This window comes from Azohydromonas lata, from assembly GCF_034427735.1.
Lineage (GTDB): Bacteria > Pseudomonadota > Gammaproteobacteria > Burkholderiales > Burkholderiaceae_C > Azohydromonas > Azohydromonas lata.
The window spans coordinates 114,205-158,059 of record NZ_JAXOJX010000005.1 but is presented as its reverse complement, the minus strand read 5'-3'; the positions used below and the strand labels follow the sequence as shown (position 1 = coordinate 158,059).

Annotated in this window: 37 protein-coding genes and 1 pseudogene (1 of these 38 cut by a window edge); 9 read left to right on the top strand and 29 right to left on the bottom strand. The window is 66.8% G+C overall.

Annotated elements, in window-relative coordinates:
* The first annotated feature begins 200 nt into the window (after positions 1 to 200).
* The 6 genes from SM757_RS05790 to SM757_RS05765 all read left to right on the top strand — a co-directional run bounded on the left by SM757_RS05790 (position 201) and on the right by SM757_RS05765 (position 5,813).
* A complete protein-coding gene (locus SM757_RS05790) occupies positions 201 to 1,049 on the top strand; it encodes a hypothetical protein (protein WP_322464735.1) in 849 nt (282 codons plus the stop codon).
* Positions 1,050 to 1,056: 7 nt separating this feature from the next.
* Positions 1,057 to 1,350, top strand: a complete 294-nt coding sequence (locus SM757_RS05785) for an EscU/YscU/HrcU family type III secretion system export apparatus switch protein (protein ID WP_066340689.1) — start codon at positions 1,057 to 1,059, stop codon at positions 1,348 to 1,350.
* A gap of 144 nt (positions 1,351 to 1,494) precedes the next feature.
* Positions 1,495 to 1,755, top strand: coding sequence for a hypothetical protein (locus SM757_RS05780; protein ID WP_322464734.1), 261 nt, complete (start codon positions 1,495 to 1,497; stop codon positions 1,753 to 1,755).
* A gap of 764 nt (positions 1,756 to 2,519) precedes the next feature.
* Positions 2,520 to 3,380, top strand: a complete 861-nt coding sequence (locus tag SM757_RS05775; protein WP_322464733.1) for an ABC-three component system protein — start codon at positions 2,520 to 2,522, stop codon at positions 3,378 to 3,380.
* 5 nt (positions 3,381 to 3,385) lie between these two features.
* Positions 3,386 to 3,871: a hypothetical protein gene (locus tag SM757_RS05770; RefSeq protein WP_322464732.1), complete on the top strand. Its 486-nt coding sequence runs from the start codon at positions 3,386 to 3,388 to the stop codon at positions 3,869 to 3,871.
* Entirely contained in the window at positions 3,861 to 5,813 is a 1,953-nt protein-coding gene (locus SM757_RS05765; protein ID WP_322464731.1) for a hypothetical protein, read from the top strand. The genes SM757_RS05770 and SM757_RS05765 overlap by 11 nt, the downstream gene beginning before the upstream one ends.
* 196 nt (positions 5,814 to 6,009) lie before the next feature.
* On the opposite strand, the pseudogene SM757_RS35655 reads toward SM757_RS05765, so the two are convergent.
* From SM757_RS35655 to gabT, 10 genes and pseudogenes are all read right to left on the bottom strand, one after another.
* Positions 6,010 to 6,132, bottom strand: a pseudogene (locus SM757_RS35655) (IS701 family transposase); the annotation flags it as partial.
* A 479-nt stretch (positions 6,133 to 6,611) separates the two neighbouring features.
* Positions 6,612 to 7,613: a lysylphosphatidylglycerol synthase domain-containing protein gene (locus SM757_RS05760; RefSeq protein WP_322464730.1), complete on the bottom strand. Its 1,002-nt coding sequence runs from the start codon at positions 7,611 to 7,613 to the stop codon at positions 6,612 to 6,614.
* Between the two features lie 160 nt (positions 7,614 to 7,773).
* Positions 7,774 to 8,745 (bottom strand): agmatinase, encoded by a 972-nt coding sequence (speB, locus tag SM757_RS05755; RefSeq protein ID WP_322464729.1) that lies wholly within the window; start codon positions 8,743 to 8,745, stop codon positions 7,774 to 7,776.
* Positions 8,746 to 8,792: 47 nt separating this feature from the next.
* Entirely contained in the window at positions 8,793 to 9,623 is an 831-nt protein-coding gene (locus SM757_RS05750; RefSeq protein ID WP_066340721.1) for an ABC transporter permease, read from the bottom strand.
* Positions 9,624 to 9,628: 5 nt separating this feature from the next.
* Complete coding sequence (locus tag SM757_RS05745) at positions 9,629 to 10,906, bottom strand: ABC transporter permease (protein ID WP_322464740.1); 1,278 nt, start codon at positions 10,904 to 10,906, stop codon at positions 9,629 to 9,631.
* A 194-nt stretch (positions 10,907 to 11,100) separates the two neighbouring features.
* The gene (locus SM757_RS05740; RefSeq protein WP_066340697.1) at positions 11,101 to 12,132 is read right to left on the bottom strand and encodes an ABC transporter substrate-binding protein; all 1,032 of its coding nucleotides are present in this window, start codon (positions 12,130 to 12,132) and stop codon (positions 11,101 to 11,103) included.
* Positions 12,133 to 12,242: 110 nt separating this feature from the next.
* Positions 12,243 to 13,337, bottom strand: a complete 1,095-nt coding sequence (locus tag SM757_RS05735; protein ID WP_066340698.1) for an ABC transporter ATP-binding protein — start codon at positions 13,335 to 13,337, stop codon at positions 12,243 to 12,245.
* 49 nt (positions 13,338 to 13,386) lie between these two features.
* A complete protein-coding gene (locus tag SM757_RS05730; RefSeq protein ID WP_322464728.1) occupies positions 13,387 to 14,619 on the bottom strand; it encodes a CaiB/BaiF CoA transferase family protein in 1,233 nt (410 codons plus the stop codon).
* Positions 14,620 to 14,667: 48 nt separating this feature from the next.
* Entirely contained in the window at positions 14,668 to 15,861 is a 1,194-nt protein-coding gene (locus SM757_RS05725; RefSeq protein WP_322464727.1) for an acyl-CoA dehydrogenase, read from the bottom strand.
* Positions 15,862 to 15,903: 42 nt separating this feature from the next.
* Positions 15,904 to 17,199: a 4-aminobutyrate--2-oxoglutarate transaminase gene (gene gabT, locus SM757_RS05720; RefSeq protein ID WP_066340704.1), complete on the bottom strand. Its 1,296-nt coding sequence runs from the start codon at positions 17,197 to 17,199 to the stop codon at positions 15,904 to 15,906.
* 135 nt (positions 17,200 to 17,334) lie between these two features.
* On the opposite strand from gabT, the gene SM757_RS05715 reads away from it, so the two are divergent.
* Positions 17,335 to 18,729, top strand: coding sequence for an aminotransferase-like domain-containing protein (locus tag SM757_RS05715; protein WP_322464726.1), 1,395 nt, complete (start codon positions 17,335 to 17,337; stop codon positions 18,727 to 18,729).
* A gap of 54 nt (positions 18,730 to 18,783) precedes the next feature.
* Here the strand turns inward: SM757_RS05715 and ggt are convergent, their stop codons facing one another.
* The 3 genes from ggt to SM757_RS05700 form a co-directional block, all read right to left on the bottom strand.
* Positions 18,784 to 20,688, bottom strand: a complete 1,905-nt coding sequence (gene ggt, locus SM757_RS05710; protein WP_322464725.1) for a gamma-glutamyltransferase — start codon at positions 20,686 to 20,688, stop codon at positions 18,784 to 18,786.
* Between the two features lie 175 nt (positions 20,689 to 20,863).
* Positions 20,864 to 22,132, bottom strand: a complete 1,269-nt coding sequence (locus SM757_RS05705; RefSeq protein ID WP_322464724.1) for a DUF2325 domain-containing protein — start codon at positions 22,130 to 22,132, stop codon at positions 20,864 to 20,866.
* A gap of 12 nt (positions 22,133 to 22,144) precedes the next feature.
* Positions 22,145 to 22,399, bottom strand: a complete 255-nt coding sequence (locus SM757_RS05700) for a hypothetical protein (RefSeq protein WP_322464723.1) — start codon at positions 22,397 to 22,399, stop codon at positions 22,145 to 22,147.
* Positions 22,400 to 23,271: 872 nt separating this feature from the next.
* On the opposite strand from SM757_RS05700, the gene SM757_RS05695 reads away from it, so the two are divergent.
* The gene (locus SM757_RS05695) at positions 23,272 to 24,459 is read left to right on the top strand and encodes a hypothetical protein (RefSeq protein WP_322464722.1); all 1,188 of its coding nucleotides are present in this window, start codon (positions 23,272 to 23,274) and stop codon (positions 24,457 to 24,459) included.
* A gap of 662 nt (positions 24,460 to 25,121) precedes the next feature.
* Here the strand turns inward: SM757_RS05695 and SM757_RS05690 are convergent.
* From SM757_RS05690 to SM757_RS05620, 15 genes are all read right to left on the bottom strand, one after another.
* The gene (locus SM757_RS05690; protein ID WP_322464721.1) at positions 25,122 to 27,491 is read right to left on the bottom strand and encodes an Ig-like domain-containing protein; all 2,370 of its coding nucleotides are present in this window, start codon (positions 27,489 to 27,491) and stop codon (positions 25,122 to 25,124) included.
* 638 nt (positions 27,492 to 28,129) lie between these two features.
* The gene (locus tag SM757_RS05685) at positions 28,130 to 28,876 is read right to left on the bottom strand and encodes an ABC transporter ATP-binding protein (protein WP_066340717.1); all 747 of its coding nucleotides are present in this window, start codon (positions 28,874 to 28,876) and stop codon (positions 28,130 to 28,132) included.
* Positions 28,873 to 30,789, bottom strand: a complete 1,917-nt coding sequence (locus tag SM757_RS05680; protein WP_322464720.1) for a branched-chain amino acid ABC transporter ATP-binding protein/permease — start codon at positions 30,787 to 30,789, stop codon at positions 28,873 to 28,875. Before SM757_RS05680 ends, SM757_RS05685 begins: the two co-directional genes overlap by 4 nt.
* Positions 30,790 to 30,791: 2 nt before the next feature.
* Positions 30,792 to 31,817 (bottom strand): branched-chain amino acid ABC transporter permease, encoded by a 1,026-nt coding sequence (locus tag SM757_RS05675; RefSeq protein WP_322464719.1) that lies wholly within the window; start codon positions 31,815 to 31,817, stop codon positions 30,792 to 30,794.
* 71 nt (positions 31,818 to 31,888) lie between these two features.
* Complete coding sequence (locus SM757_RS05670; protein ID WP_322464718.1) at positions 31,889 to 33,037, bottom strand: ABC transporter substrate-binding protein; 1,149 nt, start codon at positions 33,035 to 33,037, stop codon at positions 31,889 to 31,891.
* Positions 33,038 to 33,317: 280 nt separating this feature from the next.
* Entirely contained in the window at positions 33,318 to 34,478 is a 1,161-nt protein-coding gene (locus tag SM757_RS05665; protein WP_322464717.1) for an ABC transporter substrate-binding protein, read from the bottom strand.
* Positions 34,475 to 35,212, bottom strand: coding sequence for a TetR/AcrR family transcriptional regulator (locus SM757_RS05660; protein WP_322464716.1), 738 nt, complete (start codon positions 35,210 to 35,212; stop codon positions 34,475 to 34,477). Before SM757_RS05660 ends, SM757_RS05665 begins: the two co-directional genes overlap by 4 nt.
* A 5-nt stretch (positions 35,213 to 35,217) precedes the next feature.
* On the bottom strand, positions 35,218 to 36,309 hold the full coding sequence (paaE, locus tag SM757_RS05655) for a 1,2-phenylacetyl-CoA epoxidase subunit PaaE (RefSeq protein ID WP_066343332.1): 1,092 nt from the start codon (positions 36,307 to 36,309) through the stop codon (positions 35,218 to 35,220).
* Positions 36,310 to 36,321: 12 nt separating this feature from the next.
* A complete protein-coding gene (gene paaD / locus SM757_RS05650; protein WP_322464715.1) occupies positions 36,322 to 36,852 on the bottom strand; it encodes a 1,2-phenylacetyl-CoA epoxidase subunit PaaD in 531 nt (176 codons plus the stop codon).
* Positions 36,846 to 37,628: a 1,2-phenylacetyl-CoA epoxidase subunit PaaC gene (gene paaC, locus SM757_RS05645; protein WP_322464714.1), complete on the bottom strand. Its 783-nt coding sequence runs from the start codon at positions 37,626 to 37,628 to the stop codon at positions 36,846 to 36,848. Before paaC ends, paaD begins: the two co-directional genes overlap by 7 nt.
* 16 nt (positions 37,629 to 37,644) lie before the next feature.
* Positions 37,645 to 37,941, bottom strand: coding sequence for a 1,2-phenylacetyl-CoA epoxidase subunit PaaB (gene paaB, locus SM757_RS05640; RefSeq protein WP_066343336.1), 297 nt, complete (start codon positions 37,939 to 37,941; stop codon positions 37,645 to 37,647).
* Between the two features lie 40 nt (positions 37,942 to 37,981).
* Positions 37,982 to 38,992 carry a 1,2-phenylacetyl-CoA epoxidase subunit PaaA gene (paaA, locus tag SM757_RS05635; protein WP_322464713.1) on the bottom strand — a complete coding sequence of 337 codons (1,011 nt, stop codon included), beginning with the start codon at positions 38,990 to 38,992 and terminating at the stop codon, positions 37,982 to 37,984.
* 23 nt (positions 38,993 to 39,015) lie between these two features.
* Positions 39,016 to 40,335, bottom strand: coding sequence for a phenylacetate--CoA ligase PaaK (paaK, locus tag SM757_RS05630; RefSeq protein ID WP_322464712.1), 1,320 nt, complete (start codon positions 40,333 to 40,335; stop codon positions 39,016 to 39,018).
* A gap of 31 nt (positions 40,336 to 40,366) precedes the next feature.
* The gene (paaI, locus tag SM757_RS05625) at positions 40,367 to 40,801 is read right to left on the bottom strand and encodes a hydroxyphenylacetyl-CoA thioesterase PaaI (RefSeq protein WP_066338486.1); all 435 of its coding nucleotides are present in this window, start codon (positions 40,799 to 40,801) and stop codon (positions 40,367 to 40,369) included.
* A 19-nt stretch (positions 40,802 to 40,820) separates the two neighbouring features.
* Complete coding sequence (locus tag SM757_RS05620; RefSeq protein ID WP_322464739.1) at positions 40,821 to 41,615, bottom strand: enoyl-CoA hydratase-related protein; 795 nt, start codon at positions 41,613 to 41,615, stop codon at positions 40,821 to 40,823.
* 310 nt (positions 41,616 to 41,925) lie between these two features.
* On the opposite strand from SM757_RS05620, the gene SM757_RS05615 reads away from it, so the two are divergent.
* Positions 41,926 to 43,677: a PHA/PHB synthase family protein gene (locus SM757_RS05615; RefSeq protein ID WP_322464711.1), complete on the top strand. Its 1,752-nt coding sequence runs from the start codon at positions 41,926 to 41,928 to the stop codon at positions 43,675 to 43,677.
* Positions 43,678 to 43,793: 116 nt separating this feature from the next.
* Here SM757_RS05615 and SM757_RS05610 read toward each other — a convergent pair whose 3' ends face one another.
* Positions 43,794 to 43,855: the final stretch of a replication initiation protein gene (locus SM757_RS05610; protein WP_322464710.1), read on the bottom strand. It continues 1,339 nt past the right edge of the window; 62 of the gene's 1,401 nt are visible here — the last part of the coding sequence; its start codon lies off the right edge, out of view — the gene reads right to left on this strand; the stop codon is at positions 43,794 to 43,796.

The following is a 43,855-nucleotide window of genomic DNA, read 5'->3' as shown; positions in this document are numbered from 1 at the left end:
GTGGCGGCGCTGGAGCCGGCGCCACGGCGCGGGCCGCGACCGCGGGCGCCGGGCCGAAGTGCGCTGAGCCGGTCGGACCGTCTGGTCCGTGCCCGGGGTGGGCGCGGCGGAGGGCTCGCCGTTGCCGCGCCCGCGCGCGGTGTGGCATCTGCACGCCCGGCGGCGGCGGGCGGGCATCCACCGCTTCCTAAAATTCACGGGTGAAAGTCAACGCCACCCCCCATGTAAACGCGCCGCCCAAGGTGGAGCCGGTTGCCGTGCCGGTGACCACCGCGCAGACCGCCAGCGGTTTAGGCGACAAGGCCGCGGCGCTGACCGCCTTGGCCAGCGCGGCGGGCGCGGTGGACCTGAGCCCGCTTGGGCGCGGCGTCGCGGCGCTGGCGTCCTTCGGCTTTCCCGTGGTGGAGATAGGCCCCGAGGGCCATGAAGACCCCAACACGCTGGAGCTGCCGCCTCAGGCCACCACCCCCGACCAGCCCGCCGCCGAAACCGCGCCGCCCAGCGCCGCGCGCCACATCGCCCAGGCCCTGGCCGGCGCGCTGAGCCTGAAGGCTGCCGAAGACAACGCCGAGGTGTTGCAGGAGGAGCCGCAGCAGGCGCCCTCCGGCGACGGGGCGCCCGCGCAAGGCGCGCGGGGGGACACCGCCACGCTGCAGTCCGCCGCGCCGCAGGCCCAGCCGCCGCAGCAGGCGGCCGGCGCCCTGCTCAACGCCATGCTGAGCGCGGCGCTCACCGGCCAGGCGGCAATGGAAGTGCGGCGCGAGGGCCGCCCGCCCGCGCAGATGGAGCTGGAGCGCGAGGCCGACGGGCACGGCGGCCACCGCATCGCCCGCATACGCCTGCGCCACCAGACGGAGGACGGCGTGATCGACGTCACCGCGGAGCTGGCGCTGGGCGCGGCCTTCCCGGGCGAGCACGCGCCCATGAACGTGGACATCACCGGCAGCGGCGCCCTGGGCGGCCAGGCGGCGGCGCAATTGAACGAGCTGCGCGAATCGCTGCAGGCGCGCGGCATGGCCGCGAACGTGCGCGCGCGCATGGACGACTGAACCCGCCATGACCCACGACGCCCAAGACGACCTCGCCCGCCGCCGCGCCGCGGTGGCCCTGACCTACGACACCATGTCGCAAGTGGGCGCGCCCAAGGTGGTGGCCAAGGGCTACAACCAGACGGCCGAGAAAATCATGGAATTGGCCCGGGAGGCGGGCATCCCCATCACCGAATCCGCGGAACTGGCGCGGGCGCTGATGCACGTGAAATTGGACAAGGAAATTCCGACGGAGCTTTATGCGGCCGTGGCGGAGATATTGGCTTGGGTTTGGAGGTTGGGGGGGAAGGGGAAGAAGTAGGGCAAATTTAATTGGGATGGCGAAATGCCAGTAAATTTGAGCCAAAATTCAACGCCTCGAATTCCTGTGCTTCAAAATTGGTTTGCGCATTGGATTTCGGTTTTTTTGATCATCTTTCTTTTGTTGGCGGAATAGACCTATTGATTGAGAGAAAGCTACTTCTGCTTTCGGCCAACTGCGGTCGCACAGCTGGCCTTTCCGATAGGCCGCTTTAGGCTGCAAGCGGTCTTTCAACGACTGAAGCCTTGGAACTGGCTTGTGCCGGAAGCGGTTTCCAATTTATTGATTTACTATGAAAAAGCGGCGTTTTATTTTTTCGTAGCGAATTCATCGTTTTCATTATTTAAAAAAGCAGCGGAAGCCGAATATCATCCAGAGCAGTGCCTGGGAAATATGATTCGATGACCGCAAGAACCAAAATCATTTTTGTAGCCACAATACACTTTTCTGCGGTGTCGTGGCAAACGGAAATGGCCGCATGAAGCTGAAGGTGTGTTGCGTAAGTCCTATTAATGTGCTTGTATTTGAAGTGGTCAATTAATTTTTAGTGCTGACTTACAAATTATTCGTTGTGCAGCAAATATTAAAATATCTTATAGCAGATTATGGAAACAGAAGCGCTGCATCACCAGCACAATGCCGAACGCTCCGCTCAAGTGCGAGTGGCCAGTACTCGTATTCCCGTCGTAAAATTTTGCACACCCCTAGACCTTATCTGCCGTTTTGAAGGAGGAGGCAGACGTGGCAAGCGTTTCCTCGCGCGCAACGAAGTTGCGTAGGCCTACGTCAGTTCAAGTATAGTGGGAGGGGTTGCGGCAGGCACGTTTTAGCGAGGAATAAATTGTCAAAAATAGGGGTTGTATTTATTCATGGATTGACAGGCGGTGAAGCCACTTGGAAAAACAGCTCTGGCAGTTCATTTGGGAGCTTGTTAGAAAAATCTCCAATTGGACCGCACATTGAAGTTCATCACTTCAGCTACTACACAAAAATCTCCTCTATATTCGATTCGGCCATAGCAAAAAGAATTCTAGGGCGAATTCCGGTTCTAGGGCGGTTAAAAACTTTTCAGGGGAGAATACAAAAAAATCAACCAATCGAGCAGCTTGCGCAAATGCTTAGTACCGAAATTCGGTTGGAGTTGAGCCATCTTGATCGCATAGTTTTGATTGCTCACAGTCTTGTGTGGATTGGTTGCTAAGGATTATATATTAAATCACGATCACCAAGAGGACCGGAAAGTTGTCGGTTTCCTGTCTATAGCTGTGCCACATAAGGGTTCGCTGTCAGCGCAAATCTTGGCGCCATTGAATAAAAACGCACAAGAGCTGGTTCCTCTTGATGAATACGTGTCGCGCCTAAATAATGAATGGATGGATAAAAAAGGGGATTTGCCAGAGTCTAGGTATGTTATAGCGGCGCACGATGAATGTGTGGACAAAGAGAGTGCTTTGCCTGGCAAAATACCTAACAATAAGGTTTTCACGGTAAATCATGATCATGTATCGGTTTGCAAGCCGGAGGGCGCATCGGATTCTGTATTTAAATGCGCCACGCAGCTTATTGATCATGTGCTGAAGCAAAAATCTGGAGAGAATTCGGCTGCAGAAGTTTTTGATTCCAGCATGCCTGATTACAAAAAGGAGATCTTCATAATAAAGATGATAATAAGCGATATTGGAGCAAAAGGTATAGACAATGCCAAGGAGTCGTTTTTTCAAGCCGAAATTGTTGCCAAGCACTCCAGTATAAAAGAGAGACATCAAATATTCGAGTTGCAAAGGCGGGTGGTAAACTTGTATCGCGCAATTTATAACGCTCATAACGAAACACATGATAGGAACAGCGTATTTAGCGAAGTACATCAAAGCATAATGGAGCAAGATGGTGCTGCACTAAAATGTGGAGTTGAATATGTTAGTTACCTGCATAAACAAGGCCTTCTTCATCAAGCAGCGAACCAATTGACTGATGAAGTAATTTGGGGTAAAGACGGCGATCTTGATAAAGTGGAGGCCTTGACAAAGTGACTCAAATGTTTGCCTTTGATCCCCATACTGAACTTCACGTGGCGGCCCTGCGCTGCCTCGCGATAGTGGAATTCATTGGCAAGCCGACCTTGCCGCAGAACAAGTTAACAATTACCAAGGCCGCAATTTTTGATGCTGCACTCAAAAATCCAAATGTGACAAGAAAGATTTTGAATAATCTTGCCCCCGAGCGCATGCATAAAGAATTGCTGCGGCAAGTACTATACCCAGATGATGTTGAATACGGAGAGCCAGTGAGTACAAGGGAGATTGCCGCAGTCGCCGCGCTCCTCGTTAAATTCGATATGATCAAAATTGCGCATGTAGAAGGTGATTTTTATTTAATGCCGAAAGAAACTCTTAAAATTGATTTCTCTCGGCTGCCAGGGAGTTGGACAATTTCGCTTAAAGCACTTAAGCCTCTCACTTCGAAATCTTTGGGAACTCTACAGAAAGCTGCTTTCCAGGATGAGCCGTACTATGAAGAATAAAACCTACCTGTTCATTGAGCGACTGATCCTTAAAGGGATTAGAAAGAACTATGAAGCAACGTTTACTGAGGGGCTAAACGTTGTGTGGGGTGATATGGATAGCGGCAAGTCCAGCATCCTTAACTTGATAGATTATTGTTTTGGTGGATCAAACGAGCAGTTGCAGTATGCAGAGATCGCAGCAAACGTAAGGGTTGTTTTTCTTCAAGTTGATCTCAATGGAAACAGGGTGACTATTGAGAGAGATCTCGCTGATGCAAATGGGCCAATACGTGTTTACAGTGGCACATTTGAAGAGGTCAGTACGCTGTTTCCTCGACACATGAGTGCTTCACCCAGCGTCCATATGCCGGATGGTTGGCTTTCTGATTTTGTGCTTGAATGTCTTAATATTCCAAAAGTCAAAATCCGTGAATCAAAAAAAGAAGACGCCAGTGCCGATCGTCTTAGTATTCGAGATTTGCTTAAGCTAATGTATTTAAAGCAGACCCGTGTTGGTTCCGATAATCTTTTGGATTATGCAAATCAACCGTTATTTGTAAAGAATGTTGAGGTTCAAAAATTTGTTTTCAACGTACACAATGAGGCCCTTACCACGCTGAAAGGTCAACTATCCTTAGAGGTGCAGGAACGAAATGCACTGCTTGGCGAGCGGAATGTAGTTCTCCGATTTTTAGAAAGTGTCAATTTGGAGTCTTCGGATCAAGAGGAAGCGCTCGACAAAAGAATAGCTGAAAAAGACGAGGAAATTGCTTTTCTTGAGCACACAATCAATGAATTGAAGCGCGACTTCAAGTTGTCGTCATCATTTGCTGTAGAACTGAAAACGCAGATTACTGATCTTCAGTTTCAACAGAAGAAAATAGTCAATCGCATTCGGGAAATAGAAGAAAAGCGAAATAGCTATGTTAAGCTAAAGGAGACTTACGACTTTGATTTGGAGAATTTGGAGCTGGCTAAGCGTAGCAAATCGTTGATCGGGGATATTCCGAGAACCATAAAGCCTGTCTCCTGCCCACTTTGCGAGACCCCGCTATCCTTATCTCCAAATCGGATTGGTGTTGACGATATTTCGGTTCATATTCGATCAATTAAAAACAGAATGGCTGGGGTTGGAGAGGCATTGACACAACTTCTTCAAGAGCAGGGCGAGTTGCAAAGCGCTGAAATTGAAATTAATCGCACACTTAAGGAAAAGATTACCGCATTTGATGGTGAGAACTTTGCCGATGTATCAGGATTGGTACAGAGTATTGAAACGATGGAAAAAGCACGATCTGAGTTGCAGGTCAAGGCCGCTGCGCTCAAGCAGTCCATTTCTATACATCGACGATTTGCTGACATTGATCGAAGCATTGAAAACAAGGCCGCTACGATCGAATCAATTCGTCTCGCTATCCAAGATGTGGAATCTGGAGTCACTGACATTGAAAAAGTGGTAGATGAATTGAGTGGCTTCTTAGCCCGTTATATGGAGTCGAGCGGTCTTCGTAATGTTTATAACGTCTACGTCGATAAAAAATTCGTTCCGCATTTCCGAGGCTTGTCGTATTACAAGGCAACGTCAGGTGGCGTCAGAACCGTTCTATCTATAGGTTCTTATATCGCGCGGCTCCAATATCTTATTCATGAAGGCGGAAATCTCCCGCCATTCTTGATGATCGACACTCCGGGCCAGAACATTGGGCACACCAGACGTGCCGATGAGAATGGTATGGACGACGAAGTATCTGACCCGATAGTTTATGAGAAGGTCTACGAGCAGATTTTAAATGTGGCCCTTATGGCGAGACTTCTTGATCGATTCTGTCAAGTAATTGTGGTTGACAATGACTTGCCGGAAAAATTTCAGTTGCCGGGAAATTTTAATTTGGTGAAGCGATTTAGTAAAAACAGCAAAATATATCCGCCAGGTCTTATTGACGACATCAATACAGTTTAAATGTCGTTTAGTACGCCGACTCGGCAATGCACTCGCGTAGCGATTACCCGGCCACTCCCTGGTCGGTGACTCACGACAAGCGTGCAAGAACAGTTCTTCAAGACGAAAGATGCTGCACTCGAAGGTCGGCGCTTGCGGCAGCATCTCCGGGTGCCGATGCAGGATCTAAACCAAGGCAAGTGGTTATGGATAGGACTTACGCAGCAAGCACCATCCGCACCGCCGGGCTGCGTAACTCGGCTCGTAGATAGCTGGACAGCATTTCGCGTTTGAGCTGATAGAGCGTTTTCCCGACCTGTCGCGCCTGAGCTGCAGAGCATGGGCAGCAGCTGAACGACAACTATCGCTGCAAAGCGGCCGTTCGTGATAGCGGTCTGAAGGTCGCCAACGGGCACAAAGCAGACATAGCAACAACTGCCAATTAATGTCCGCTGGTGCGAGGTCAGTACGAATAGCTAACGGCCTTCCTGGAAATGGCACGCAGCACGGAAATAGCACCACAGCCCCCGCAAAGACCAAGATTTAGCCCTCGCTAACTTCCTTAATGCAGGATCAGCGAATAGCCCTCAATAACGCAGCAGTCCCAAACCGCCCCTACGCTTCACCGTGGGGCCGCCTGGATTCCCGCCTTCGCGGGAATGACGAAGCGGGGTGTGAACGGTCGCGGCTTGCGGGATGCCAAAGCCAAGTGGCATTGGCCGCGCGCCATTCAATCCAAGAACATTGAAATATCAACTTATCGGGGCAGCCAATGGCTTTATTTCACGCTCAATGCCACCAATCTAATAAATCGCAGTATTACTGATTTTCCGTCGCCCCACCCGCCCCCTCCTGCTTGGATGCATACCGCTCAAGCATCAAATACAACCCAATCCCCCCCACCAACGGCAGCAAGTAATAAAGCGCGCGGTAAGCCAAAACAGCCCCCATCACCTCCCCATTCCCCAGCCGCCCGGACAGCAGTGCCAGATAAACCGCTTCCAGCACACCAAGCCCGGCCGGAATAGGCGTCACCACACCCACCACGGAAGCCGCCATCAGCACGGCCAGCGTTTGCCCATACGGCAGCCGCTCGCCCAGCAGCAGATACATCACGCCACCCATCAGCGCCCAATTGGCCGCGGAGAACACGAGTTGCGCGATGGCGCGGCCGGGGCTGGGCAGTTGCAGGCGGCGGCCGCGGATGTGCCATTCGCGGCCACGCCACTTGGCGCAGGCCAGCACGTAACCCGCAGCCAGCGCCAGCATCAGCACGCCCACGGCGCGCAGGGTCCAGTCCGGCAGGAAAGCCTTGGTCGGCAGCGTGATCACGCCGGCCGTGAACAGGCTGCCGGCCAGCAGGCCGTAGCCCAGCCAGTTGGTCGCCAGGCTCAGGCCCACCACCTGCGCCACGGTCGCCTCGTCCAGCCCGGCGCGGGCGTACAGGCGGGCGCGCATCGCCACGCCGCCCACCAGTGAGCCCAGGTTGAGGTTGAAGGCGTAGCTGGATACCGCGATCGCCCAGGTGCGCCAGCGCGCCACGCGGTGGCGCACGTGGCCGCGGCCTATGAGGTCGAAACAGCCGTAGAGCGCGTGGCTCAGCGTCGCCAGCGCCCACGCGGCCAGCAGCAGTTGCAGCGGGTAGCGCTTGAGCGCGGCCCAGGCGCCGGCCCAGTCGATCTGGTGCGCGCGTGACAGCAGCAGCGCCAGCACCAACAAGCCCAATACCGGCACCGCCCAGCGGCGTATGCGCGGCCAGGCGGCGTGCAGGGAAGCCCACAGGGAGCTGGCGACGGGGACGGGCGGTGAATCACTGAGCATGGTGGAACCATGCTCGCCGCCCCCCGTCAAAGGCGCCAGCCGACGCCGCCGCGAGCGGCTGTAGGCGCTGTCCGACGACGCTGCCGGACAGCGGCCCGCGCAACGCGCCGCGTCAGGCGCCCGGGGCGGGCCCGCCGTCAGCCCGCCAAGCGGGAAACCGTCAGCGCCTGCGCACGCCCGGCAGCACGCACAGCATCTCGTACAGCAGGTTGGCGCCCAGCAGCGCGGTGTTGCCCGTCGGGTCGTAGGGCGGGGAGACCTCCACGAGGTCGGCGCCCACGAGGTTGAGGCCGCGCAGGCCGCGCACGATCTCCAGCGCCTGCGGCACGGTCAGCCCGCCAATCTCCGGCGTGCCGGTGCCGCCGGCATACGCGGGGTCTATGCCGTCGATGTCGAAGCTCAGGTAGACCGGGTGGTCGCCAATGGAGTCGCGCACCGCGCCCATCAGCGGCGCGAGCGACCGCCACCACACCTCGTGCGCCGGGACGACGTTGAAGCCCTGGGCGCGCGGCCAGTCGAAATCGTCCGCCGCGTAGCCGGTGCCGCGCAGGCCGATCTGCCAGACCTTGTGCCCGCACAGCAGCCCCTCCTCCACCGCGCGCCGAAACGGCGTGCCGTGGGCCACGGGCTCGCCGAACATGCTCTCGTTGACGTCCGCGTGCGCGTCCACGTGCACCAGCGCCACCGGGCCGTGGCGCCCGGCCATGGCGCGCAGGATGGGCAGCGCAATGGTGTGGTCGCCGCCTATGGTCAGCGGCTTGCAGCCGGACTCCAGCACCCGGCGGTAGTAGCCGGTGATGATGTCCAGCGACTTGCCCAGCGAGTAGGTGTTGATGGGCACGTCGCCCAAGTCGGCCACCTGCAGCGTGTCGAAGGGCGCGGCGCCCGTGGCCATGTTGTAGGGGCGCAGCAGCGCGGACTCGGCCCGCACCTGGCGCGGGCCGAAGCGCGCGCCGGGGCGGTGGCTGGTGCCGATGTCCAGGGGCACGCCGATGAAGGCGGCGTCCAGGCCGGCGGGCGAGTCGGCCGCGGGCAGCCGCATCATGGTCGCCAGGCCGCCAAAGCGCGGCATGGCGTTGCCGCTGAGCGGCTGGTTCAGGGACGGGGACGGTTGGTCGGTCGAAGCGCTCATGGCAGGACTCGCGAAGGATGAGCGCGCCGGCACGGCCGGTGCGCGGGTCAGCGGCGGCGGCCGCGAATCCACTCCAGCGTCAGCATCAGCGCGGTGGTGAAGAGGATCAGCAGCGTGGCCACGGCCGCGATGGTCGGATTGATGTTCTCGCGTATGCCCGTGAACATCTGCCGCGGCAGCGTGGCCTGCGCCGGGCCGGCGATGAAGAGGGTCACGACCACTTCGTCAAAGCTGGTGGCAAAGGCGAACAGGGCACCCGAGATCACGCCCGGGGCGATCACCGGCAGCGTGACGCGGAAGAAGGTTTCAACGGGCCCGGCACCCAGCCCCAGGCTGGCGCGCACGAGGTTGTGGTTGAAGCCCTGCAGCGTGGCCAGCACGGTGGTGACGACGAAGGGCGCGCCCAGCGCGGCGTGCGACAGCACCAGGCCCAGGTAGGTGTCCGCCAGGCCGATGCGCGCGAACACGAGGTAAGTGCCCACGCCCACCACGACCACGGGCACCACCATGGGCGCGATGAGCACACTCATCAGCACTGACTTGCCCTTGAACTGCACGCGCGCCAGGCCCACGGAGGCCAGCGTGCCCAGCACGGTGGCCAGCAGCGTCGCCAGCGGAGCCACGATGAAGCTGTTGCGGGCGGCGCGGGCCCAGTCGTCGGAGGCCAGGAGCTGCTCGTACCACTGCAGCGACCAGCCCGGCATGGGGTAGGCCAGGAAAGAGCTGGCCGAGAACGACAGCGGGACGATGGCCAGGATGGGCAGCAGCAGGAACAGCAGCACGCCCACGCAAGCCACGCGCAGCGCCCACCAGCCGAGCTTGTCCAGCGGCGTGGCGTAGGCGGGGAAATCAGGCAGGAATCGGTTCAACGGGTTCATGGCGCTCACCCCAGGCTCAGCTCGGCACGTGCGAAGCGGCGGTACACGCCGTACAGGGCCAGCGTGCTGCCCAGCAGCAGCGCGCCCAGCGCGGCGGCCATGCCCCAGTTGACGTCCACGTTGGTGTACTGGGCGATGTAGTAGGACAGCATCTGGTCGTCCGCCCCGCCCAGCAGCGCGGGCGTGACGTAGTAGCCGATGGACAGGATGAACACGAGCAGCGCGCCGGCACCGATGCCCGCATAGGTCTGCGGCACGTACACGCGCACGAAGGCGGCCAGCGGCGTGCTGCCCAGCGAGACGGCGGCGCGCACGTAGGTCGGCGGCACGGACTTCATGACGCTGTACAGCGGCAGGATCATGAAGGGCAGCAGGATGTGCGTCATGGCGATGATGACGCCCGTGCGGTTGAACAGCAGCGCCAGCGGCTCGGCGACCACGTGCAGGCCCAGCAGCGCCTTGTTGATCAGGCCCTCGCGCTGCAGCAGCACGATCCAGGCGGCCACGCGCACGAGGATGGAGGTCCAGAACGGCACCAGCACCAGGATCATGAGCACGTTGGCCTTGCGCGCGGGCAGCGTGGAGAGCCAGTAGGCCAGCGGGTAGCCCAGCAGCAGGCAGGTCAGCATGACCACCACGCTGATCTGGAAGGTGCGCAGCAGGATGCGGCCGAAGACGCGCTGGTCTTCCGGCATGCGCTCTATGCCGCCCTCGGCCTCGCGGCGCAGGTCCACGGCGGCGAGCAGGTAGTCCGGCGTCCAGCGCGAGGCGTTCTTGGCGATGGCCTGCCAGTAGGGCAGCGCGGCCCAGCGGGGGTCCATCGCCAGCAGCCTGGCGCGCACGTCCTCGGCCTTGAGCGCGGGGTCGCGCAGCGCGTCCTGGCTGGCGCGGTAGGCGCCCATCACCAGCGAGCGCGAGCCCGGCACCTCGCTGTTGAGGCGGCGGGCCAGTGCGCCGGCGTCCGCGCTGTCGGGCATGGCCGAGAGGTCGGCCACCACGGCGGCGAAGGCGGCCGGGGCGGGTTCGCTCTGGCGGTCCCAGCCGGCGAGGGCTTGCGCCGTGCGCGGCAGGGCGCGCGCGACCTCGGGGTTTTCGACGGCGCGCATGAGCAGCGCGCCAATGGGGACGATGAACACCGCCACCAGGAAGGCCAGCAGCGGCAAGGTGAGCAGCAGCGCCTGGCGCTTGCGCCGCCCTTCAGCGCGCGAGAGCGCCTTGGCCAGCGTGAGCGCCTGGGCTTCCGCCGCGCTGGGCGGCGGCGGAGCCGAGCCGAGATCCTGCATTGCGTGCGCGCCTGCCATGCCGCTGCTTCCTTGTTGACTGTGCTGGTTGGACGGCAGCGATCTGCCGTGTGGAGGTCAGGCTTGCCCAAGCCCTTGTGGGGACGGACCGGGAGAAGGCCCTTGGGCAAGCCTGGCCCGCGCCTACAGGTTGGGCGCGGGATGGAACGGTTGACGGCCGGCGGACGGCCGCGGAATCACTGCGCGGCCCAGGAGGCGAAGCGCTTTTCCAGCACCTCACCCTGGTCGGCCCAGAAGTGGATGTTGAACTGCAGCGAGTTCTTGGCGTTGGCCGGCGAGGTGGGCAGTTGCGCCAGCACCTTGGCGTCCAGCTTGGACAGAGCCTTGTTGTTAGTCGGCCCGTAGGAGATGTTCTTGGCGTACTCGGCCTGGGTCTCGGGCGTGGAGGCGAAGGCGATGTACTTCATGGCCAACGCCTTGTTGGGCGTGCCCTTGGGGATGACCCAGTAGTCCAGGTCATAGATGCCGCCGTTCCAGGTGATCTTCAGCGGCTTGCCTTCGCGCTGCGCGGCGTCGATGCGGCCGTTGTAGGCGGTGCTCATGACCACGTCGCCGGCCACCAGGAACTGCGGCGGCTGCGCGCCGGCTTCCCACCACTGGATGTTGGAGCGCAGCTCGGTGAGCTTCTTGAAGGCGCGGTCGGCACCGGCGGGCGTGCCCAGCACCTTGTAGACGTCGGCCGGGGCCACGCCGTCGGCCAGCAGGGCGAATTCCAGGTTGTAGCGGGCGCCCTTGCGCATGCCGCGCTTGCCGGGGAACTTCTTGACGTCCCAAAAGTCGGCCCAGCTCTTGGGCGCGTCCTTGAGCTTGTCGCCGTCGTAGGCCAGCACGGTGGACCACACGAAGATGCCCACGGCGCACTCGGTGACGGCGGCGGGCTGGAAGTCGGCCTTGCTGCCGACCTGCGACCAGTCCATCTTCTCGAACAGGCCTTCATCGCAGCCGCGGTTGGCGTCGGGGCTCTCCACTTCCACGAGGTCCCAGGTCACCTTCTTGGCTTCGACCATGGCCTTCACCTTGGCCTGCTCGCCGTTGTACTCCACGGGCACGACCTTCACGCCGGCGCTCTTCTCGAAGGGCTCGGTGAAGGCCTTGCGCTGGGCCGCGCCGTTGGCGCCGCCGAAGTTCACGACGGTCAGGGACTGCTGCGCCAGCACGGGCAGCGAGCACAGGGCCAGCACGGCGGCGGCCATGGTCTTGATTTTCATGACGAGGACTCCTCCAGGGGGATCACAGGGGACGGGAACGGGGACAGGGGACGGGAACCGTAAAACCGTTACGTGCGCAGCCGCGTCCGCGGCGGCTGCCGCGGGTGCGATCAGGCGTAGAGCCGCAGGTATTGCGGCGCCATGCGCAGCCACACCATTTGCCCCGGCTGCGGATGCCAGTTGCCGGAAAGCGGCAGCTTCACCGTGGCCTCGGGCTGCCCCGGCAGGGCGCAGCGCAGGCGCAGGTGGTCGCCGAAGTACAGCACGTCGATCACGGTGGCCTGCAGCACGTTGGGCGTGTCGGCGCCGCCGGCCAGCGCCACGGGCGAGGCCTCGATGCGCTCAGGCCGGATGGAGGCCGTCAGTGGCTGCCCGGCGGGCACGCCGTTGACGTCCACGCCCAGCAGGTGCTTGCCGTCCGCCAGGATGAGCTCGCGGCGGCCCAGGGCGTCCGTCGCCCCGGCCGTGCCCTGCAGCACGGTGCTGTCGCCGATGAAGCCGGCCACGAAACGGTTGGAAGGCTCCTCGTAGAGGCGCTCCACCGCGTCGATCATCTGGATCTCGCCGTCGTTGAACACCGCCACGCGGTCGCTCATGGTGAGCGCCTCGCCCTGGTCGTGCGTCACGTAGACGAAGGTCACGCCCAGGCGCTGGTGCAGCGCCTTGAGCTCGATTTGCATGTGCTCGCGCAACTGCTTGTCCAGCGCGCCCAGCGGCTCGTCCATCAGCACGAGCTGCGGGTCGAACACCAGCGCGCGCGCCAGCGCCACGCGCTGCTGCTGGCCGCCGGAGAGCTGGGCGGGGTAGCGGTCGTCCTTGCCGTTGAGTTGCACCATGGCCAGCGCCTGCTTCACGCGGCGGGCGATCTCGTCGCGAGGAACACGCCGCACGGTGAGCGGGTAGCCCACGTTGTCGCCCACCGTCATGTGCGGGAACAGCGCGTAGTTCTGGAACACCATGCCGAAGTTGCGCTTGTGCGGCGGGGTGCGCGTGATGGGCGTGCCGTCGAGCAGGATCTCGCCGGCCGTGGGGCTCTCGAAGCCCGCGAGCATCATCAGCGTGGTGGTCTTGCCCGACCCCGAGGGGCCCAGGAGGGTCAAGAACTCGCCGCGGCGGATGTGAAGGTCCAGCGACCGCACCACCAGCGATTGGCCGTCGTAGCTCTTTTGCACACCGCAAAAGCTTACTTGCGCGTCCGCGGGCACGACGGCAGACCGCGGGGATGCCGTTGCTGATGCAACGCCAGCGGGCCGTTCAGCGGCAAGAGTGGTCATTGGTTGGGTCTCCATCATCCGTGGCCTCGGGCCAGCCCCCGTGCTCGGCAATGGCCTGCCGCAGCGCCGAACCATGCTGGTCCAGCGTGGGCGGGCCTCGCCGGGCCGCCGCGCGCTCGCCGTCAAACAGCACGGGCGCGGCCACCAGGGGCACACTGCCTGCGGCATCGTCGCCGCAGCCTGTTTTTATAAGCATTCCCCGTGCCAGCACCTGCTGGGACTGGAACACCTGGTCAATGCTTCTCAATGGTGCGCAGGGCACGCCTGCCGCATCCAATCGTGCGCACCATGCACTTGTTGAGTGCGCAACCATCCATTGTGCCACCATGCCGACCACTTCGGCACGGTGCGCCACGCGTGCGGCGTTTGTCGCGAACCTGACATCGCGCGACGTCTCGATTTGCCCCACCAGCTCGCAGAGTTTCGCGAACTGGGTGTCGTTGCCCACGGCCAGGACGATGTGGCCGTCGGCCGTGGCGAACACCTGGTAGGGAACGATGTTGGGGTGCGCGTTGCCCATGCGCCTGGGCACCACGCCGCCCACGAGGTGGTTGCTGGCCTGGTTGGCGAGCATGGCCACCTGCACGTCCAGCAGCGCGGTGTCGATGTGGCAGCCCTGCCCCGTGCGCTCGCGCCCCTGCAGCGCGGCCAGGATCGCCGTGGTTGCGTACACACCCGTCATCAGATCCACCACGGCCACACCGACCTTTTGCGGCTGCGTGTTCGGCGTGCCCTCGGCCTCGCCGGTGACGCTCATGAGGCCGCCGGCGGCCTGTATGGCGAAGTCGTAGCCCGCGCGCGAGGCTTCCGGCCCCGTCTGGCCGTAGCCGGTGATGGAGCAGTACACCAGGCGCGGGTTGAGCGCGCGCAGCGAAGCGGCATCCAGGCCGTAGCGCGCGAGCTGGCCGACCTTGTAGTTCTCCAGCAGCACGTCGGCCTCGGCCGCGAGCGTGCGCACGAGCTGCGCGCCCTCGGGGCTGGCGATGTCCACGGCGATGGAGCGCTTGCCGCGGTTGGCGCACAGGTAGTAGGCCGACATGCGCTCGGCCGCCTCGCCCCACCAGGGCGGGCCCCAGCCGCGCGTGTCGTCGCCGCTGCCCGGGCGCTCGACCTTGATGACGTCGGCGCCGTAGTCGGCCAGCAGCTGCCCCGCCCAGGGGCCGGCCAGCACGCGGGAGAGGTCCAGGACGCGGATGCCGGCCAGCGGGCTCATGGGCGGACTCCGGGGGTGCGGGCCATGGCCGGGCGCAGCGTCAGCCGGTCAGCAGGAGAAGGCCTGCAGACCGGTGATGGCACGGCCCAGGATGAGCGCGTGCACGTCGTGCGTGCCCTCGTAGGTGTTGACCACCTCCAGGTTCACGAGGTGGCGGGCGATGCCGTACTCGTCGCTGATGCCGTTGCCGCCGAGCATGTCGCGCGCCACGCGGGCGATGTCCAGCGCCTTGCCGCAGCTGTTGCGCTTCATGATGGAGGTCAGCTCGACCGGGGGCGTGCCCTCGTCCTTCATGCGGCCCAGGCGCAAAACCCCCTGCAGGCCCAGCGAAATCTCGGTGAGCATGTCGGCGAGCTTCTTCTGGACGAGCTGGTTGGCGGCCAGCGGGCGGCCGAACTGGCGGCGGTCCAGCACGTACTGGCGGGCGCGGGCGTAGCAGTCTTCGGCCGCGCCCAGCGCGCCCCAGGCGATGCCGTAGCGCGCGCTGTTGAGGCAGGTGAAGGGGCCCTTCAAGCCGCGCACTTCAGGGAAGGCGTTTTCCTGCGGAACGAACACGCGCTCCATCAGGATCTGGCCGGTGATGGAGGCGCGCAGGCCCACCTTGCCGTGCAGCGCCGGCGTTTCCAGGCCGGCCATGCCCTTTTCCAGGACGAAGCCGCGGATGGCGCCCTCGTCGTCCTTGGCCCACACGACGAACACGTCGGCGATGGGGCTGTTGGTGATCCAGGTCTTGGAGCCCGTGAGCTCGAAGCCGCCGGGCACGCAGCGCGCGCGGGTGGCCATGCTGCCGGGGTCGGAGCCGTGGTCCGGCTCGGTGAGGCCGAAGCAGCCTATCCACTCGCCGCGCGCGAGCTTGGGCAGGTACTTTTGCTTCTGCGCCTCGGTGCCGAACTCGAAGATGGGCAGCATCACCAGCGAGGACTGCACGCTCATCATGGAGCGAAAGCCCGAGTCCACGCGCTCGACCTCGCGGGCGATGAGGCCGTAGCAGACATAGTTGAGGCCGGAACCACCATAGGCCTCCGGCAGCGTGGCGCCCAACAGGCCCAGCTCGCCCATCTCCCGGAAGATCTCCGGGTCGGTCTGCTCGTTGCGGAAGGCCTGCAGCACGCGCGGCGCCAGGCGGCCCTGGCAGTAGTCGTGGGCGGCGTCGCGCACGGCGCGCTCGTCGGCGCTGAGCTGCTGCTCAAGCTGCAGGGCGTCGTCCCAGGCAAAGACGGGTTTGTTGGGCTTGTTGGGCACGGCTTCTGTCTCCTCGGGGTGGATGGGATGCCCGCGGTTGTATCAGGCCACGGCGTCGAAGCTGGCGTCGATGATGCTCAGGCCTTCGCGCAGCAGCTCGTCGGAGGCCGTGAGCGGCACGAGGATGCGCAGCACGTTGCCGTAGGTGCCGCAGGACAGCAGGATGAGCCCGCGGCGGCAGGCCTCGGCCACGATGCGGCGGGTGAGGTCGGCGTCCGGCGCGCCCTGCGCGTCCACCAGCTCCACGGCGACCATGGCGCCCAAGCCGCGCACGTCGGCGATCTGCGCGCGGCGCGAGGCCATGTCGCGCAGCCCTTGCGTGAGCAGCTCGCCCACGTCGCGGCTGCGCTGCAGCAGCTTGTCGCGCTCGAAGGTCTCGATCACGGCCAGCGCCGCGGCGCAGCCCAGCGGCGAGCCCGCGTAGGTGCCGCCCAGGCCGCCGGGGCCGGGGGCGTCCATCACCTCGGCGCGGCCCACCACGGCGGACAGCGGGAAGCCGCCGGCCAGCGACTTGGCCAGGGTGACGAGGTCCGGCGCCACGCCGGCGTGCTCGATGGCGAAGAAGGTGCCGGTGCGGCCCGCGCCGGTCTGCACCTCGTCGGCGATGAGCAGGATGCCGTTGGCGTCGCACAGCGCGCGCAGCCGGCGCAGCAGCTCCGGCGGCGCGACGTTGAAGCCGCCCTCGCCTTGCACGGGCTCGATGATGATGGCCGCCACGCGGTCGGCTTCCACGTCGTTCTTGAACAGGGCTTCGATGGAGGCGATGGCGTCGTCCACCGTCACGCCGGCGCGCTCGTTGGGGAAGCGGGCGTGGAAGATTTCACCGGGGAAGGGGCCGAAGCCGGTCTTGTACGGCGCGACCTTGCCGGTGAGGCCCAGCGTGAACATGGTGCGGCCGTGGTAGCCGCTGCCGAAGGCGATGACGGCCGAGCGCTTGGTGTAGGCGCGGGCGATCTTGACGGCGTTTTCCACGGCCTCGGCGCCGGTGGACAGCAGCAGCGTCTTCTTGGCGAAGTCGCCGGGGGCCATGGCGTTGAGCTTCTCGGCCAGCGCCACGTAGGGCTCGTAGGCCACGACCTGGAAGCAGGTGTGGGTGTAGCGCTCCAGCTGGGCCTGCACGGCGGCGATGACGTCGGGGTTGCGGTGGCCGGTGTTGAGCACGGCGATGCCGCCGGCGAAGTCGATGTAGCGGCGGCCCTCCACGTCCCAGATCTCGGCGTTCTCGGCGCGGTCGATGAAGACGTGGTGCGCCTGGCCCACGCCACGGGGCACGGCCGTGGCACGGCGGGCCATCAGCGCGGCATTGGTGGAAGCGGAGGCGGCAATGGCGTCAGACATGGCGGATTTCGGGGCGACGTTGCAAGGTCGCCCACTCTAGGAGCCATGCGGGGCCTCTACCATGTACAGCCCTTGCGGCGCTGTACTGGCCGCCGGGCCGATACAGCGCAGTCCGTTTGACCGGTTCACCTTGCCATGCTCGACCTCCAGCCCCGCTCCTCCGTCCCCTTGGTCACCCAGATCGTCGAGGGCTACCGGCGGCTGATCGAGTCGCGTGCGCTGCGCCCGGGCACCAAGGTGTCGTCGGTGCGCCAGTTCGCCGCGGCTCACGAGGTGAGCGTGTTCACGGTCGTGGAAGCGTATGACCGTTTGGTGGCACAAGGCTGGCTGGTTTCGCGCCCGCACCAGGGCTTTTTCGTGCGCCAGCGCCTGCCGCAGGCCCAGGACGGCGCCGCGGAGCGGCCGGGCTCCGGCTTCGACGGCATGTGGTACATGCGCAAGATCTTCGAGCACCGCGACCTGCGCATGAAGCCCGGCTGCGGCTGGCTGCCCGGGGACTGGCTGTTCGAGGACGGCATGCGCCGCGCGCTGCGCCAGCTCGCCACCGAGCCCATAGACATCACGGGCTACGGCCATCCCAAGGGCTACACCGAGCTGCGCCGGCTGCTGTGCACCCAACTGGCGGAGCAGGAGATCACGGTGCCGCCGGAGCAACTGCTGCTCACGCAGGGCTCCAGCCAGGCGCTGGACCTGGCCGCGCGGCGCCTGGTGCGCGCGGGCGACGCGGTGCTGGTGGACGAGCCGGGCTACTCCAACCTGATGTTCATGCTGCGGCTGCAGGGCGCGCGCCTCATCGGCGTGCCGCGCACGCCCACGGGCTGGGACCTGGCCACCCTGCAGTCGCTCATCCAGGAGCACCGCCCGCGCGTGTTCTTCACGCAGCCGCGGCTGCAAAGCCCGACGGGCTCCATCGCGCCGCTGGCGCAACTGCACCGACTGCTGCAACTGGCCGAGGCGCACGACATCACGCTGGTGGAAAACGACATCTACGCCGAGCTGGACCCGGAGCCGCGCGCCTCGCTGGCCAGCCTGGACCAGCTCCAGCGCGTGGTGCACATCGGCAGCTTCTCCAAGACCATCTCGCCCAACCTGCGCGTGGGCTGGCTGGCGGCCAACCCGGACCTGATCGAGGACCTGGGTCAGCTCAAGATGGTGTCGGGGCTCACGTCCTCGGAACTGAACGAGCGGCTGGTGTACGGGGCGCTGACCGACTCGCGCTGGCGCAAGCACCTCAAGAGCCTGCGCGAGCGGCTGGCGGTGGCGCAGCAGCGCGTGGCGCAGCGGCTCACGGACATCGGCTTCGAGCTGTTCGCCGAGCCCGGCTGCGGCCTGTACCTGTGGGCGCGGCACCCGGACATCAGCGACAGCGGGGAGCTGTCCAACCGCGCGGCGGCGGAAGGGATCATGCTGGGCCCGGGCCACCTCTTCATGCCGGAGCTCGCACCCAGCCCCTGGCTGCGCTTCAACGTGACTTTTTGCAGCGACGAGAAGCTGTTTGCCTTCCTGGAGGCGCAGCGGCGCGGCATTTGAGCCGCCGCGCCGGCCGCCCTCCCGCCGCGCGGCGGGAGGAGGCGTTTGCCGCGCTCAGGGCGCCAGCAGGTCGCCCAGCCAGGCCAGCAGCGGCTTGCTGCGCGGCAGCGTGATGACGGTGCCCTCGCGCCGCGCGTCGGCGCCGCCGTAGTAGCGGCCGGTGGACGGGTCCACGCCCACGGCCTGCACCGCGCCGATGTCGGTGAGGCTGACCGTGTAGCCCAGGGCCTTGAGGCCGTCTATCGTCGCCTGCGGCATGCCCAGCTCCGTGCTGATGGAGGGGCCCGCGCCGGTGACGGCCAGCCGCCGGGCGTCAATGGCCTGCTGCAGCGGCATCTTGTGGTCTATGAGATTGAGCGTGACGTTGAGCACCGAGCTGATGATGGTGGAGCCCCCCGGCGAGCCGTAGGCCAGCAGCGGCTTGCCGTCGGCCGTGAAGATCATGGTGGGCGTCATGCTGCTGCGCGGGCGCTTGCCGGGCTGCACGTCGTTGTAGCCGCCCTCGCCAGTGACGGGGTTGGTGGTGGGCGCGAGGTTGAAGTCGGTCAGCTCGTTGTTGAGCAGGAAACCATGGTTGCGGAAGCTGCCGTCGGCGCGCTTGTAGCCCGCGAACACGCCAATGCCATGCGAGGACTCGATGGTGTTGGTGTAGGAGACCATGTTGCCCTGCCGGTCCATCACGGCAAAGTGCGTCGTGGTCTCGCCGGGGCCGTTGACGGGCTCGGCCACGGCCAGGTGGAGGTTGGGCTGGGCTTGGGCGGTCTCGTAGGGGCGCGGGTCGCCGAAGGTGGGCGTGGGCAGGAGCTGGCCCGGGACGATGGGCGCGCCGCGCAGGCCCACGTAGGTGCCGTTGAGCAGGCCGCGGCCCGGCACGGAGACGAAGTCGGCGTCCCCCATCCACACGGCGCGGTCGGCGAAGGCGGTGCGCAGCGCGTCGGCCATGACGTTGGCGGTCTTGAGCGCGCCGAAGCCGTAGCCCTGGGCCGTGTCGCCCAAGGGGAAGCGCTCCAGCATCTTGAGCACCTGCAGCATGGTCAGCCCGCCTGAGGACGGCGGCGACATGGCCTTGATGACGTAGCCGCGGTAGGTGCCCTGCACGGGCTGGCGCAGCGCGGGGCTGTAGGCGGTCAGGTCCGCGTAGGTCATGCTGCCGCCCTTGCCGCCGGCGGCCTGCGGGCGGTTGAACTGCTGCCCCTCCACGATGCCCCTGGCGATGTCGCAGCCCTTGGCGGGCATGTAGCGGTAGAAGCAGTCGGGGCCATGGGCGGCGATGAGGCGCAGCGTGCCGGCCAGGGCCTCGTTGCGGACCAAGGAGCCCACGGCCGGCGGCTGGCCGCCGGGGCAGAAGAAGGCGGCCGTCTCCGGCGAATTCAGCGCCCGCGGGTTGCAGGCCACGGCCGGGTCGGCGTAGCGCGGTGTCGCTTCAAAACCCTTGGCGGCGAGCTTGATGGCGGGCTGCAGCACGCGGCCCAGCGGCATGCTGCCCCAGCGCTGCAGCGCCAGCGCCGTGCCCGCCACCATGCCCGGCACGCCCACGGCCACGCCCTGCAGCGAGGGATTGGGCACGCCCACGAACATGTCGGCCGTGGCGCCGGCAGGGGCCTTCTCGCGGCTGTCGATGTAGAAGGTCTGCCCCGAGGCGGCGTGGTGGATCATCATGAAGCCGCCGCCGCCCATGCCTGCGGATTGCGGCTCCACGACGTTGAGCGCATAGGCGATGGCCACGGCCGCGTCTATGGCGTTGCCGCCCTTTTCCAGCACCTGCGCGCCGGCCTCGGCGCCATAGGGGTTGGCCACGGCCACCACGCCCTGCTGCTTCCACGCCGCCAGCCGCGGCAGCTCGCCCAGGGACACCGGCCCGCCCGCATGGGCGTGCACCGCGCCGAGAGCGACACAGGCCAGCAGCACCGCGCGCGGCAACAGGCGCAAAGGCATGCACAGGGGCTTACACGTCGTCATGTTCCAACTCCTCGTGAACTGTGATGACGCCCTGGGCGGCCATCGAGGCGGCCGCCCGCGGCGGGCAGTCACTTTGCCAGCGGGGAGTTGGACTGAAGGCCCCGCGCCCACGCCCAGATGCGGGCGGCAAGGGCGCGGCGCAAAGTGCTAGGCAGGCGGGCGTGGCGGGCCGGCTTCAGTCCGCTCCAGCGCCGCCAGCGGTTGCGCCGGCAACCGCTTCGGCTGGCTCATCCTGTGGCGACAGCCGCTGCGCCGCCTCGCGCAGGCCGCGCAGCAGCCCGGCGGCGCTGGGCTTGTCCACGAACACGCACTGCTTGCCGGTGCGCTTGCAGTGGTCCTTCACGCGCCAGTAGGCGCCGTGGCTGATGCAGCCGGCCTGGCAGATCACCAGGTCCGCCGCCGCGAGGCTGGACTCCAGCCGCGCCGCGCTCTCCTCCTCGCCGCCGTCGTGGTGCAGGAACTGCCCGCCGCTGCGCTCCACGAGCTGCCGGTACACCGGCACGCTGGCCGAGCGGCCGCCCACGCACAGCACGGCCTTGTCGTCCAGCCGCGGCGGCACGGGCAGCGGCGTGACGCGCTCGTCGCAGGCGGCGGCTGCGGGCTGCGGCACGGCGGGTTCGGCCGGACGAGCCACCGTCGCCGCTGCCTGCGCCAGGCGCCGCTCCAGCGCCTCTATGCGTGCGCGCTGCCGCGTGAGCTGCTCGGCTTGGGCGCGGCGCGTGGGCAGGTCCGGCAGCCCCAAGCGCAGCTCGTCGACTTCGGCGCGCAGCGCCTGCAGCTCGGTGTCGCGCGTGATCAGCGCCGCGCGCAGCCGCACCAACTCCGCGGCCTGCTGCTCGATGACGGCCGCGCGCTGCGCCAGCGCCTGCGTGCTGCGCTGCTGCGCCGCGGCCAGCTCGCGCACCAGCACGCCGTGCTCGCGCGCCAGCTCGGCAAAGCGCGCGCGGTCCACGCGCTCGGCCGCGCCCACCTGGTGCTGCAGCATGTGCACGTCGCGCAGCACGCGCTCCTCCAGCACGGCGTCGCAGCGACCGTGCGTAAGCGTGGACCAAAAGGCGGCGGGCACGGCCTCGCCCAAGCGCAACTGCGCCTGCCACCACTGCGCCAGCGCCTCGGTGCTCTTGCAGCGCGCCGCGGCGCCCAGGGCCAGGGCGAAACGCTCGTCGAGCTCGCGCTGCAGCCGCTCGGCCAGCGGCGTGCGGGCCTTGGACTCGGTGATGGCGGCGCAGTGCAGCTCGTAGTCGTCCGTGGGCAGGGTCCCGCCCACGGCCTTTTCCGCCACGCGGCGCAGCAGCGGCAGCGGCACGCACACGCCAATCACCGGGCAGTAGGCGGTGGGCGCCAGGTCCCACAGGCGGCGGCGGCGCGAGCCACGGCCGAACACCACCGCGTTGGCGGCCTGCGCGTGCTTGCAGGGCAGGCCCGGGCGTTCTTCAGCGCACATGCCAAGGCCTCCTCAATGCCAGACGGCCGCCGCGGCGGCAGCGTCACCTTCCACACAGGCCTGCACGCCGGCCTGCCGTGCCCGCTGGGCCGACTGCAGCAGCGCGGCCAGGTCTGCAAACGCCTCGTCCGTGAGCCGCAGCGTCAGCGGCCCAACCTGCAGGTGCATCTGGCGGCAGTGCTCGCACACCAGCACCTGTCCGACGGCGGACTGCGCCAGCGGCCGCGGCTCGCAGCCGCTGCTGCGCTCGGGTCGGTCTTGTTCCAAATCGGCTCTCCTTGTTCGCCAAAGGCTCGTTGGTGAGCACTTTATTGCGAACGATTCGCATTTGCAATGCTAGGCGATGGTGGCGATTCGGGTCAAGCCGGCAGCCGTGGCCGGCGATCGCGGCAGTGCGAACGGTGTTCCGGCACGCCTGGCCCATTGAACATACCGACCGGGATATTTTGCCGGCCTGTCATCGACAAACCTTTTCGTTGCTCCCTTGCCGCGAAGCTTTAAAACCGGTTTTCAGTATTTACAAGGCCATCGCGCCAACCGTGCAACCGGGTTTTTCTGATCTACATCAAACACAGTGCCAGGTTACAAACCGACCCGGTGTTCGACGAATGGTTTGCGGCGCGAATGTATCCGTACCGCCTTTGATGCAGCACAAGCTTTCAACTTCCCGACCGGGAAGCTGCGTGGCTCGACTGGAGCGTGCCGGCCGCGACGCTCGCACGCTACAGCCGTTACAGCGGCAGACCAATGTCCAGAATTTCCCTTCTGGGAAACGGTTTTTTGAAGAGGCCGGCCCAGCGTGCCCCAGGGCTGGCCGGTGCCGTGCGCAAGCCGGCACGGCCCTCGCGCGCGTGCGCTGAATACAGCAGAAGGCTGGCGCCAGGGATGGCGTGATCGTTACAAAACCAATAGTTACTAAACACACTGCATCTAACAAACACGTAACTTATGAAGGTTTTCCAGCCGTCGAAATAAAAGGCGTACTGATTAAGAAATCGCGCTCAAAACAGAAATGACAGCGAGTGCGGAATTACATGAATGTGCCGCCAGGCACTTGCGACGCAAAGGTCGCGGCCTTTTGTGTATTCCGGTACCGGCCCTGAGGGGGGCTGCCCTGAAATAAAGCTGGAATAAGTATCATGGAAATCCGTCTGAATATGCGCCCGGCGCTGGCCGGGTCCCTGGCATCGGCTCTGGTGCTGCTTGCAGCCTGCGGCGGCGGTGACGGCACGGTGTCTTCGCAGTCTTCGTCCATGCCGGCCACGGTGTCGGCCGCGGGTCTGGACACGGCCCAGGCGCTGACGCCTGGCGACACCCGCGTGAAGTGGCACCCCGGCCACTACGTCCAGTTGGGTGCCGGTGCCGCGGACGACCTGGTGCAGCGCACGTTCAAGGAAATCTCCTCGCTGTCCAACGTGCGCGGCGTGCAGACGCGCTACATGTGGCGCGACCTGGAGCCGACCAAGGACGGCTACGACTTCAGCGAGATCGACAAGGAGCTGGCCATGGCGCAAGCCGTGGGCAAGAAGCTCTTCATCATGGTGGGCACCAAGGTGTTCAGTGCCGGCGGGCGGGCGCTGCCCGACTACATGCACACCGACGAGTACGGCGGCGGCGTGTACCGCATACAGATCGATGCCAAGGACACCCTGGGCACCGAAGCGACCACGGGCGAGAACATCGCGATGTACGTGCCGGCCGTGCGCGACCGCATGATTGCCCTCGTGACGGCGCTGGGCCAGCGCTACAACGGCAACAACACCTTCGAAGGCATAGGCTTCAACGAAACCGCGCTGGGCCAGGCCGTGGTGCCGCTGACCAGCACGCAGAAGACCGACTTCTTCAACAACCTGGCGCTGATGGACGCCGCCGCGCGGCGCGCCTTCCCCAACACGGTGGTGATGCAGTTCTTCAACTTCCCGCGCATCAACATGCCCGGGCTGGTCAACAGCGCGCTGAACAACGGCGTCTCCTTGGGCGGGCCGGACACCTTCCTCAACGACAGCGAGCTGGAGCTTTCCGCCTACCCGCTGTACGACACGGCCGCGGGCAAGGTCGCCCTGGGCCCCTCGGTGCAGGCCGAAAACTACTTCACCACGTATCAAGGCGGCCCCTACGCGCCCCCGGCGGTGACGGACCTCTACGGCTTTGCCAAGAACAGGCTGCACGCCAACTACATCTTCTGGGCCAAGAACCTGACCGCCCCGCTGTACCCGTACACCAACGTGCTGAACATGTTCAAGTCGTCCACCTTCCCGAAGGACGCGGCCGGCGGCTTGACCACGACCTGCCCCACGACCTTCGCGTCGTGCACCAACGCGCTCTGACGTGTTCTGACGCGTTCTTTCCTTGCCGCAAGTTGGCGGGCCCTGGCGGCCCGCCTTTTTTTCGTGCGCGCCCGCAGCGCTCGCTGGCGCGGTGCAAGGGACGTGTACGCACCCGACCGCAACCGGCGCGCATTTCCCGGGCAATTCCCCGTCCATTGCATCTACGGTCTCGCCCCCGCGCGCGGCATTCGCACGTTGAACGTCTTGGCTTTCAAAACCTATGCCAAGTGCCTATGGCGCTGGGCTCTAGCGCCGCTGCCGCATGAACCGCCGCGGCAGTTGCTCGGCATGTCGCAATCATTCAGTGTCGTCATCGCCCGCCCCCGAGCGGCGCGTGCCGCATAGAAATGCGGCCGGCACCGCGAGGTGCCGGCCGCCAAGGGACCCCCTGGGTCGTCCCGGAGACAAGCCACTGACCGCCCCGGCGGCGCCGGCCCGGCCGCGGTGCGGCAAGGCGGGCGACGCACCGGGCGTCCATGGAAGCCATTCTGGGCAGACGGCATGCCGCCTCCGATAGGAGGGATTGACAGGGGTGCACGGGTGTTTTGTCCCGGGTGCGTGGCGAACGGGCGCGGCGGCGGCTCAAGAAAAAGAACGGCCGGCCCCTTGCGGCGCCGGCCGTGCAAACGCAGGTGTTGGCCTGCGTCCCCTGAGAGCCGTGGTCAGCGGTTGATGTAGAGCGTCCCCATGGTCGTGACGTTGTTGGGCGTGGTCACCTTCACGTAGACGCGGCCCAACTGCGCGGCGGCGCAGACCACCGTGGCGGTGTAGGTGGTGGCATCGCGGCTCACGGCGGAGCCCAGGCCCACCGGGTAGTTCTCCACGGTGAGGCTGTCGGGAAAGACCTCGCCGCGCTTGGCGCCAAACAGCGTGCTCAGTTCTATCTTGGTGCCCGCCGGCACGGGGTTGCGGTTGACGTCCTGCACCGTGAAGGCCAGGTCCACCACCTCGTCGGCCGCGCAGCGCGGCGCGAAGGTGGCTCCCGTCACGGGGTCCAGCGGTCCGGCGATATAGGCGCGGCTGCCGGAGAAGAAGTGGACGATCTGCCGCGACACGTACAGCGTCTGCGCCGATGCGGCCGGGCTGGGGCTGCGCAGCACACCGTTGTAGCGGCGGTCGCCCGGCGTGCTGCACAGACCGTTGCGGTTGGGGCCGATGCAGGGCTCGCCCGCGGTCCAGCGCAGGTCCTCGTTGTCGTCGCGCCAGATGTCGGGGCTCTTGTCCTGGCTGGGCGTGAACTCGGTGGAGGCGCCGACGCTTGCCGTGTCGCAGGCATCGCAGCGGTTGTTGCCGTTGCGGTCGAAGAAGTCCTCCTCGCCCAGGGCGTAGGCCAGCACCGTCACGCGGCCGTTGGCGGGCTTGGGCTGGGCCGAGTACAGCTTGACGCTGCAGGAGCCTGGACGCACGGCGGCGGCCGCGGACGGCCGGCCGGTGAGGCAGAACGCGTCGATGACGCCGCCTTCGGCGCTGAAGTTCACCACCGTGCCGTCAGGCACGGGGTTGCCGAAGTGGTCGGCCAGGGAGGCCGTCACCGTGGAGCACTCCTGGTCGTAGTCGCGGCCTTCGCAATTGAACGTGGAGGTGGACAACGAAAAATGCTGCTGGTCCGGCACGCCGGAGGACACGACCAGCAGGCTGGAGAGCGTGGTGATGCTGCCCACGCTGGCCTTGACGCGCACCGAGGTCGGGATGGTGCCGGCGGACACCGTGGTGCTCACGTAGCCGCTGGCGTCGGTGCTGCCGCTGGCGGGCTGCAGCTTGAGCCCGCCGACGGTGGTGGCGGCGTTGTTGTCGGCAAAGGCGAAGGCCACGGGCACGTTGGCCACCGGGTTGCCGCGGGCATCCTGCACGCGAAAGCGCAGGCTGGACCATTCCTGCCGCTGCGCGCCACCCGTGCCCGCCAGCGCGATGCTGGTGGCACTGGCCGACACGAAGCCGATGGAGCCCACGGTCGTGGGCAGCACGTCCAGCGCCACGCTGCGGGTGGCGGTCCGGTCGCCCAACGTGACGGAGGCGGTGATGGTGTCCGTCGAGGCGCAGCCGCGGTCGGTGTAGGTGGCGGCGGCCAGCCCTGCGCGCGTGGTGGCCTGTTGGGTGATGCTGGCCTTTTGCAGGCCCGCGCAGCGCGAGGTGAAAGTCACCGGCAGCGGCCGCGCATAGGGCTTGCCGTTGTTGGTGACGGTGAAGCTGAGCGTGGCGGTGCCGCCGGCCGACAGCCGCGTGGGCGAGACGGCCGGGGTGGCGAAGGCCAGCACCGGGAAGGTGACGCCGTAGTTCATCGCCGCCGTGAGCGCTATGCCGTTGACCGACACTGCCGCATTGGCCATGAAGCCGCCGCTGCGCGTGCCGGCAGGCAGGCCGATGCGGGCGACGCCAGCGGCATCGGTGAGCGCCGTGCGCGTGGCCGGCTGCAGTGCCACGCTGTCGGACGTGCCGAAGGTGACCAGGCTGTTGGCCAGCGGCGTGCCGTCCGGATACTTCAGCGTGGCCGCCAGGGTGCCGGCGGTGTCGGGCGAGACCTGCGTGATGGCACGCCCGCCGGCGTCCAGCAGCGCCAGGTTGAGCTTGGGGAACAGGACTTCATACGCCACCGCGCCTGCCAGCGAGGAGCCTTGCACCGTGGCCGTGACGCGGGCCGTGAAGGCGCCGGCGCGGCTGCCCGCGGGCAGCGCCAGCCGCGCCAGGCCGGTGGCGTCGGTGGAGGCCGCCGAGGCCTGCACGCTGCCGTCCGAGCTCTGCAGGTTCACCACGACGCCCCGCAGGCCCACGCCGTTGCCGTCGCGCACCGTCACGCGCAGCGTGCCCGGGTCCTTGTGCGTGACGCGGGTGACGGCCACCCCGGCCGGATTCACCAGCGCCACGCTCATCTTCGGAGCGCACGCGAACGGGTTGGCCATGGTGGCCTGGCAGCCCACGGCGCTGGCGTGCTCGGTGGCCGCACCGGTGTCGGCAGCCGTTGCCGCGTCATCGCCGCCTCCGCAGCCTCCCAATGCCAGCAGCATCGCCGCGGCCATGGCCCAGATCTTTTTCATGCCGGCCTTTCCCTGGTTGGCGGGCACTGTGGCCCGTGGTCCGTGCGCACCGGCGTGCGCGCGGGGATGTCCCAGCCCTCAGGGTAGGAAATGCCCGTGCGGCAAACATCGGAGCCCGTGCGTGCGCTGGCCGGGTGCTTTGTCACCAGCGCTCAGGAGGGTTGTCCCCTGGGCACGCATCCGCACCGGGCGGGCCGGCCCGCGATGCAGCATTTCCCACGGTTGGGCGCACAAACAAAACGGCCGGTACCTTGCGGTACCGGCCGTGCAAGCGCGAGCGCCCTGCTGCGCGCATCCCCTGGGTCACCAAACTGGTGGTTCCGGGCACGTCCCGTGGACGTGCCCAGAACCTATTCCTCCCTGCTGCTCCCTTCCCCCGACATGCTGTTGTCTCGTGGCAGCTGCTTCAGCTTGGCGCCTCTCTTCCCGGAGGCGCTTGGCATCGTTCATCGACTGCCCATGGAACACATGCTAGGGGGGTGAGAGCAAACGCACATCGGAGCTTTAGACCAGGGCGCGGCGCCGTTTTGTACCCGGCCGAGCGTGACATTTGTCACCGCCGGCAGCGGAGCTTTTCCTCAGCGCGGACACCGGGCTTCCAACAAGAAACGCCGGCCGTTCTGGAGCCGGACGTTGATTCAAGCCGCCTTCTTCGTGCCCAGGCCCAGGTAGGTGTCGATGATGCGGCGGTCGTTGAGCAGCTCACGGGCCTCGCCCGTGAGCGCCACGGCCCCCATCTCCAGCACGTAGGCACGGTCGGCCACCTGCAGCGCCGCGCGCGCGTTCTGCTCCACCAGCAGCACGGACACGCCCAACTCGCGCAGCGAGGCCACGATGCGCAGCACCTCGCGCACGATCAGCGGCGCCAGCCCCAGCGAGGGCTCGTCCAGCATCAGCAGCCGCGGCCGCGCCATGAGGGCGCGGCCTATGGCCAGCATCTGGCGCTCGCCGCCGGAGAGGGTGCCCGCCATCTGCGCACGGCGCTCGTGCAGGCGCGGGAACAGCTCGAACACCTCCTGCATGCGCGCCTTCTGGTCGCGCTGGCCGCGGCGCCAGCGGCTGAAGCCGCCCAGCAGCAGGTTGTCGCCCACCGACATCTCGCCGAACAGCTCGCGCTTTTCAGGCACCAGCGCCACGCCGTGCGCCACCATCTTTTCCACGGAGGGCCGCGCGATGCGCTCGCCGTCGAGCAGCAGCTCGCCGCGCGAGGGCAGCAGCCCCATGGCCGCGGACAGCAGCGTGGTCTTGCCTGCGCCGTTGGGGCCGATGACGGTGACGATCTCCCCCTCCCGCACCGTGAGCTGGACGCGGTGCACCGCCTCCACCTCGCCGTAGGAGACGCAGAACTCGCGCAGCTCCAGCAGCGTCGTCTTGTCCGTGCTCATGCAGCAGCTCCCAAGTCGTCGGCACCGCCCAGGTAGGCATCCAGCACGCGCTGGTTGCCCTGCACCTCGGCCGGCGTGCCCTCGGCGATGACGGTGCCGAACTCGAGCACGGTGATGCGGTCGGCCAGGTTCATCACGAACTCCATGTCGTGCTCCACGACCAGGATGCCCAGCCCTTGCGAGCGCAGTTGATCCAGCAACTTCGCCAGCGCCTGCTTCTCCAGGTGGCGCAGGCCGGCCGCGGGCTCGTCCAGCAGCAGCACGGCCGGCTGGCTGGCCAGCGCGCGGGCAATCTCCACGATGCGCTGCTGGCCCAGGGCCAGCGAGGCGGCGGGGGTGCCGGCATGCGCGGCCAGGCCGCAGCGCTCCATCTGGCGCCGTGCCTCGGCCAGCACGGCGGCTTCCTCGGCGCGGTCCTGCCTCAGCATGGAAGCCAGCCAGCCGCGCTGGGCCCGGCGGTGCGCGCCCACGGCCACGTTCTCCAGCACCGTGCGCTGCCCAAGCAGGCGCACGTGCTGGAAACTGCGCGAGAGGCCCAGCGCCGCGAACTCGCGCGACGGCTTGCCGGTCATGGCCTGGCCCATGAGGCGCACTTCGCCGGCGGTGGGGTCGTCCACGCCGGAGATCATGTTGAAGAAGGTGCTCTTGCCTGCGCCGTTAGGCCCTATGAGCGCCAGGATCTCGCCGGCGCGCACCGTCAGGTCCACGGCGTTGTTGGCGATCAGGCCGCCAAAGCGCTTGGTGACCTGATGGGCCTGCAGCACCACCGTGCCGCGCGCGGGCAGCGAGCGCTCGGGCAAGGGCGCGGCGGCCGGCAGCCGGGCGACCGTGGGCCGTATCCAGCGCCTTGCGCGGGCCGAGAGCTGCGGCCACAGGCCATCGGCAAAGCGCTGCAACACGAACAGCATGAGCAGGCCGAAGACGATGACCTCGAAATTGCCGCTGCTGCCCAACAGGCGCGGCAGCCAGTCCTGCAGTTGCTCCTTGAGCAGCGTGATCAGCGCCGCGCCCAGCACCGCGCCCCACAGGTGGCCGGCACCGCCCACCACGGCCATGAACAGGTATTCGATGCCGATGTGCAGGCTGAACGGCGTGGGGTTCACGAAGCGCTGCAGGTGCGCATACAGCCAGCCGGAAACGGCGGCCAGCAGCGCGGCCAGGACGAACAGCTTGATACGCTGGCGCCCCGTGTCCACGCCCATGGACTCGGCCATGACGCGCCCGCCCTTGAGCGCGCGTATGGCGCGGCCCTCGCGCGAGTCCAGCAGGTTGTGCAGCGCCCACAGCGCCAGCAGCAGCACGGCCCAGATCAGCAGGCCCAGCACCCGCGGCGAGGCGAGCGAAAAGCCGGCCACCACCAGCGGCGGCACGCCGGTGATGCCGGTGTGCCCCCCCAACAGCTCCAGGTTGCCGAACAGGAAGTACAGGCTCAGGCCCCAGGCGATGGTGCACAACGGGAGGTAGTGGCCGGAGAGCTTCAGCGTGATGGCGCCCAGGAACCAGGCCACCGCGAAGGTGATGGCCAGGCCCAGCAGCAGCCCGGCCCAGGGCAGCAGCGCCGGGGGCAGGCTGCCCAAGAGCGCGGCCGCGTCCGGCGAGGTGCAGGCCCAGGCCGTGGCGTAGGCACCGATGCCGACGAAGGCGGCCTGGCCGAAGCTGGTCATGCCGCCCACGCCGGTGAGCATCACCAGCCCAAGCGCCACCAGCGCGTACAGGCCGATGTAGTTGAGCAGCGTGACGCTGAAGTCCGGCAGGAAGCCCCAGGCCGCCAGCAGCAGCGCCACCGCGGCCAGCACCAGCGTGCGGGCGCTGACGAAGCCGCGCACGGGCGTGTCGCCGGCCGTGTGCTGTGCCGCGCCGGCCGGCGCGGGCTCGCAGGCCTTGGAAACCTTGGAGACGGTGGTGTGGGGCATGGTCACTCCTCGTCCTCCACATGGTGGCTGCGCAGGCTGCGCCACCACAGCACCGGGATGATCAGCGTGAACACCAGCACCTCCTTGAAGGCGCTGGACCAGAAGGAGGCGAAGGCTTCGAGTTGCCCCACCAGCAGCGCGCCGGCCAGCGCCAGCGGGTAGCTGGCCAGGCCGCCCACGATGGCGGCGACGAAGCCTTTCAAACCGATGAGAAAGCCCGTGTCGTAGTAGACCGTGGTGATGGGCGCCACCAGCAGCCCGGCCACGGCGCCGATGAGGCCGGCCAGGGCGAAGCACAGGTCGCCCGACAGCTCGGTGGGAATGCCCATGAGCCGTGCGCCCACGCGGTTCATGGCCGTGGCACGCAGCGCCTTGCCCACGATGGAGCGCTCGAAGAACACGAACATCGCCACCACCAGCGCCAGCGCCGTGCCCACCACCACCAGCGACTGGCCGGTGATGGAGAGGCCGCCGACGTCCATGCGCAGCTCGGAGAAGGCCGTGGTGCGCGACCCCTCCGCGCCGAAGAACAGCAGTCCCAGTCCGACCATCACGCCGTGCAGCGCCACCGAGACGATGAGCAGCACCAGCACCGTGGCGCGCGCCAGCGGCCGGTAGGCCAGGCGGTAGAGCAGCGGGCCCAGGGGCGTGATCAGCAGCAGCGTGGCCAGGGCCTGCAGCGCCTGGCCTTCCGGCCGCATCGCCACCAGCGCCCCGGCGCCGGCCGGGCAGCCCACGCACCACAGCAGCGTGGACTTCCAGTCCACCGTGGCGCCGCGCTGCGCGCGCCAGGCCTCCACGGCCAGGACGACGGCAGCCAGCGCCAGCAGCAGCCACAGGCTGGCCGGCGTGCGGCCCGCTTGCATCATGGCCATGGACAGCGCCGCGAAGGCGACGAACTCACCCTGCGGAATGAAGATCACGCGCGTGACCGAGAACACCAGCACCAGCGCCAGCGCCATCAGTCCGTAGACGGCGCCGTTGACGATGCCGTCCTGGCCCAGCAAAAGGGCGATTTGAAGGTCCATGTACTTCGGCTTTCTTGGGCTGGGTGTAGCGCCTTGTCAGGCCTGGAGCAGGCGTGCGCCGCCCCTTGTCGTCAGGGCTGGTACTTCCACGCCCCGCCCTCGATCTTGACCATCACGCGCGCGCGCTGGTCCAGGCCGAGGTGGTCATTGGGCGTCATGCTGAAGATGCCGTGGGCGCCGGGCAGTTCCCTGGTGGCTTCCAGCGCGTCGCGCAGCGCGGCACGGAACTCCGGCGTGCCGGGCTGCGCCTTCTTCAGCGCCGCGGGCACGGCATTGGCCATCAGCAGGCCGGCATCCCAGGCGTGCGCGCCGAAGGTGGAGACGCTGCCCTTGCCATTGGCACCCTCGTAGGCGGCGACATAGGCCAGCGCGCTCTTCTTCACCGGGTGCGCGGCGGGCAGTTGCTCGGCCACCAGCACCGGGCCGGCGGGCAAGAAGGTGCCTTCCACGTCCTTGCCGCCCACGCGCAGGAAGTCGGCATTGGCCACGCCGTGCGTCTGGTAGAACTTGCCCGCGTAGCCGCGCTCCTTGAGCGTCTTTTGCGGCAGGGCGGCCGGCGTGCCGGCGCCGGCCACCAGCACGGCGTCGGGGCGGGCCGACATGAGCTTGAGCACCTGGCCGGTCACGGAGGTGTCCGGGCGCGCATAGCGCTCGTTGGCCACGATCTTGAGCTTCTTGATCGCCGCGGCCTTGGCAAACTCCTGGTACCAGCCCTCGCCGTAGGCGTCGTTGAAGCCGATGAAGCCCACGGTCTGCACGCCGTTGGCGGCCATGTGCTCGGCAATGGCCAGCGACATGGCGATGTCGTTCTGCGGCGTCTTGAACACCCAGCGGCGCTTGGCGTCCATGGGCTCGATGATGCGGGCGCTGGCAGCCATGGAGATCAGCGGCGTCTGGGTTTCGGCCGCAACGTCCGTCATCGCCAGCGTGTTGGGCGTGGTGGTGGAGCCCAGCAGGATGTCCACCTTGTGCTCGCTCACCAGCTTGCGCGCGTTGGAAACGGCGGCCGTGGTGTCGGTCGCATCGTCCAGCACGAAGTAGTTGACCTTCTGGCCCGCGATGGTCTTGGGCAGCAGGCCTATGGTGTTCTTCTCCGGGATGCCCAGCGAGGCGGCGGGGCCGGTGGCGGAAACGCTCACGCCGACGTTGATGTCGGCCTGCGCCAGCGTGGCGGCCAGCAGCGCGGCCGCAACGGCCGCGAGCCGGAAGCGCTTGTTCATGAGACTCACTCCTTCAAGGGGAAAAGGCCCGCGCTCGCCTTGCGCCGGCGCAAGGCCGCCGCGCGGCTTGCCGTGGTATGTCGATGCCGGGATGAAGCGCGGTGCAGGAGAGCAGCGCGCCGCGCCGGCCACTTTGGGCGGCAGCGGGACTGCAAAAGACTGCCCACCGTCCGGCCGCAGCCGGGTGAACATCCGGTCGATCATAACCAACGGCAACAGGCCGTAAGCCCTGCGCAGGACAGGCGGCACGGTCGCCGCGCCGTCCCCGCGAAGGAGGCAATCAGGGCTGCGCGCTGCCCTGGTACTTCCAGGCACCACCTTCGATCTTGACCATCACGCGCGCGCGCTGATCCAGGCCCAGGTGGTCGTTGGCCGTCATGCTGAAGATGCCATGGGCGCCGGGCAGCTCGCTGGTGGCTTCCAGCGCGTCGCGCAGCGCGGCGCGGAACTCCGGCGTGCCGGGCTGCGCCTTCTTCAACGCCACAGGCACGGCGCTGCTCATGAGCAGCCCGGCGTCCCAGGCATGCGCGCCGAAGGTGGACACCGTGCCCTTGCCGTTGGCCGCCTCGTAGGCGCCCACATAAGCCAGCGCGCTCTTCTTGACCGGGTGCGAGGCGGGCAACTGCTCGGCCACCAGCACCGGGCCGGCGGGCAGGAAGGTGCCCTCCACGTCCTTGCCGCCCACGCGCAGGAAGTCGGCATTGGCCACGCCGTGCGTCTGGTAGAACTTGCCGGCGAAGCCACGCTCCTTGAGCGTCTTTTGCGGCAGCGCCGCGGGGGTGCCGGACCCGGCCACCAGCACGGCGTCGGGCTTGGCCGACATGATCTTGAGCGCCTGCCCGGTGACGGACGTGTCGGTGCGCGCGTAACGCTCGTTGGCCACGATCTTGAGCTTCTTGATCGCCGCGGCCTTGGCAAACTCCTGGTACCAGCCCTCGCCGTAGGCGTCGTTGAAGCCGATGAAGCCCACGGTCTGCACCCCGCTGGCGGCCATGTGCTCGACGATGGCCAGGGACATCATGATGTCGTTCTGCGGCGTCTTGAACACCCACTTGCGCTTGGCATCCATGGGCTCGACGATGCGCGCCGAGGCCGCCATGGAGATCATGGGCGTCTGCGACTCGGCGGCCACGTCGATCATGGCCAGCGAGTTGGGCGTGGTGGTGGAGCCCAGGATCACGTCCACCTTGTTCTCGCTCACGAGCTTGCGCGCGTTGGAGACGGCCGAGGTGGTGTCGCTGGCGTCGTCCAGCACGATGTAGTTGACCTTCTGCCCCGCGATGGTCTTGGGCATGAGGGACACCGTGTTCTTCTCCGGAATGCCCAGCGACGCGGCCGGCCCGGTGGCCGAGAGCGTCACGCCGACGTTGATGTCGGCCATCGCCTGCGCCGCGGCCAGCAACGCTGCGGCAGCGGCCGCGAGCTTGAAAGTCGTCTTCATGCCTTGTCTCCTTCGGTGGATGTGGCCACCGCCGGCGCGTTGCGCCGTCGCGGGACCGTTGTGTCGCCATTGAGGGTCTTGTGGATTGCAGGGGTCGCGCCGGTGCCACTGGGGGCATCGGCCGCGGGCGCCGCGCTGCGGCGCACCGCCGGCACGCCGCCCACCATCATGTCGGCCACGATGCCGGCCATGTCCTCGTAGGACAGCGCCCCATCCGGCTTGAGCCAGGTGAACATCCAGTTGACCATACCGAACAGCAGCATGGTGACGGGCTTCACGAGGCCGGCTTCTTGCTGCTCGGGGCGCCAGGCCGCGATGGCGCGGGCAAAACCGGCGGTGACGTGACGCTGCAGGTTGAGGATGCGGTCGCAGTCCTGCGCTTGCAGGAAGCGCACGTCGTCGGTGAGCACGCGGTGCGCGTGCTGCGCATGGGCGTACTCGCGCAGGATGCGCGCGATCAGCTCGCGCACGCGGGCCTCGGCGGACAAATCGTCGCGCGCCAGCACGTCGTCCGTCATGGCCACCAGGCGGGAGACGTGGCCCTCGGCGATCTGCACCAGCAGCGCGTACTTGTCGCGGTAGTAGTGGTAGAGCGTGGCCTTGGACAGGCCCGCGGCCTCGGCCACCTGGTTCATGGTGGTGGCCGAGTAGCCGCGGCGGGCGAACAGCGCCGCCGCGCGCTCGAGAATCATCTCGCGCTGGTCGTCGTAGTTGGCGGCGCGTCCGCGGGCCATGCGCTTTACCTTTCGTCGAACGAGAGGACCACGCGCTCGGTGAGCGGGTGCGCCTGGCAGGTGAGCACGAAACCGGCGGCGACCTCGTTCTTGTCCAGCGCGAAGTTGCGCTCCATGCGCACCTCGCCTTCGACCAGCTTGGCGCGGCAGGTGCCGCACACGCCCGAGGTGCAGGAAAAAGGCACCTCCATGCCGCAGGCCGAGGCCGCGTCGAGGATGCTGGGCTGTTGCTTGTGGAACTGGATCTCGCGCCGCAGGCCGTCGCGGATGATGACGATGCGCGCGCTCTGCGCATCGCCCGGCTGCGCCTGGTGCACCACGGCGTCGGCCGCCTGCACCGTGCCGGCGGGCTGCGCCAGGCCGAAGCGCTCGATGTGGATGCGGTCCTGCGCCACGCCTGCGGCCAGCAGCGCGGCCTCGGCCTCGTCGTTCATCTGGAAGGGGCCGCACACGTAGGCCTGGTCCACGCCGGCGGCCGGCACCACGCTGCGCAGGAACTCGCCCAGCTTGTCGCGGTTCATGAGGCCCATGTTCAGCGGCGAGTCGGTGGGCTCGTCGGAGAACACGTGGTGCAGTACCAGCCGCGCCATCCAGCGGTTCTTCAAGTCCTCCAGCTCCTCCTTGAACATGGTGGACAACAGCGAGCGGTTGCCGTAGATCAGCGTGAAGCGCGAGAGCGGCTCGCGCGCCAGCACCGTCTTCATGATGGAGAGGATGGGCGTGATGCCGCTGCCCCCGGCAATGCCCAGGTGGTGGCGCCGCGCATCGGGCTCCATGGGCACGAAGAATCGCCCTTGCGGCGCCATGACGCTGATCTCGTCGCCGACCTGGAGATGCGTGTTGATCCAGTTGGAAAACACGCCGCCGCGCACCTTGCGCACGCCCACGCGCAGCTCGCCGTCGTCCACGCCCGCACAGATGGAGTAGGAGCGGCGCAGGTCCTGCCCGTCTATGGTCTTGCGCAGCGTGAGGTACTGGCCCTGCGTGAAGCCGAAGGTCTCGCGCAGCTCGGCCGGCACGTCGAAGCTCACGACCACGGCCTCGGCCGTGTCCGGCTCAATGGCGCGCACGCGCAGCGGGTGGAACAGGACGCTCATGCCAGCCTCGCCTCAGATGGGTTTGAAGTGCTCGAAGGGCTCACGGCAATCCAGGCAGCGGTGCAGCGACTTGCAGGCCGTGGCGCCGAAGGCCGAGAGCTGCTCGGTGTGCGTGCTGCCGCAGCGAGGACAGGCCACGGGCTCCTTGCGGCGCGGCACCAGGCGAATGGGCACGGCCTGCCCTGCGGCCCCGTGCGCGGGCGGCGCGATGCCGTACTCGCGCAGCTTGCGCCGCCCCTCCTCGCTGATCCAGTCGGTGGTCCACGCCGGCGCGCGCTGCAGTTTCAAGCGCACGGGACCCAGGCCGGCGGCGTCCAGCGCGTCCACGACGCTGCGCTCGATGACCTCGGTGGCCGGGCAGCCGGAATAGGTCGGCGTGAGCACGACTTCCAGCAGGCCGGCGGCCTCGTGGGCTTCCCGCACGTCGCGCACGATGCCCAGATCGCACAGCGACAGCGCGGGCACCTCCGGGTCCAGCACGCCGGCCAGCACGTCCCAGGCGCGCTGCACGCGGGCGCCGGGCGCGGGTTGCGCCGTCACCATGCGCCTCCCGGATAGGCACGCTGCAAGTGCTGCATCTCGGCCAGGATGTAGCCCATGTGCTCGCTGTGCACGCCGCGGCGGCCGGTGCTCATGAAAGCTTGATCAGGCGGCTGGCGCAGCGTGGCGGCCTGCAGCAGTGGGCCAATCTCGGCCATCCACGCGCCGCGCAGCTCGGCCCAACGCGGGCCCAGGCCGCTGTCGGCCGCCTCGTCGTCCACGGCGTCGGCATCGAAGAGCTCGGCCGTGTAGGGCCAGAGCTTGTCCAGCGCGGCCTGCATGCGGCGGTGCGACTCGTCCGTGCCGTCGCCCAGGCGCAGCACCCAATCGGCCGCGTGCTGCTGGTGGTAGCGCGCCTCCTTGACGGCCTTGGCCGCGATGGCGGCCAGCTCCTCGTCGGCAGAGCCCTGCAGCCGCTCCCACAGCAACCTGAGCAGCGTGGCGACGAAGGCATTGCGCAGCACGGTCAGCGCGAAGTCGCCGGGACGGCCCTCGCCGTTGGGCAGCTCCACCAGCGTGGGGTTGAAGTAGTCGCGCTCCTCGCGCAGGAAGGCGAGCTGGTCCTCGCTCAAGCCCTGCGCGCTGCCGGCCAGCGTGAGCACCGCGCGCGCCTGGCCCAGCAGGTCCAGAGCCATGTTGGCCAGGGCGATGTCCTCCTCCAGCACCGGCGCATGGCCGGTCCACTCCCCCAGCCGCTGGGCCGAGATGAGGCAGGTGTCGCCCAGGCGCAGCAGGTACTGCTGGCGCGCGTCGCGTTGAAGTGCAATGGAGGGCTGCATGGCTGCCTCGCGCGGCTCACATGTGGTCCACCGAGTCCGGCAGCTTGTAGAAAGTGGGGTGGCGGTAGACCTTGTCTTCCATCGGGTCGAAGTACATGTCCTTGTCGCCGGGGTCGCTGGCGGTGATCTGGTCCGAGCGCACCACCCAGATGCTGGAGCCTTCCTGGCGCCGGGTGTAGACGTCGCGCGCCATCTGCAGGGCCATGGGCGCATCCGCGGCGTGCAGGCTGCCGCAGTGCTTGTGGTCCAGCCCGGCGCGGCTGCGGACGAACACTTCCCACAGCGGCCATTCGTTGTTGGTGTCGGTGCTCATAGCGAGTCTCCTAACTGGTTGGCAAGTTCACAAGCCCAGATCACGCCGCTTGTGCCTCGCGCTCGCGCTGCTTGGCCGCATGGGCCAGGGCCGCTTCGCGCACCCAGGCGCCCTCGTCCCAGGCCTTCACGCGCGCGGCCAGGCGTTCGCGGTTGCAGGGGCCGTTGCCGTTGACCACGCGCCAGAACTCGTCCCAGTCGATGGCGCTGAAATCCCAATGCTTGCGGGTGTCGTTCCACTTCAACCCGGGGTCCGGCAGCATCACGCCCAGCAGCTTGGCCTGCTCCACCGTGGCATCCACGAACTTCTGGCGCAACTCGTCGTTGGAGACGCGCTTGATGCCCCAGCGCATGCCCTGCGCCGAGTTGGGCGACTGGTCGTCGGGCGGGCCGAACATCATCAGGCAGGGCCACCACCAGCGGTTCACCGCGTCCTGCACCAGGGCCCTTTGCGCGTTGGTGCCCTGCTCCATCATCACCAGCAGGCTGTCGTAGCCCTGGCGCTGGTGAAAACTCTCCTCGCGGCAGATGCGGACCATGGCCCGCGCATAGGGCGCGTAGGAGCAGCGGCAGATGGGCACCTGGTTCATGATGGCTGCGCCGTCAACCAGCCAGCCGATCACGCCCACGTCGGCCCAGGTGAGCGTGGGGTAGTTGAAGATGGAGCTGTACTTGGCCTTGCCGGAGTGCAGCGCGTCCAGCAGCTCGTCGCGGCTCACGCCCAAGGTCTCGGCGGCGGCGTAGAGGTAGAGGCCGTGGCCACCCTCGTCCTGCACCTTGGCCAGCAGAATCGCCTTGCGCTTGAGCGTGGGCGCCCGCGAGATCCAGTTGCCTTCCGGCAGCATGCCCACGATCTCGGAGTGCGCGTGCTGGCTGATCTGGCGCACCAGCTTCTTGCGGTAGTTGGCCGGCATCCAGTCCTTGGCCTCGATGAAGCCGCCGTCGTCCACCGTGGCGTCAAAGCGCTGCTGCAGGTGCAACTCCTCGACGCTGCGCAGCGTCTTGTCCTCGGCGGCCTCGCGGCCCTGCGTGTCCATGGCTTGGGTGTACATGGCAGCTCCTGCGGATGGGGTTTTCAGCCCTTGGGCCGGCGGTCTATGACGCGCCGCGCCTTGCCGGTGAGGGTGCGCTCTATGGACTCCGGCACCAGCACCTCCACGCGCGTGCTGATGCCCACCAGGGTCTTGATGCGCTGCTGCACCCACTGCGCAATCGCATCGGTTTGCGCGGGCGCCAGCGGGCCCAGCGTGGGCTGCAGCTCGCAGCGCACCAGCACCTCGTCCAGCAGCCCGTCGCGCATGACTTGCACCTGGTACTGGCCGGAGAGCTTCTCGTGCTGCAGCACGATCTCCTCGATTTGCGTCGGAAAGACGTTGACGCCGCGGATGATGAGCATGTCGTCCGAGCGGCCGACGATCTTGCCCATGCGCCGGAACGCGCGTGACGTGGGCGGCAAGAGGCGCGTGAGGTCGCGCGTGCGGTAGCGGACGATGGGCAGCGCCTCCTTGGTCAGTGAGGTGAACACCAGCTCGCCCTCCGCGCCGTCAGGCAGCACCTCGCCGGTGTCGGGGTCGATGATCTCGGGATAAAAGTGGTCTTCCCACACCACCGGGCCGTCCTTGGACTCGATGCACTCGCTGGCCACGCCCGGCCCCATCACTTCCGACAGGCCGTAGATGTCCACCGCGTCAATGCCGGCCTTGCCTTCGATCTCGCGCCGCATGGCCTCGGTCCAGGGCTCGGCGCCGAAGATGCCGATCTTCAAACTGCACTCGCGCGCATCCAGCCCCTGGCGCGTGAACTCCTCGATGATCACCTGCATGTAGCTGGGCGTGACCATGATGATGGCGGGCTGGAAGTCGCGTATGAGCTGCACCTGCTTCTCGGTCTGGCCGCCCGACATCGGGATGACCGTGCAACCCAGCCGCTCGGCGCCGTAGTGCGCGCCCAGGCCGCCGGTGAAAAGCCCGTAGCCATAGGCCACGTGCACGATGTCGCCGGCGCGGCCGCCCGCGGCGCGAATGGAGCGCGCCACGAGGCCGGCCCAGGTGTCGATGTCGTTCCTCGTGTAGCCCACCACCGTGGGCTTGCCCGTGGTGCCGGAGCTGGCGTGCACGCGCACCACCTGCTCGCGCGGCACGGCGAACATGCCAAACGGGTAGTGGTCGCGCAGGTCCTTCTTGGTGGTGAAGGGGAATTTGGCGAGGTCCGCCAGCGTCTTCAAGTCGCCCGGGTGCACGCCCTTGCCGTCGAAGGCGCGGCGGTAGTGGGGCACGTTCTCGTAGGCGTGCTCCAGCGTGCGGCGCAGGCGCTGCAGTTGCAGGGCCTCGATCTCGTCGCGGCTGGCGCGCTCGATGGGCTCCAGGTCGGCGGCAACGGGTTGCTTGACGGGCATGGCTTGTCTCCTTCCTCTTGTCGCAGCGGGCTCAGGCCTTGACCGCGGGCCGGCCCTTGGCGGTGTAGGAGCGGCCGCGGAACACCGCGATGCGCTCGCCGCGCTGGTTGTCCACCGTCACGTCATAGACGCCGGTGCGTCCGGCGCGCGAGACCTCCACGCAGCGCGCCGTCAGCACGTCGCCCAAGCGGCCGGGGGCGACGAAGTCCACTGAAAAGCCGGAAGCCACGGTGAGCTCGCCGTGGGCGTTGCAGCCATAGGCGAAAGCCGTGTCGGCCAGCGTGGCGATGAGGCCGCCATGGCAAATGGCATGGCCGTTGAGCATGTCCTCGCGCACCGCCATGGCCAGCGTGGCGCGGCCCGGGCCGATGTCCGTGACCTGCATGCCCAGCGCCTGCGCGGCGCGGTCCTCGGCAAACATGCCGGCGCGCACGCGCTCGGCCACTTCCTGCGGCGTCGCGGTCATGGGCGTGCTCCTGGCCGGTTCAGCGGTCGGTGAAGACGGGCGCGCGCCTGGCGCCAAAGGCGGCCACGCCTTCCTGGTAGTCGTGCGCAAAGCCCAGCTCGCGCTGCAGCTTGGCCTCGGCGGTGAGGGCGTGCGTGAGGTCCAGGTGCTGCGCCTCGTCCATGGCGCGCCGCGTGGCCACCAGCGCCTTGGTGGGCATGCCGGCCAGGCGTTCGGCCAGGGCTTGCGCCAGCGGCAGGAGCTCGGCGTCGTCCACGCTGCGCCAGATCAGGCCCATGCGCTCGGCCTCGTCTGCGGGCAGCTTGTCGCCCAACAGCGCCAGCCCAAGCGCCCTCGCCCGCCCAACCAGGCGCGGCAGCAGCCAGGTGCCGCCGCTGTCGGGAATCAGGCCGATTTTTCCGAAAGCCTGGATGAAGCTGGCCGAGCGCGCGGCCAGCACCAGGTCGCCGCAGAACGCCAGATTGGCGCCCGCGCCCGCGGCCACGCCGTTGACGGCCACCACCACCGGCACGGGCATGCTGCGCAGCCGCCGCACCAGCGGGGCGTAGTAGCGCTCTATGGCCACGCCCAGGTCCTTGGGCTGCGAGGTGTCGGGGCACACCAGCGGATCGGCCAGGTCCTGCCCCGCGCAGAAGGCCCGGCCCGCACCCGTGAGCAGCACGCAGCGCACGCCGACATCGGCCGCGGCGCTCTCCAGCTCGGCGCGCAGCAGCGAGTGCATCTCGCCGTTGAAGCTGTTGAGCGCCGCCGGGCGGTTGAGCACCAGCGTGCGCACCGCGCCGCTCTGGCTCTTGAGAATCATGGACTCCGGCACCTTCACCACTCCCACTGCAAGCCACTGCCACGTTCAAGTCCCGTAACGTATGCACATTCGGGACTGAATCATTTACCGACCGTTCGGTAGATGATAGATGCTGAACCGCGCTTGAGCTAGGTCAGGCGCACCGGGACAAACCCCGAGAGCCGGTACGCTCATGGCAAAGTCCGGGACAGTGGTGTTGCATTTGCACCGGCACGCCATGTGCACCACCCGGTCATGAGGCGCCCGCGGTTCTTGCCGCGGGAAGATGGAGCGGGCGGCGCGGCAATGCGCCGCTCATGACAAGCAAGGATGGAGACAGCGCATGGACAATCCTTCGACGCCGGACGCCGGCCAGTGGTTCACGCAGTTGCTGAAGTCGCAGCAAGCGGCGTTAGGCCCTTTCACCGCCGACCAGGCTTTCGCGCCCTGGATGCAGGCCGCCACCGCCTTCACCTCCTGGCAGCAGGAGACGCTCAAGCAGATGACGGCCTTCTGGCCCATGTCCCTGGCCGCGGCCATTCCCGGCTTTCCCAGTGCGGTCAACGTGGCCTCCGACAAGCGTTTCTCGGCCGAGGCCTGGAGCAGGCACCCGGGCTTTGACATGCTCTCCAAGAGCTACCTCGCGCAAACGCAGGCGCTGCGCCAGACGCTGGAGGCCACGCCCATGGACGAGCGCACCAAGGCGCAATGGGGCTTCCTGCTGCGCCAGGTCGTGGATGCGCTGAGCCCGGCCAACTGCCTGCTCACCAACCCCGAGGCGCTGCAGACGGCGGTGGACACGGGCGGGCGCAGCCTCATCGAGGGGGCACGCCTTTTCATGGAGGACTTCGCCAAGGGCCGCGTCTCCATGACGGACGAAAAGGCCTTTGAAGTCGGCAAGAACGTGGCCCTGAGCCCGGGCGCCGTGGTGTTCGAGAACGAGCTGTTCCAGCTCATCCAGTACGCGCCCAGCACGGAGCACGTGAAGCGCACGCCGCTGCTGATCGTCCCGCCCTGCATCAACAAGTTCTACATCCTGGATTTGCAGCCGGAAAACTCGCTGGTGGCCTATGCGGCATCGCAGGGCAACACGGTGTTCCTCGTGTCCTGGCGCAACGTCGACGAGTCGCTGGGCCACCTCACCTGGGACGACTACGAGCGCCAAGGCGTCATGACCGCCATCGACGTGGCCCGGGAGATTGCCGGCAGCGAGCAGGTCAACACGCTGGGCTTTTGCATCGGCGGCTCGCTGCTGGCGTGCACGCTGGCCGTGCTCTCGGCCCAAGGCGAGGCCGGCAAGGTGGGCAGCATGACGCTGCTGACCACGCTGCTGGACTTCACCGACACCGGCGAGCTGGGCCTGATGATCACGCCGCAGTCCATGGCGCTGCGCGAATCCACCATAGGCCAGCGCGGCGTGCTGCACGGGCGCGAGCTGGCGCACATGTTCGCGGCGCTGCGCGCCAACGACCTGATCTGGCCCTACGTCGTCAACGGCTACCTGCAGGGCAAGGCGCCGCCGCCCTTCGACCTGCTGTACTGGAACGCCGACGACTCCAACCTGCCCGGCCCCATGGCCTGCTTCTTCATGCGCCAGGGCTACCTGGAGAACAGGGTGCGCCAGCCCGGCGGCACGGTGCAGTGCGGCGTGCCGGTGGACCTGCGCAAGATCACGGTGCCGGCCTTCCTCTACGCCTCGCGCGAGGACCACATCGTTCCCTGGAAATCGGCCTACGCCAGCACGCAGCTGCTGGGCGGGCCCATCACCTTCGTGCTCGGCGCCAGCGGCCACATCGCCGGCGTGATCAACCCGCCGGCCAAGAAAAAGCGCAGCTACTGGGAGCTGCCGCCGCCGGATGCGGATGACAACGCACCCTCCCCGCACGCCGAGGTCGCCGCGCTGCTGCCCGCCGACCCCGAGCACTGGTTCAAGCAGGCCCAGCAGTACCCGGGCAGCTGGTGGACGGCCTGGAGCGAGTGGCTGGCTCGACAGGGCAGCGACGACGAGGTGCCGGCCCGCGCCGAGCTGGGCAGTGACAAGCACCGCCCCATAGAACCCGCGCCCGGCCGCTACGTGAAGGCCAAGGCGAGCTGAGCCGGCTTCGAGCCGCCAGCGGCCTGCCCCGGCACCGCCAGGGCATTCACCATGGAAAACGCCGCGCAGAGCGCGGCGTTTTCCACATTCAGCAGCGGCAATTCAGCGCGTGAGCCTTACGCGTTGCCATCGCCCACTTCGGCTGCGAGCTCCAGCAATTGCTCGGCGCTGGGCTTGT

What these genes read in the sequence shown, in the direction of transcription:
- SM757_RS05785 (WP_066340689.1), top strand. Translation starts at nt 1,057, where the DNA reads ATGACCCACGACGCCCAAGACGACCTCGCCCGCCGCCGCGCCGCGGTG.
- SM757_RS05770 (WP_322464732.1), top strand. Translation starts at nt 3,386, where the DNA reads ATGTTTGCCTTTGATCCCCATACTGAACTTCACGTGGCGGCCCTGCGC.
- SM757_RS05765 (WP_322464731.1), top strand. Translation starts at nt 3,861, where the DNA reads ATGAAGAATAAAACCTACCTGTTCATTGAGCGACTGATCCTTAAAGGG.
- SM757_RS05760 (WP_322464730.1), bottom strand. Translation starts at nt 7,613, where the DNA reads ATGCTCAGTGATTCACCGCCCGTCCCCGTCGCCAGCTCCCTGTGGGCT.
- speB (WP_322464729.1), bottom strand. Translation starts at nt 8,745, where the DNA reads ATGAGCGCTTCGACCGACCAACCGTCCCCGTCCCTGAACCAGCCGCTC.
- SM757_RS05750 (WP_066340721.1), bottom strand. Translation starts at nt 9,623, where the DNA reads ATGAACCCGTTGAACCGATTCCTGCCTGATTTCCCCGCCTACGCCACG.
- SM757_RS05745 (WP_322464740.1), bottom strand. Translation starts at nt 10,906, where the DNA reads ATGCAGGATCTCGGCTCGGCTCCGCCGCCGCCCAGCGCGGCGGAAGCC.
- SM757_RS05740 (WP_066340697.1), bottom strand. Translation starts at nt 12,132, where the DNA reads ATGAAAATCAAGACCATGGCCGCCGCCGTGCTGGCCCTGTGCTCGCTG.
- SM757_RS05730 (WP_322464728.1), bottom strand. Translation starts at nt 14,619, where the DNA reads ATGAGCCCGCTGGCCGGCATCCGCGTCCTGGACCTCTCCCGCGTGCTG.
- gabT (WP_066340704.1), bottom strand. Translation starts at nt 17,199, where the DNA reads ATGTCTGACGCCATTGCCGCCTCCGCTTCCACCAATGCCGCGCTGATG.
- SM757_RS05715 (WP_322464726.1), top strand. Translation starts at nt 17,335, where the DNA reads ATGCTCGACCTCCAGCCCCGCTCCTCCGTCCCCTTGGTCACCCAGATC.
- ggt (WP_322464725.1), bottom strand. Translation starts at nt 20,688, where the DNA reads ATGACGACGTGTAAGCCCCTGTGCATGCCTTTGCGCCTGTTGCCGCGC.
- SM757_RS05705 (WP_322464724.1), bottom strand. Translation starts at nt 22,132, where the DNA reads ATGTGCGCTGAAGAACGCCCGGGCCTGCCCTGCAAGCACGCGCAGGCC.
- SM757_RS05695 (WP_322464722.1), top strand. Translation starts at nt 23,272, where the DNA reads ATGGAAATCCGTCTGAATATGCGCCCGGCGCTGGCCGGGTCCCTGGCA.
- SM757_RS05690 (WP_322464721.1), bottom strand. Translation starts at nt 27,491, where the DNA reads ATGAAAAAGATCTGGGCCATGGCCGCGGCGATGCTGCTGGCATTGGGA.
- SM757_RS05685 (WP_066340717.1), bottom strand. Translation starts at nt 28,876, where the DNA reads ATGAGCACGGACAAGACGACGCTGCTGGAGCTGCGCGAGTTCTGCGTC.
- SM757_RS05680 (WP_322464720.1), bottom strand. Translation starts at nt 30,789, where the DNA reads ATGCCCCACACCACCGTCTCCAAGGTTTCCAAGGCCTGCGAGCCCGCG.
- SM757_RS05675 (WP_322464719.1), bottom strand. Translation starts at nt 31,817, where the DNA reads ATGGACCTTCAAATCGCCCTTTTGCTGGGCCAGGACGGCATCGTCAAC.
- SM757_RS05670 (WP_322464718.1), bottom strand. Translation starts at nt 33,037, where the DNA reads ATGAACAAGCGCTTCCGGCTCGCGGCCGTTGCGGCCGCGCTGCTGGCC.
- SM757_RS05665 (WP_322464717.1), bottom strand. Translation starts at nt 34,478, where the DNA reads ATGAAGACGACTTTCAAGCTCGCGGCCGCTGCCGCAGCGTTGCTGGCC.
- SM757_RS05660 (WP_322464716.1), bottom strand. Translation starts at nt 35,212, where the DNA reads ATGGCCCGCGGACGCGCCGCCAACTACGACGACCAGCGCGAGATGATT.
- paaE (WP_066343332.1), bottom strand. Translation starts at nt 36,309, where the DNA reads ATGAGCGTCCTGTTCCACCCGCTGCGCGTGCGCGCCATTGAGCCGGAC.
- paaD (WP_322464715.1), bottom strand. Translation starts at nt 36,852, where the DNA reads ATGGTGACGGCGCAACCCGCGCCCGGCGCCCGCGTGCAGCGCGCCTGG.
- paaC (WP_322464714.1), bottom strand. Translation starts at nt 37,628, where the DNA reads ATGCAGCCCTCCATTGCACTTCAACGCGACGCGCGCCAGCAGTACCTG.
- paaB (WP_066343336.1), bottom strand. Translation starts at nt 37,941, where the DNA reads ATGAGCACCGACACCAACAACGAATGGCCGCTGTGGGAAGTGTTCGTC.
- paaA (WP_322464713.1), bottom strand. Translation starts at nt 38,992, where the DNA reads ATGTACACCCAAGCCATGGACACGCAGGGCCGCGAGGCCGCCGAGGAC.
- paaK (WP_322464712.1), bottom strand. Translation starts at nt 40,335, where the DNA reads ATGCCCGTCAAGCAACCCGTTGCCGCCGACCTGGAGCCCATCGAGCGC.
- paaI (WP_066338486.1), bottom strand. Translation starts at nt 40,801, where the DNA reads ATGACCGCGACGCCGCAGGAAGTGGCCGAGCGCGTGCGCGCCGGCATG.
- SM757_RS05615 (WP_322464711.1), top strand. Translation starts at nt 41,926, where the DNA reads ATGGACAATCCTTCGACGCCGGACGCCGGCCAGTGGTTCACGCAGTTG.